Origin of the sequence: Cohnella massiliensis, from assembly GCF_900169535.1 — a bacterium.
GTDB lineage: Bacteria > Bacillota > Bacilli > Paenibacillales > Paenibacillaceae > Cohnella > Cohnella algarum.
This window is the reverse complement of sequence record NZ_LT821257.1, coordinates 455232-512902: the sequence shown is the minus strand read 5'-3', so window position 1 is coordinate 512902 and position 57671 is coordinate 455232. Positions and strand designations below refer to the sequence as shown.

The window sequence follows — 57671 nt, the reverse complement described above, 5'->3', positions numbered from 1 at the left end:
TATCTTTGCAGCACATTCCGCTGGGGGTCGCCTATGCGATCTGGTCCGGAGTAGGGACGGCGGTTACAGCGATTATCGGCGTCGTCATATGGAAGGAAACCGCAAGCGTCACGACGGTCGCCGGCATCCTTCTCATTATCGCGGGCGTGGTCGTGCTGAACCTGAAAGGGAACGCGCACGGGTAAGGAACCGCCAAGCAGGATGAAAATCCGATGCGGCCGAAATGGCCAATTCAGGCAAGTCCGGCGAAAATCGTTCAACCTGCGGCCGGACGACCCGTATATTTTTCAATCAAACCTTGGTTTTGTTCATTTTTTTTCCGCCTGTATTTCCTACGATAGAAGTACGCAGCCTAGAGCCGTCCGTCATGGGGGAAACGCTCGTTTCTCCGTGCGCGGACGGCGCTTGCCTTTCGTTTTGCGTTTTACCAATACGATGAGGGAGTGAGCAGGCAATGTCGGGGAAAAGATCGCGGGTCGGGAAATGGGGCTTGTTGTTATTCATGGCGTTAATCGTTCTGCCGCCGGGGCTCGTCCGGCCGGCCGAAGCGTCGGCGGCTTCCGCCTTCACGGTGGAAATCGATCCGAACGTTACGGTATCCGAGGATTTTCTGGGAATCGGCATCAACGTGATACCGGGCAGTTTGATGCCGAAATCGGCAGGCTATGGCTTTGACGAGGCTTACTGGGAAATTGATCGAAAGCGCATTCAAACGTTCAAACCGAAAGTGGCGAGGGTGTGGTTCCAGATCGATTGGATGGAGCCGACGAAGGGCGTTTATACTTGGGACAGCGACAAAATGAAAGCGTTTTATCCGTATCTCGACGCCTTTAAAGAGGCCGGAACCGAAGTGGAGCTGAACTTTGGCTGGAAAAACGGCTCCGCCGTTCACGACTGGTTCGGCTTGCCCGGCGTCGATCCGTATACGAGCGCGCCCGCGGACCTGGACGCTTTCGCGGAATCCGCTTCGGCCGCACTCTCCGAGCTGATCGACGGGCGCGGATACGACAACATCAAGTATTTGACGTTCTATAACGAGCCGAACGGCAGCTGGGATTTCGAGACGGGAGGCGATCAGGCCCACCAAATGCAGTATTACGCCGATCTCGTCACGAAGGTCAGCCAGCGGCTGGCCGCCGACGGCCTGCGCGACCGCGTCGAGATTTGGGCGCCGGAGGAGACGGGCGCGCCGGGCTGGACGGAGTATATGAAGCAGCACGCCGACGCGCACATCGACGGTTATAGCTTCCACGTGTACGGGGAGCCGTACGCCAACCTGGGCAACGCGATCGCCGTGCGCCAGGCGGCCGTCGGCTCCAAGCCGGTCCATATGACGGAGTTCGGCTGGTCGGGCGACGACATGAGCGGCTGGGATTCCGGCTTCGCCAATTACGTGATCGAAGCGGCCAACAAGGGCCTGAAGTCCGCGCTCGTCTGGCAACTGAACGGCGTCTGGAGCACCGATCCCGACGGCGACACGAACGGCAACTATACGATGTGGGATGCGAGCGTGCAAGGGCTTGCTCCGAAAAAAACCTACTACGCCGCCGGCATGCTGGCCCGGTACGTGCCCGAGCACAGCGACGTGCTGAAGGTGGAAACGAGCTCGCCGGACATCCGCGCGGCCGCTTTCCGCACCGATGCGGGCGACTATGCGATCGTGCTGGAAAGCAAGGCGGGAGAGGCGAAGGAGATCGAGTTCGATTTTAACGGAGTCCATATCGGCAAAACGTTCAAAAAGCACGTGTACAAGGACGACATCGCTCGCGAGGGCAATGCGATTTTGCCGCCGGTATCCGGCACCTTCGCCGCGGGCGATTCGTTCGTCGACGGGACGATCGACGAAGATTACAGCGTCGTCGTCTACACGACGGAGCCCGCGCAGACGCAGGTGGCCGTATCGCCTCTCGAAGCGAGCGTGGCCGGAGGAGAGACGCTGCAGCTGACGGCGGACGTGATCGACAATGACGACGGGGTCGTCTGGAGCGTCATCGGCAGCGGCAACGGGACGATCGACGCGAACGGCCTGTACACGCCGCCCGACGTGAACGACGAGCGGCGAGTCGCGATCAAGGCGGCGAGCGCGAGCGACCCGGACGGCTACAATATCGCGCTGGTGACGGTCAAGCCCCGATCGGTGCCGACGCGGGTCGAAGCTCCGGCATTCAGCCTGCCTTACGGCGTCTACGATTCCGCGGAAGCCGTGACGATCACGTCGGCGACCCCGGGCGCGGAAATTCGCTATACGATCGACGGCAGCGCGCCAAATGCGTCTTCGCCGCTGTATACGAAGCCCGTCATTTTGCAAAACGGGACCGTGCAGGTGCTCAAAGCGATCGCGCTGAAGGAGGGGCTTGACGCTTCCGGCATCACGCAGTCGTTTTACCGCATCCACGATATCAGCAACGCGCCGGACGGTTACTCGTTCTGCGCGTACGAGGACGGCTACTGCTTTTTCGACGGGGAGGCGGTCGTCGCCTACGGGGCGGACGGCTTGTTCAACTACAAGGTGCTGACGGGGGGAACCGTCTGCGGCGACGACGTGTTCGGCGATCCGAATCCGGGCGCGGCGAAGCGCTGCTACTATAGTGCCGACATTCCCGAAGAGCTGCCGGAAATCACGTTCTACAACGCCGGGTTCGAAAAGCCGGCCGTCGAGAAGTATCGCAACGGGCCGTTCGCGAACGGTTGGACGTTTAACGGCTGGTCCGGCGTCCAGACGAATATCAGCGCGTTCGAACCGCCGGCCGCTCCGGAGGGGAACCAGACGGCCTATCTGAAAACGGACAGCGGCATGAACGGGGAATTCAGCCAGGAAATCAACTTCAAGCCCGGAACGTACGCGGTCGGCTTCATGGCGGCCAACCGAACCAGCTTCGGAGGCCAGCAGACGTTCGACGTCCTGTTCGACGACACGGTCATCGGCAGCTTCGCGCCGTCGGGGGCGTTTACGGAATTCGCGACCGACAGCTTCGAAACGGACGGCGGCAAGCATACGATTACGTTCCGGGCGACCTCGACGACCGGCGACAACACCGCCTTTATCGATGCCGTGACGATCGGCGAACCGAAACCGCCCGCACCGCCCGCCTTTCTGAACGCGGGCTTCGAATCCCCGGTCGTCACGTCCGCCAGCGGCGTCAAAACCGGGCCGATGACGAACGGGTGGGCGTTCAGCGCGACGGCGGGCGTCCAGCGCAACGGCTCGGCGTTCGATGCGGCGACAGCCCCGGAAGGCGTGCAAACGGCGTATTTGCAAACCGTAAACGGCGCCGTTCCCGAAATCAGCCAAGCGGTCAATTTCCCGGCGGGCAAATACAAGATCGCTTTCGAGGCCGCGGCAAGGGATTTCGGCGGGCAGCAAAGCTTCGACGTTTATTTCGGGACGACGAAAATCGGGTCTTATGCGCCCGAATCGACCGAATTTGCGTCCTATTCGACCCAAGGCTTCGAAGTGCCCGCAACCGCGAACCATACGATCCGGTTCGTCGGCACGACGACAACCGGGGACAATACGGCGTTCGTCGACAATGTGCAGATCAAGCCGATCGAAGCCGACGTGGACAAAACGGCGCTCGCGGCCAAGGTGCAGGAAATCGAGGCGGAGCCGCTTTCCGAATTCGATTTTTCCGTTTCGAGCTGGCAGGCGCTGACCGAGGCCGTCGCGCGGGCGGTCGCCGTGCGGGACGACCCGGACGCGACGCAGGCGGAGACGGACGATGCGCTGGCCGCTTTGATCGCGGCGAGGGCCGGGCTGGTTCCGTTCGCGCCGGAAGTGGCGAACGGCGGCTTCGAGTCGCCGGCAACGACCGGCGTCAAGACGGGGCCGATGGTGAACGGCTGGACGTTCAGCCTGACGGCCGGCGTGCAACGCAACGGTTCGGCGTTCGGCGCGGCGGACGCGCCGGAAGGCGTGCAGACGGCCCATCTGCAAACGAAAAACGGCACCCAGGGCGAAATCCATCAATCGGTGCGCCTGAAGGCCGGCACGTATAAAATCGCGTTCCAGGCGGCGAAGCGCAGCTTCGGCGGACAGCAGACGTTCGAAGTGCGCGTGGGCGACGCGGTTGTCGGCACGTATTCGCCGCCGTCCGCCTCCGAGTTTACGGCGTTCGAGACGGAGGCCTTCACGGTGGCGTCGGGTTATCACGACGTGCGCTTTATCGCGACGACGACGGGCGGCGACCGCACCGCGTTCGTCGACGCGGTGACGATCGCGGAAGTCGCGCCGGAGGAGCCGCCGCTTGCGACCGGCAAGCCGGGAACGCCCGTGCTGTCGGACAATAACGGGCACGACACGGGGCTGCGGGACGGCGATTACGAAGTCGCGATGAACATGTGGTGGGGGAACAACGGGACGACCTACAAGCTGTACGAGAACGGGCAGCTTATCCGCGAGGAGCGGCTGGCCGACCGCTCGAACGAAGCGCAGCGGGCAGCGACCCCGATTTCCGGCAAGGCGAACGGAACTTACGTTTATACTTGCGAGCTGATCAACAGCTTCGGATCGACCGTTTGCGCGCCCCACACCGTCACGGTCGCGGACGCTTCGCCGGGAACGCCGGTATTGTCTCACGACAATTGGGACGGCAACGGCGACTACACGGTTGCGATGAACATGTGGTGGGGCACGAACGGCACGACGTACAAATTGTACGAAAACGGGGAACTGATCGACACGCAAAGCCTGACGGCAGCGACTCCCGCTGCGCAATCGGCCGCGACTTCGATCGGCGGAAAAGCTCCGGGCGAGTATACGTACCGGGCCGAGCTTATCAACGGCAGCGGCGTCACGGCCAGCGCCGAAATAAAGGTAACGGTGACGGCGGGGTAAGCCGGCGGGCCGGGGCCGAGCCGAGGACGGAAGAAATTCCGCCCTGGCTCGGCCCTTTTTAGAGCGAAGTATTACATATTTCGCTGCCCTCGCGCGCCAGTTAACGCTTCAGTTGGGTCGTGACGACTCAACTCGCCTCGCCGAACGCATGCAGCCGCACGCACTTGAGTAAATAGTACTCATCTCGCCGCCTCGCCCGCCCGCTAGCGCTCCAGTTGAGTCATGGTGGGGCTCGAACTATACGGATGCGGAATGGTATTCCGTCGATCTGGGCTCGACCCGGAAAATCGATGCCGTCAAAATTTATTGGGAAGCCGCATACGGACGCAGCTACCAGATTCAAACGTCAACGGACGGCGCGAATTGGCAGACCGTCTTCGGCACGACGGCCGGTGACGGGGGGACGGACGATATCGCGTTCGCGCCGGTCAACGCCAGGTACGTCAAAATGAACGGCACGCAAAGAGGTACCGGCTGGGGCTATTCGATGTGGGAGTTCGAGGTGTACGGAGACGCCGATAACCTGGCGGCCGGCGCGACGGTTTCCGCGACCAGCTCGGTGGAAAACGCCAACTGGTCGTATTCGAAGGCGGTGGACGGCCAGCGGAACTCGGTGTCCGGCTCGATGGGCTGGACGAGCAACAACAGCCTGACGACGAATCATACGGAAGCCGTGACGCTCGATCTCGGGGCCGCCCGAACCGTCGGCCGGGTCGATCTGTACCCTCGCAACGACGCCGGCAACGTCGGTCAAAACTTTCCGATCGACTTCACGATCCGGACGTCGACGGACAACGTCAACTGGACGACGAGGGTGACGCGGACCGGCTATGCGCAGCCGGGCAACGCCGTGCAAAGCTTCGCCTTTCCGGCCGCAACCGCGCGCTATGTGAAAATCGAAGGCACGAACCTGCGTCCGAATCCGACGGACGCGAACCGTTACCGGATGGCGTTCGCCGAGATCGAAGTGTACGGAGCATAGAAGAAAATAGAGCCGGGCGGCTTCTGGCAAGCGGCCCCGGAACCCGGGAATAACGGTCGGAAACGGCCGTTATTCCCTTTTAGGCATGCATGGGGGAGGTGGAGGTGCGCTTTCGGTTTTATTCCTCGATCTCGTCGAACAGGACGCGGGCGAGCAAATTTTGGCTGTAGTTGCCGAAGTTTTTGCCGTAGATCGTCATTCCCCGCTTGTTGACGGATTTGTCCGTAACGGCCAGCCGGAACGTCAACTCGCTCTTGTAATCGAGCTTGATCTGGTCGATCGTGACGTTCGAAATCCGGCAGCCGTCGATAAAGCTGCCTTCGCGGTTGATGCGGATCAGCTTGAGCATGCCGTACTGATTCAAATGCGGCGGCCACCAGTCCGGGTTGAACGTGCCGCGGGCGTCCCCGAAGTCGCCGGGACTCGTCCAGTAGCCGATTTCGATGCCGTTGACGTAGAAATAGATGTCCGACGGGTAATTGTCGCAATACCCCGGAGCTTCCGATCCGAGCTCCATCGAAAACTGGATTTCCCGAAACGTCTGGTTGGGCTTCAAATAATTCGGAATCCGGTATTCCAGGAACCCTTCCGCGAGCCAAATAATCTCCGAGTCGATCCGCCGCGGGTCGGCAAAGTAGCGCGGGTCGTCAAAGTCGCCGATAATGCTGTCCTTCGTGGCGAGCCCGCAGGTGGGAGACGCCTGGTAGTTGCTGTAATGCCCGACCTGAAGCTCGACCTCGTACAGGTTGTTGACGTCTTTTTTGCGCAGATCGATCATCAATTTGTCTTTATTCAAATAGCAAAGCTTCTGGATGCCATGCTTGCCGACGGATGTGTTGATTTCGATCAAGCCGCTTTCTTCCAGCTTTTTGACGTGCATCGTGATCGCGCCGTTGCTCAAGTTCAGCTTGCCCGCCAGATCGTTCAAATTCAAGGACGGGTTCTTCGCCAGAAGCTCGAGGATTTGAATCCGGATTTCCGAACTCAGCGCTTTAAAAATATCGATTCCGCTCATCAAGTCCTTGATATAAATCATGCGACAGAACCTGCCTCATCTGTAATGTCGAAAATCGTTCGTCTTCATTTTACTATACATTTATTTAAAACAAAATCAATAACTTACCGGTCCATTCCGTGGTTTAAGTGAATAAATGCAGAGTTTTTCATAAAAACATAAAAAGGTTTAGGTTTCTATGTTTACAAAGTACCGGTCGTATGATATTTTAAACCTGCAAGCGCATTCATTCAACAAAATCAAAATCAATTTAAATTTATTTGAAACAGGGGGGTGCCGACGAACCGGGGAGAGTCGGAAGCGGCAGAGGCAGCGAACGTTCAACGACGAGAAAGCGCTTCCTTCCAAGTATAAGCCTGAAGCCTGCAGCATAGAAGCGAAACGCCCTTTGAGTTGAAAATGCATGTTCCGGCATGGACATTTACGGGGAGGGTCCAAAATGAAAAGATGGTTGATCGGGTTGACGGTGCTTTCGATGGCGGTGTTTCTTTGGGGATGCGGAGGCTCCTCGTCGTCCGGCGGCGGAGAGCAGACGGTGCTGGATGGGGGAGCGGGCGAGAGCGCGACGGAGCTTTCGTATTGGACGTTCGTCGAGCTGCATGGCCAACATTTCGAAAAAATGCTGCAAAAGTGGAACGAGCAAAACCCGGACCGGCAAATCAAGCTTAACGTGACGGTCATGCCGTACGACGACATGCACAACAAGCTGTCCATCGCCGTGCAGACGGGCAAGGGAGCGCCGGACATCGCGGATATCGAGGTCGGAAAATTCCCGGATTTTCTGGCCGGCACGCCGCAATTGGAGCCGCTGAACGACGTCATCGATCCTTATCGGTATACCACCGTCGAGTCGCGAATCGACCTTTACAGCAAGGATGGCCAAAACTACGGCGTTCCGACTCACGTCGGCGCCAGCGTCGCCTTTTACAATACGGAAATTCTCGAAGCGGCGGGCATCGACTACGCGACGATCAAAACGTGGGACGATTACAAGCAGGCCGGCATCCAGCTGTACGAGAAAACTGGCAAATACATGGGAACCGCCGACACGAGCGCGATGTGGCAGGAGTCGATGCTGCTCTCGCAGCAGGGGGCGGATTTCACCGACGACAGCGGCAACCCGGCCGTTGACTCGGAAGCGATGGTCAAAGCGCTGACCCTGCTTCGGGATTTGCAGGACAACAACGTGATCGCCACGATCGCCGGCGGGCAGCCCGATACGGAAGAGGCGTACGGCGAATTCAACTCGGGCAATTACGCCAGCGCCATGATGCCGCTTTGGTTCATGTCCCGGTTTACGAATTACATGGCTGACCTGTCCGGCAAAATCGCGATCGCGCCGATGCCGGTCATGGAAGAAGGCATGCCGAGATCGTACGGCGGCGGGGGCACCGGGACGGTCGTAACGAAGACGGCCAAGGACGTTCAACTGGCGAAGGATTTCCTCGCGTTCGCGAAGCTGTCGCTGGACGCCAACATCGAAATCTGGAACACGCTCGGCTTCGACCCGGTCAACATGGACGTGTGGGACATGAAGGACGTCACCCACAATCCGGAGAATCAGTTCGTGCAATATTTCGTCAACAACCCGTTCGACGTATTGAACGAAATCAAGGACGAAATCCGGCTCATCAAGTCGACCGCGGCTTCCCCGACGATCAACAACGTGCTGGGGACGGTGACGCTGAACGAGATTTTCGAGGACGGCAGGGACGTGACGGAAGCGCTGAACGACGCGCAGCAGCAAATCGAGCAGCAGCTGCAATAACGGGTATGGCGCGCGGGCTACCTTCGGCTTGTACCGGCCGGGGTAGCTTTATTTTGGCAAAGGAGGCGTGCAGATGGTCAAGCGTTTTCTGTACTCGCAGAAGGTTGCTCCCTACGTGTTCGTGCTGCCGTTCGTTCTCGTCTTCCTCGTCTTCTGGCTGTATCCGCTCGGCAGCTCGGTCCAGATGAGCTTTCAGAAAACGATGCTCGGGCAGGAGGCGCAGTGGGTCGGCTTCGCCAACTACGCGAAGCTGATGGGGGACACGGTGTTCCTGAAAGCCGTGACGAACAGCGTCGTCTACATGGTGCTGACGATCGCCATTCTCGTGCCGATCCCGATGCTGTTTGCCGTGCTGATCAACAACCGGTTCATGCGGGGCCGGGAGTTTTTCAAATCGGCCCTTTTCCTGCCGGCGCTGACGAGCGTCGTCGTCGCGGGCACGATTTTCCGGCTGATGTTCGGCGAAATGGAGGGCTCGCTCATCAACAGCTTCCTCGGGCTGTTCGGCGTCGAGCCGGTCAAATTTCTGAAGGGCCAGACGACCGGTTTCGTAGCGCTTCTGGCACTGGCGACGTGGCGATGGCTCGGCGTCAACATGCTTTACTATTTGTCCGGACTCAAAAATATCCCGGACGAGTATTACGAAGCCGCCTCGATCGACGGAGCTTCGGCCTGGCAGAAGTTCGCCCGGATCACCGTTCCGCTGTTGAAGCCGACGACGATCTACGTCGTGACGATCAGCATTTACGCCGGACTCGCGATGTTCATCGAAAGCATGATGCTGTGGAACGGCAACAATTCCCCGAAAAACATCGGGCTGACGATCGTCGGCTACCTGTACCGGCAAGGGATCGAGAAAAACGATCTCGGCTACGCCGCGGCGGTCGGCATCGTGCTGCTGGTCGTCGCCATGGCGATTAACCTGACGCAATTGGCCTTCACCGGCATGTTCAAAAAGGAGGATTAAGATGAAAAAAGCGTTCTCGATCCAAATCGTCCTCTTGATCCTTTTTGCCGCCGTTGGCGTCCTGGTGCTTATCCCGTTTTACGCGATCGCCCTCGGCTCCTTCAAGCCGGGAGCGGAATTGATCCGCAACGGGCTGAACCTGAGCTTCGACCTGTCGGTCATGAGCTTCGACAACTTCGCCTTTCTGTTCGGCGGGGACCATGCGTACTTCACGTGGTTTTTCAATTCCCTGCTGCTCACGGTCGTTCAGGTGGCGTTGACGCTGCTCGTCAGCGCGGTCGTTTCGTACGGCTTCGCGGCCTACGAGTTCAAGGGGAAGAACTTCTTGTTCATCTGCGTTTTGCTGATCATGATGGTGCCGTTCGAGATTCTGCTTTTGCCCTTGTATAAAATGACGTTCGATCTCGGCCTCATGAACACGTATTCCGCCATCGTACTGCCGGGCATCGCGAACGCGTCGACGATCTTTTTCTTTCGCCAGTACTTGCGCGGCATCCCGGGCGAGATCATCACGGCGGGCCGCGTCGACGGCGCGAACGAGTACGGCATTTTCGTCCGCCTCGTCCTGCCGATCATGAAGCCGGCGTTCGCGGCGATGGGCATATTGAACGGCATGAACAGCTGGAACAATTTGCTCTGGCCGTTCATGGTGCTGAGCGACGCCAACAAGTATACACTGCCGATCGGCCTTAAGACGCTGCTGACGCCGTACGGCAACAATTACGACTTGCTGATCGTCGGTTCGTTTTTTTCGATATTGCCGATTTTCCTTTTGTTTTTGGCGTTCCAGAAATATTTTATCGACGGGATGACGGCCGGAGCCGTCAAAGGTTGACGAGATCGAGGGAGGATTCGAAACATGACGACGATGCGACTGAATGCGAAAGACCGAAAAGGAACGATCAGCCGGCACATTTACGGGCAGTTCGCCGAACACCTCGGCCGGTGCGTCTACGAAGGGCTTTGGGTCGGCGAGGAGTCGCCGATTCCGAATACGGACGGCATCCGCAACGACGTGCTGGAGGCGCTGAAGAAGCTGCGGATCCCCGTGCTCCGCTGGCCCGGGGGCTGCTTTGCCGACGAGTACCACTGGATGGACGGCATCGGCGCCAAAGCCGAACGGGCGCGGATGGTCAACACGCACTGGGGCGGCGTCGAGGAGAACAACCATTTCGGCACGCACGAATTCATGCGGCTGTGCGAGCTGCTCGGCACGGATGCTTATATCAGCGGCAACGTCGGCAGCGGCACCGTCCGGGAAATGCAGCAATGGGTCGAATACATGACGTTCGACGGGGAGTCGCCGATGGCAAGCATGCGGAAGCGGAACGGGCGGGAGAAGCCGTGGAAGCTGCCGTTTTTCGGCGTCGGCAACGAGAACTGGGGCTGCGGCGGCAACATGCGGCCGGAATATTACGCGGATCTGTACCGCCATTACCAGACGTATGTCCGCAATTACGGAGACAACAACGTGTATAAAATCGCCTGCGGCGCCAATTCCGACGATTACGCCTGGACGGAGACGCTCATGCGGGAGGCCGGACGGCACATGGACGGGCTGAGCCTGCATTATTATACGGTGCCGACGGGCGAATGGGGCGCCAAAGGCTCCGCGACGGAATTCGGGGCGTCGGAGTGGTTCCGGACGCTGAAGCAAACGCTTCGCATGGAAGAGCTGATCGTCAAGCACTCCGAAATCATGGACCGGTACGATCCGGAGGGCCGGGTCGGCCTCATCGTCGACGAGTGGGGGACGTGGTACGATGTCGAGCCCGGCACGAATCCGGGGTTTCTGTACCAGCAGAACACGCTGCGCGACGCGCTGGTCGCGGGCGTCAACCTGAACCTGTTCCACCGTTACGCCAGACGCGTGAAAATGGCGAACATCGCCCAGATGGTGAACGTTCTGCAGGCGATGGTGCTGACCGAAGGGGACAAAATGCTGCTGACGCCGACGTACCATGTCTTCGACATGTACAAGGTATTCCAGGACGCGGAGCTGCTGGACGTCGAGTTCGAAAGCCCGCCGTACGTCCATGATGGCGATTCGATTCCGCAGCTCAGCGTATCGGCGGCGGCGGACTCGCGAGGCGTCGTTCATCTCGCCGTTTGCAACCTGCACCACGCGGAGAGCGCGTCCTTCGAATGCCGCGTGGACGGAATCGAGGCGTCCGGGGCGAGCGGCCGCTTGCTGACGCATTCGGCTTTGAACGCCTGCAATACGTTCGAGCGGCCGGATGCGGTGGCCCCGGTTCCGTTCGATGGAGCGGCGCTCGAGGGCGGCACGCTCCGGTTCGCGCTGCCGCCGGCGTCGGTCGCCGTGCTGTCGCTGGAATAGGGCGCGATGGAGGCGATGCGCTTGGCGCATCGGCGCGACGGGTGCAAGGGCTGCGCGGACAGCGTCCGGGTGTCGCCCGACAAGCTCGAGCGGCTGATCGCGGTCGCCCTGCAAGGGAGGGAAGCGGCGGCGGAGGCGGAAGCCGCCCGGCGGCTTGCGGCTTGCCGGGCTTGCTCCGGCCTGCAATACGGCACGACCTGCCGGTACTGCGGCTGTCTGGTCGACGTTCGGGCGAGGCTGCGGGGTTCGGCTTGCCCGCATCCGGGCGCTTCCCGCTGGCGAAGCGAAGAAGGCGGCCGGACGGATGCAGGTCGCCGGGCAGAGGCGGGCGATGGGGACGGATGAAGGCCGTCGGGCAGAGAAGGGCGATGGGATGGAGGAAGGCCGCCGGGCAGAGAAGGGCGATGGGACGGATGAAGGCCATCGGGCAGAGAAGGGCGATGGGATGGATGAAGGCCGCCGGGCAGAGAAGGGCGATGGGACGGATGAAGGCCATCGGGCAGAGAAGGGCGATGGGATGGATGAAGGCCGCCGGGCAGAGAAGGGCGATGGGACGGATGAAGGCCGTCGGGCAGAGAAAGGCGATGGGATGGATAGAGGCGGCCGGGCATAAAGCAGGCGTTTGGTCATGAAAGATTTGCGGCATGAATGGTTTTCGGCATTCATCATTTACGGCACGAAGGATGGGAACGGCCGGAACCGAAAGGAGATCAACGGATGAACGAGAGCACCCGGTATGCGAACCCTGTCGTGGAGAGACGGGCCGATCCCTGGATTTACAGGCATGCGGACGGATATTACTACTTTACCGCTTCGGTGCCCGAATACGACCGGATCGAGGTGCGCCGCTCGCGGACGATTCAGGGGCTCGGCCGCTCCGAACCGGCGACGGTGTGGAGGAAATACGAGTCGGGGCCGCTTAGCGCGAATATATGGGCGCCCGAAATTCACTATCTGGACGGCAAGTGGTACATTTATTTTGCCGCCGCGCGCACGTCCGAAACGCGGGACGGCCTGTTCGACCATCGGATGTACGCGCTGGAAAACGAGTCCGCCGACCCGCTCGAGGGGACATGGACGGAAAAAGGGCAAATCCGCACAAAATGGGAATCGTTCAGCCTGGACGCGACCGTTTTCGAGCACCGAGGCGAACGATACTACGTATGGGCGCAGAAGGACCCGGACATTCCGGGCAACTCGAACTTGTACATTTCGAAAATGAGCAATCCGTGGACGCTGTCGGGCAAGCAGACGATGCTGACGAAGCCCGAATACCCGTGGGAAAAAGTCGGCTTCCGGGTCAACGAAGGCCCCGCCGTCCTGAAGCGGAACGGCCGAATCTTCATCTCGTATTCGGCGAGCGCGACCGATCGCAACTATTGCATGGGGCTGCTGGCCGCGGACGCGTCCGCCGATCTGCTCGATCCGCGCTCCTGGACGAAGTCGCCGGAGCCGGTTTTCGCGTCGAGCGAGGAAAACGGTCAGTACGGCCCCGGTCACAACAGCTTCACCGTCTCCGAGGACGGCCGGGACCTGCTCGTCTATCACGCCCGCGGCTACAAGGAGATCGAAGGCGACCCGCTGTACGACCCGAACCGCCACACCCGCGTGCAGCCGTTCGGCTGGAACGCGGACGGCACGCCGAACTTCGGCGTGCCGGTCAAGGACGGCGGCGCCGTTGGGTAATGCGGGCGTTGGCATGCAGGCTTTGCCGACCGGCATTCTATTGCATCGCCACCGCCGAGCGCCCGGACCTGCGCGCGGCAGGGCCTGCCTAAGCGATAGGGAGAAGGATCGAGAAGCCTTTCTCGGAAATCGTCTTGGCCCTCCGGAGTTCCGGTGGAGCCTTGGCGACTCGGCTTCCGCCCGCCATGCGCATCGGCCGAATTGAGTAAATTACCCAACTCGGCCGACCGCGAGCCTGGAACCGCGCCCGGTTGAGTAACCATGCAGCTAGAATAAAAGATGGACACTCGTTAAGATAAACCCAATAATAAGATTAACGGGAGGTGTTCACATGGGTGGACAACGGGTGCATTACAACGAGGAGTTCAAACAAAGAACGGTAAGGTACATCCAGGAACAAACGAAGACGGTCGTACAGATTGCGCAGGAATTGGATATTCCGGAAAAGACGTTATACGGGTGGGTAGCAAAGTATCGTCAGTTTGAGGTCGAGCCCGTTAACAGCGCAGATCGGATTCGTGAGCTGGAATGGCTTCTCCGCGAGAAAGACAAGCAGGTTGCAGACCTCGAACAGGAGCTTGAAATCATAAAAAAAGCAGTGCACATCTTCAGCAGCCCAAGAAAGTAAGATTTCAATTCATTGAAGATCATCGCTCCGACTTTCCTGTGGAGAAGATGTGCGCGGTACTCGGTGTTTCTCGGAGCGGTTATTACAACTGGAAGGATGCGCAGCCAAGCAACCAAGCCCTTCTGAAGGAGAAGGTGATGGAGCGCATCACGTATCATTTCTACGACAACAAAGAACGGTACGGGAGCCCGAAGATCACGCACTTGTTGCATGAAGAGGGCTTTCAAATAACCGAGCGAACGGTAAGCAACTACATGCGGGAGTTAAACCTGCGTTCCTGCGTATCTCGTAAATNTGGGTACCACAAGGTGGCAGACGTGAAGCTCGTCGGTTGTTGGGCACATGCCCGGCGCAAGTACGACGAGGCGCTGAAGGCAGGGCCGCCGGAGATGAGGAAGCTGGGAACCGTTGCAGGACAGGGCCTGGCTTACTGTAACCAGCTGTATGCGATTGAACGGGACCTTGCCGAAGTCTCCGCTGAAGAGCGACAGGCGAAGAGGCAGGAGCAAAGCCTGCCGGTGCTTAACGCCTATCATGGATGGCTGAAGGAGCAACGGTCCAAAACCTTGCCGAAGAGCCTGTCCGGTCAAGCGATCGCCTACAGCTTGAATCAGTGGGATAAGCTTACTGCGTTCCTGTCAGATGGGCGGCTGGAGCTCGACAACAATCGGAGCGAGCGGTCGATCAAACCGTTCGTGATCGGGCGCAAAAACTGGCTGTTCGCCAACACGCCTCGCGGCGCGAAGGCTAGCGCGGTAATCTACAGCGTGATCGAATCGGCCAAGGAGAATGGTCTGCACCCGTTCAACTACTTAAAGTACCTCTTCGAGCAGTTGCCGCAAATCTCTGGACCGCTCGATGCCGACGCGCTCGAACCCTTCATGCCATGGTCGCACGAGCTACCGGCTGAGTGCCGATTAAGTAAAAAGTAACTACAGATTAGTCGAACTGAGCTCCCGCCGCTAGGTGGGGGCTATTTGACGCTTACCGTTCACCTAGAACCGCGCGCAGTTGAGTCACCATTACCCATCTCGACCGGCTATATGGGGATATGGATATGGATGTGGGTGCGGAGAAAAATCAGAGGCTCAAGGCGGCGGAGGGCACGGCGGAGGGCTATGTCGATGACCGGCTCCTCTACCTCAATCCAACGTGTCGAATATATCCTTCAGCAGAATGTCGGCCATCGCCATGGCTTCGTCCGCGGCTCCGTAATACATGCGAACCGTATCTCCGACGGTCAAGGCTCCGCACGAAAACACGACGCCGCCGAAAAAGCCGTCGACCTCGTAATCGGCTTCCGGCTCGAGGAAGGGACGGTTCGAACGGGCGAGCACGACGCCCGGGTCTTCCAGGTCGAGCAGGGCGGCGCCCATGCAATAGCGATAATCGGCGCTGGCTCCGTGATATAAAACGAGCCAGCCGCGTTGCGTGCGGATCGGAACCGCGCCGCCGCCCATACGGGCCGAATCCCAGCCGTTATCGCTAAGTCCCATCAAAAAGCGGTGATTTCCCCAATGCGCCAGATCCGGCGATTCGGCGATCCACATTTCGGGCGCTCCGAACGAACGGGGAACGGGACGGTGCAGCGCGACGTATTTTCCGTTTATTTTTTCCGGGAACAACGCGACGTCCTTGTTTTCGGGCGGCAGCATCAGCCCGCGCCGCTTGAACGCGCGGAAATCCCGCGTTTCCGCCAGACCGACCGCGACGCCGCGCGGCGATACCGAGCTGTAGGCGATGTAATAGACGTCGCCGATTTGCGTGATGCGCGGGTCCTCGATTCCCCAGGCTTCGGACGGGAAGCGGGGAAACAGCGCTGGTTCGCGGTCCACGGTAAAATGAACGCCGTCCTTGCTGCGCGCGACGCGAAAATGGGAGAGCGAGGTGAGCGCGGCGACGATGCCGTTTTCGAAGACGACACGGGAGTCGGAGAAGTCGTAGCGGGTGTCGCCGGCGTCAAAGCGCTCGATCGCGATATCGTCGCCCCGCTCGTTCAGCAGCGGAACGAGCACTTCGCCGTTTTGGCCGCCGGAGATCGGGGCTTCCGCTACGCGAAGCAGCAAAATCGTTTCGCCGCCATGCGAGGCGACGCCAGCATTAAACGCGCCCACGACCTGGAAGTCGGGCCTGGATGGCGGGACGTCGGATGGTTTGACGACGGGGTTGCGGTCGCAGCGTAGGATAGCCACGGAAATCCCTCATTTCAATATGGATTGATTATAAGTTTATTCCCCGAAAGCCGTCCGAAATGACCGGTCCGATCCGCAAGGCGCGCCATCGGTAACGACCCGAAACCATGTACATAACGCGTGTCCGGCCGACTCCAATTCAGCGCGCGATTCCGACTATGCCAAAAGGCGGCCGCCGAAACGGGCATTCGGGACCGCCTTGCCTTGTATGCCGTGCTTCTATGCCGTGCGCCGCCTTAGCGGATGTCGCACTTGTTTTGAATAAACCGGATCTGGTTTTCAAGCCGGTTCCGCTCCTCCGCCGTTTCGGGCGAGGCGTCGCCGGCGTTCGCCGCATCGACCCGTTCCAGCTCCTGCCGGAGGCGGTGCAAATCCTCGCCTGCGCGGGAGCAGTCGTAGTCGCTTTCCAATTGATCGAGCAAGGGGACAACTTCCTTTCGCTTGGAGTCGCGGTTTATTATTTGTGGAAAAATTTGCGGCTATACAGCGCGCAGCCAAGATCGGTTCGATCGCACAGGGTCGCACGGGCTCGCACGGATAGAAGCAGATTAACGCGCGAAGTTTGACGCGCCGCCCAAGTCCGCGAAACGCGCGGAGTTTGACTTCCCGCCCTGGTCCGCGCGAAGCGCCGGGAGCGTAAGCGCGAACACCGAGCCTTCCGGCGAACTGTCCGTCAGCGCCAATTCCCCGCCTTGAGCCCGCGCCAGCAGCTGGCTGTACGTCAGCCCGAGACCGAGGCCGCGCGTTTGCAGCTTTTTCCGGGTTCCCCGGTAAAACCGTTCGAATATATGCGGCCGATCCTCGGGGGCGATGCCGGTGCCGTTGTCCGCGACCTCGACGAGGGCGCGGTTTTCCGTTTCGGCCAACCGGATCCGGATTTGCAAAGGACGCTCCGGACTTGCGGCTTGCAGCGCATTATTCAGCAAATTGGTCAAAATTTGCTGGATGCGGAGCGCGTCGCCGGCGGCGTAAACGGGAGCGTCGGGCCAATCCGCCGCGATCGCCGCATTTTGCCGCTTATGCGTCAGTTCCCATTGGTAGATGATTTCCGACAGGAGCGCGCGCAGGTCGAGCCGCTCGCTGGCCACCTCGACGCTTCCGGCGGACAAGGCGTTATAGTCGAGCAGGTCGGCGACCATCCGCTCGAGTCGTCCCGATTCCCGCAGGGCGATATCGAGAAACTCCTTTCCCTCCTCCGGCGAGACGACCTCGTCCCGCACCGCCATCAGCAGCCCTTTGATCGAGGTAACGGGCGTTTTCAGCTCATGCGTCACGCCGGCGAGCGAAAGCGCCCGCCATTCTTCGAGCTGCTTCAAACGGCCGGCCATGTCCTTGAAGGAATCGACGAGCTCGTGAATTTCCCGTTCTTTCGTCTCCACTTCCAGGCGAACGTCATACTGGCCGCCGCGAATGAGCCGGGCGCCTTCCGCGACGCGCCGGATCGGCAAGGACAGCTTGCGCGACAGCAGGTAGATCGTAAGCCACCCCGAGAGGATCAGGGTCGCCAGCAGCACGGCGACGAGCGCCAGTTCGTTGGGGCTGGCGCCGAGGGATTTTTTGTTCATCAGCAGCGTCACCTGGCCGATTTCTTCCTCCCCGCCCCCGGGGATCGGCGTCGTGACCGCCTTCGTCCCGGGCTCCTTCGAGTCTTTCAAATCGGAGGTCATCCTTTTTTTCATGTCCTGCTCGCTGGTTTCCGGCTTGGAATAAAGCAGGTTGCCGTCTTTATCGGTAACGAACAGGCACAGCTCGCCCTTGAAATTGAAATAGCGGAGCCGGCTGTCCAGCAGTTTGTCCATGTGCGGCGGAATGGCGAGCTCCCCGTCCGCGGAGACGACCCGGTCGGCGACTTCCTGGCCAAGCAGTCCCGCCGTCTTGAGCCGGCTGTCCGTCGTCGTTTCCCGCATCCAGTACAAGGAGCAGAGCGCGATGACGGTAAAGCCGGCGAACAAAATGACGATGTACCGGATCGTCCAGTAGGAGAGCATCGACGTCAGCTTTTTCGGTTTCATTCTCCGATCCAAAATTGATACCCCGTTCCTCTCAGCGTGCGGATTTCGCCGGCATCGGCCGACCAGTGCGACAGCGATTGGCGCAGCCGTTTGATCGACAGGTCGACCGCCCGGTCGCTTCCGTCGTAATCCATTCCCCATACTTGTTCGATGAGCTGCTCTCTCGTTAAAATGCGGTTGGGGGATTCGGCCAAAAACAGCAGCAGCGACAAATCGCGGGGGGTCAGCGGAACCTCGGCGGCGTTCAAATATACGCTTCTGGACGCGTAGTCGATCAGCAAATTGCCGAAGTAGCGCTTGCTCTCCCCGTCGGTCCAATGCGGCCGCCTGCGCAGCACGGCGCGGACGCGGGCGACGACCTCCTCCGGCACGAACGGCTTGGTCATGTAGTCGTCGGCGCCTCCGTTCAGCCCGCCGAGCCGATCCTGGATGCGGTCGCGGGCGGTCAGCATAATGACCGGGCAGGCGCTTTTTTCCCGAATCAGTTTCAGCAGCTCCCATCCGTCCATTCCGGGGAGCATAATGTCCAGCAGCACGAGTGAAAAATCGCCCGCCTCGAACAGCCGGACGGCTTCGTTTCCGTCCGCGGTCCGGGTGACCCGGAACCCCGCCTTTTTCAAGTAGGCGGCCAGAACGAGCGAGATCGCTTCTTCGTCCTCCACGACCAAAATCGACTTCATGTCGGCCGTTCCACTCCTTGCGAATCTTGAATATCCTTCGTTCTCGTACTGTTACTGTTACATAGGAAAGGCGTTGCCGCAAGAGCCTTTTAAGAGATTCGGACTTTATTTTCGCTTGACATTCGCCCGACATATTCGGCTGGTACGCTAGAATCGAACTCTCGTTTTTACCCTAAAAAAAAGAATAGGACAGGAGGAAACTAAAGTGCAAAGAAAAGCGAAAATTTGGATCGTTGCGGGCGTAGCCGCCGTTGCCGTTCTCGGAACGGGCGCTTACGCGCTGACGAACGACTATTTGGGCAACAACATCGAAATCGAACAGGTCATTCCGGCGGGCGCCGCGCCCGCGCAGACCGCGGCGGCAAGCGCCGGAAGCCCGGCGGAAGCGTCAGGTTCGCCCTCGGCAGCTGCGGGAACGGTCGCGACCGGAGAGCAGCTGAACGGGGAATGGAGCTTGACCGACGCGTCCAAAGTTTACTTTTCCGTCACGACGTCCAGGGAAACGGTCAACTTTGTCAATGACGTCGTCGGGGGCAGTTGGACGCTGAACGTGGACGACCTGTCGCAAACGGCGGGAAGCGGGCAAATCGACATGGCTTCCGTCGATTCCGGCAACGGCCAGCGGGACGGTCACGTGAAGGGGGCCGACTATTTCAACGTCGAAGAGTTCCCGGAGGCAACGTTTGCCGCGACGTCGTTCGAAGGCTTGCCGGCCGAGTGGACGGAGGGGACGGCGTACGACTTCAACATGACGGGCACGCTGAGCGTCCGCGGCATCGAGAAGGAAGTCGCATTCGCGAGCAAAACCGTTTACCAGGGAGGGCAGCTGCTTCTGTCGGGCACGACGACGGTCACGTTCGCCGATTTCGGCATGGAGAACCCGCACAACGTCGTGTTGGACACCGAGAACGAGATCGCCGTGCAGCTTGAGCTGGTGCTGGATAAGGCGTAAAAGAACTTGCGCGTTCAGCCGGGCGGAATGGCTTGCGTTCCATAGACGAAAGAAGCCGCTCGCGGATCCGATCGGAATCCGTGAGCGGCTTCTTTGTTCGAGCTTCTCTTTATTCGTATGCCGTCGACGCCGGAAAGTTGTAATAATGGTCGCCGTCCAACGAATGCAGCCGGAAGCCGCGCGCGGCGAAATCCTCGTCGTTATATTTGGCCGTATACGTCGTTTCGGCCGAATAAAAATCCATATAGTTCAAAATGTAGGGCATCGGCCGCACTTCGTTATGCGTCTCGTCCCCCGTGCTGTATTCCGTCGGCGCGATGCCGTAGCCGTCCAGCGAGAATACGCCGGCCGCCGCCTCGTTCATGCGAAAAAATTTGCGGACGGCCGTCGAGGAAACCGAAGCGTAATCGATCGTGCTGACGCTCATCAGCTTGACGCCGAGCAATTTGCGGTATTTGAGGGCGGCGTCGATTTTTTTCCGAAATCCCGTTCCGAAGGCGCTCGGGCTATCGGCTTGCGTAATGTCGGTCGGCTCCAGAAAGCTTTCCAGCAAGTACAAATCGCCGCCGGCGATCTTCGTTTTTTCCCCTTTCGGGTTCCACTTCTCGTGCACGGCGCTGCTCATGATGTCGTCCGGCTTCCACGCGTTCAGGAACGCCTTCATCGATTGCTTGTGCACGTAGTCGACCGCCTGATTGAGACGGTCGCGCGACACGCCGTAATCGTAGCCCGCGTCGTCGAAAAAGATGCCGTCCGCGCCGATCGCTTTCCATTTGTCGGTTTTATTGCGGATCACGCTCATGCTGTGGTTGTCCGTCGTTACCCCGAGGTCGATATAGCCGTAAACCGCGGCATCCGGTCGGAGCGCGCGCAATTCGGCGATGATTTCGGCCGTCGACTCGTGATCGCCGTGGCTCTTCTCCTCCAGCCCCGCGCCCAGCACGATATAGTCGTATTCGGCGAACTGTTCGGCCGCTTTCCGGACGTCGTTCGCTTCGTTTATTTCGATCGGAATACCGTAATAAATGAGCAGCCGATAGCCGTTCTCGTTTTTCGCTTGAACCCCGGCGCTTGTCAGCGTCATCGTCAGGGCAAGCAGCAAGGCGACAAAAATGAGGGGACGTTTTCGTGTCATCGTAAGCTCCTTTACGCAAATACGGGCGAAAATTCCTCGCATTTTTACTCGTTTTTAGGTTGATGAAATGATCATAGGCCAGGACGCGAGGGATTGCAACTCAGCCTTAATTCCCAATTCGGTTTGTCGTACATTGCGGATCATGGTGCAAAAGTCGGCATGAAAATCTTGGATGTGCCAGACGGAATGTTGAATTTGAACGAAATTTGGAGTAAAATTGCTGGATAGAATTATTTGTAAATAATGTAATAATTATAGTATAAAAGGGCTATGTACATGCTGTTTGGGAACCGGTCGTTTCCCTGCAGATCAGGCTATTGGGGGAGATTCGGATGAACGTATTGATTACCGGAGGCTGCGGGTTTATCGGCTCGTTTGCCGCGGAAAGGTTTCATAAGGAGGGGCATCGCGTCACGATCATCGACAATTTGTCCACCGGACAAAGGAGCAACGTGAACGTTCCGCACAAGTGGTACGGGCTTCACGTCGAGGATCGCAAATGCGACGAAATATTCGAAAGCGTCCGTCCCGACGTCGTCCTGCATCTGGCCGCGCAGGTCGACGTTGCCCAGTCCATCCATCTCCCTCAGTCCGATACGCAGGCGAACATTATGGGCCTCGTCAACATGCTGGAATGCTCCCGCAGGCACGGCGTAAAGAAGTTTATTTTCGCCTCCTCCGCCGCCGTCTACGGGAACAACGAAGAGGTGCCGCTGCGGGAGGAGACGCCGGGCGATCCGCAGTCGCCTTACGGCATCAACAAACAATTGGGCGAGTATTACTGCGAGAAATGGCGCGAGCTTTACGGGCTTCAGACGCTGGTGTTCCGATTCGCCAACGTATATGGCCCGAGGCAAGGAATCGCCGGAGAGGGCGGCGTCGTTTCGATCTTTATGCAGCGGCTGCTTCGGGGAGAGGAGCTCGCCATTTACGGCGACGGCGGCCAAACGCGGGATTTCGTTTACGTCGAGGATGTCGTGGACGGGCTGTACCGGGGAGCGGAAAGCGAGCTGACCGGCGTTTACAATTTGTCCGGCTGCCGGGAAACGAGCCTGAACGAGCTGGTCGAAAGCTTGAAGGGCTTCTCCGACGTTTCCGGCGTTCGCTACGAAGCGTCCCGGGAAGGCGATATTTACCGCTCGTGCCTCGACAACGCGAAGGTGAAGAGGCAGCTTGATTGGGTGCCGCTGTATTCGCTGGACGAAGGGCTTCGCCGCACGTACGAATGGTTCAAGGCCGAGCGGGCCAGGCAGGCCGAAGCCCGACCCGCCCGGGCGAAACGCGAGTTCGCCCTGGGCGGCAGGTTCAAGCGCGTGCGCCCCTACGCGGAAAACGCGCTCGCCTTTTGCGCGGTGCTGGCGCTCTCGCTAAACGATCCGGGCTGGCTCGCGCAGACGCTCGTCGATTTTAAGCTCGTTTACATTATTTTGCTCGGCGTGCTTTACGGAAGCAAGCAGTCGATCATTTCGGCCGTTCTGGCTTCGGGCCTTTATTTCTTCGAACATTTGCAAAACGGCCGGGACTGGGTTTCGCTGCTGTACGACCCCGAAGTGCTGTTCATGCTGGCGATTTATTTGTTTTTCGGCCTGCTTGTCGGATTCGTTTCGGACAGGCACCGGAGAGAAGCGGCGGAAATGCGGAACGATCTTCAGGCGGAACGCGAAAGATACGATTTTCTGAACGCGGTTTACAAGGATACCCGGCTGGTCAAGGACGAGCTCCAGCGCCAATTGGTCGGCAGCAAGGACAGCATCGGCCGGATTTACAGCATCGTCAAGAAGCTGGAAACGCTCGAGCCGGAGCAAATCGTCACCTCGTCGGTCGACGTGCTCGAGCATTTGCTCGAGTCCAGGCGCATTTCGATTTACTCCGTGAACGGCACGAACTTTTTGCGTCTGATGGTCAAATCGGGCGGCAGCTCGTTTTTGCTGCCGAAAACGATTCGGCTTTCCGAGCATCCGTGGTACGCGGAAGTGATCGACGGCAAGTCGGTGCGCGTGAACCGTTCCCTGGAAAGCGGCGCTCCCGTCATCGCCGCGCCGATCGTTCACGACGGCACGGTCGTGGCGATCGTATCCGTTCACGTCACGGAGTTCGAGCGGCTGACGCTGGGCTTCGAGAACTTGTTCAAGGTGAGCGTGGAGATGATTTCCGACTCGCTCGCCCGCGCGTTCCAGTTTGTGGGGGCGACCCGAAGCGAGCGGTACGTGGACGATACGCCGGTGCTTCAGGAAACGTCGTTCAACCAGGTGCTGGAAAGCAAGACGGCCGCCAAGCGGCTGCATAACGCCGACTTCGTGCTGCTCGAGGTCAAGGCCGATCTCGGCAATTTGAAACGGGTCGCCGACCGCATCGCCGAGACGCTCAGGGATTCCGACTATCTCGGCTTGATCCGCGACCGCCTTGTTCTTTTGCTGAGCAACTCGAACTCGGAGGAAGCCGGCTTCGTCATGAACAGGCTGGCGAACAAAGGCATCGAAACGAAGCTGATGAGCGAGGAAGAAGCGTATGTTTGAGCGTTGGCTTGTCGTCTATTACGCGCTGGCGGTCATTTACGCCGTCTATCGTTTGGTTCGCCGCAAGGGCGACGAAACGGCCGCCGTTCTCCTGGCGCTGCTGCTGCCGTTCGGCGGGGTTCCGCTGGCCGCGCTCGCCCGGTACGTCCGGAAAAGGAACGTCCCGGTGCCGGACGCGAGCCGTTTCAAGGAACTGACCGACAAGGAGAACGACATTCGCGAGCGCATCTACCGGCAGGTGGATATCGGCAAAGAGACGAACATCGTTCCGATCGAGGAGGCGCTGGTCGTCAACGATTACCGGACGAGGCGCCGCCTGCTGCTCGATATGCTGAAGGACGACGCGGACGGTCATTCGGAACTGCTGGAGCGGGCGATTCAGAACGAAGACACGGAAACTTCGCACTACGCGGTATCGGCCGTCATGGAAAGAAAGCGGAAGCTGCAAACCAACCTCCAGAGGCTTACCGTCGAATACGAACGGCAACGCGGGAACCTGGACGTTGCCGCCGAATACGCGCAGGCGCTGCACCGGATGATCGAGGGCGGATTTGCGGATGCCAGAACGAAGAAAATCTATCTTTCGACCTATTCGCGCGTGCTCGGCGAGCTTATCGCCGGAGGGCTTCATGACGAGTCGGTGTTCAAAAACAAAATCGAATGCGCCATGCGCCTCGGCGAGGTGCAGGCGGCTCTCGCGGATTGCGAGGCGTTTCGCAAGGCGTACCCCGACAGCGAACAGGCGTATTTGTCCTCGCTTGGCGTCTGCTTCGAGCTGAGGCAGAAGGAATCGTTTTTCGAGCTGCTGGAGCAGTTGAAAGCGTCGCGTATCCGCATTTCGAACGCCACGCTCGGCATGATCCGCTACTGGTCGAATCAAAGGGATCAAGGAGCGGCAGGATGAAGAGATCGTTCAAGCTGGGCAAGCAAATTTATATGATTCTCGTTTTCGTGTTGCTGCTGGGCATAGGTTTGCAGGTGACCCGATCGGAAGCGCTGCTTCGCATAGGCGGAAAAAACGAAGCGTCCGCCATGCTCTCCGGCGCTTCCGGCGGGTCCGTCTTGTCGCGGGAAGAGATCGAGGGGCTCGGAGAGCCGCGTTACCTGATTATTTTCGACGCGGCCGACAACTACAGCGTACGGGTGAAAGACAACGTCGAGCGGACGCTTCGATATATGAAGAAATCGTTCGAAACGAAGCCCGTCGAAACGGTCAAGGAGACGGACGCTTCCGGCAGGCAGGCGATCGTCACGTTTCCGCAGCTGGATCTCATTCCCGACAACGCCTGGCTCGAAACCTATGTGGAAGAAGGCGGGAGCCTGCTGTTTGCCTCCGTGCTGGAGCCGGACAACACGTTTTATCGCATCTACCGGAAGCTCGGCGTGCTGGAAGCCGGGTATCAGGCGAACGTCAAGGGGATTACGGTGGGCAGGGGCGTTTTGCTCAACGAAGACGCCCAAACGTTCGGCGGATCGATCATTGAAAATACGGCGATGCAGGTGCGGCTGGACAAAGAGTCGATCGTAAGCGCCGAATCGTCGGAAAAAGTGCCCATTTTGTGGGAGCGGAGCTACGGTCTCGGGAAATTCGTCGTCTTCAACGGCACGATGCTGCAGGAAAAAACGAGCCGCGGCTTCATCGCCGCGGGCATCGGCCTCATGACGCCCGATTTCGTTTATCCGGTTTTGAACGCGAAGCTCCTGTATATCGACGATTTTCCCGCTCCGTTCAATCCGCCGTCCGACCCCGCGGTCGTCGCGTCGCTTCGCGACCAGTACGGGCGGACGTATTCCCGGTTCATCAAGGACATCTGGTGGCCGGATATGATCCGCGCGGCCGCCGAGTACGACTATAAATACACGGGCGCCGTCATTCAGACGTACGAGGCGACGATGCGGCCGCCGTTCGACGACAATGCCGAAGATTCGTTGTCCAATCTTATCATGTACGGGCGGGACATCCTCAAGCAGGGCGGGGAAATCGGCATTCACGGTTACAATCACCAATCGCTGACGATGAATGCGGGCGTAAGCCGCGCGTTCGGCTACAAAACATGGGCTTCGGAGGCCGACATGGCCGATTCGGTCCGCAGCGTTTATGCGTTTATCCGCGGCGCCTTTCCGGAATACGGCGTGCATGCGTACGTGCCTCCATCCAACGTGCTCGGACCGGAGGGGCGGAACGCGCTCGTCCAGGCGTGGCCCGAGCTGCGAGCGATCTCGTCGGTCTACGGAGAGGATCTGGAAGGGAACGCGTACGTCCAGGAATTCGAAATCGCGCCGGACGGCGTGGCGGAGCTGCCGCGCGTCACCTCCGGATTCATCAACGACGAATTCGAGCGCTGGGCGTTAATGAACGCCGCCGCCGCGCTCGGCGTCATTTCGCACTTCGTGCACCCGGACGACGTCATTTCCGCCGACCGCAATCCGGGAAAGACGTGGGAAGAGCTGTATGAGGATTTCACGGCGTTTCTCGGGTTTGCCGGCGGGCAGTACGATTGGCTTCGCCCGCTTACCGCGACGGAGGCGGCGAACGAGCTGAGCCGCCAAACGAACGCCGACCCGCATTTCCGGCATACGGAGAAAGGCATCGAAGGCTATATCAACGGCTTTTCCGGCGGGGAGCTATATTTTGTCGTTCGCACCGGCAAAAAGGTGACGGAACTGAAACATGCCGAGGTAACGCGTATTGGCGATTTCGCCTATCTCGTGAAAGCGACCGGCGCCCAATTTACCATTGGATTGGAATGATGCGCTTTGAGAATCTGTTTGGTTGCGGAAGGCTCATATCCGTACATAACCGGGGGAGTGTCCAGCTGGATCCATTCGCTCGTCCGCAGCATGCCGGAGCATGAGTTCGTCATCTACGCGATCGCGGCGGAGGCTTCCCAGAAAGGCAAATTCAAATACGCGCTGCCGTCCAATATCGCGGAAGTCAGGGAAGTGTTTCTCGACTCGTTCTTGAGGGAAGAGGGGCGCTGGGGAGCCCGGTTCAAGCTGACCCGGGAGGAAGCGGCGGCGATGAAATCGCTGATCGGCGGCGACGAGCATGCGGATTGGCGGCTTATTTTCCGGGCGCTGCTGAGCGACAAGCTGACCGATGCGGCGACGTTTTTGATGAGCCGGGATTTTTACGACATTTTAAGCGCGCTGTGCGAGGAAAAGTACAGCCAGGTACCGTTCACGGAAATGTTCTGGACGGTTCGCTCCATGATTTTGCCCTTGCTCATGACCGTCCGGAGCCCTTTGCCGGAGGCGGACCTTTACCACGCGGTATCGACCGGCTATGCGGGCGTGGTCGCCGCGCTCGGCAAGCAGCGCTTCGGCAAGCCGATGGTGCTCACCGAGCACGGGATCTACTCCCGCGAACGCGAGGAGGAAATTATCAAGGCGGATTGGGTCAAAGGCTATTTTAAAGATTTGTGGATCGAGTACTTCTACACGCTTTCCGGCTGCGCTTACCAATATGCCGACGAAGTGATAACGCTGTTCAAGCGCAACAAGGAAATCGAAGTCGAGCTCGGCTGCCCCGAAGAGAAAATCCGGATCATCCCGAACGGCGTGGCTGCGTCCGATTTCGACGGCTTGCCGCGCAAGGCGGAGGGGGAGCCGATCAACGTCGGCGCGCTCGTGCGCGTCGTGCCGATCAAGGATATCAAAACGATGCTGCAAAGCTTCCGGCTCGTCAAGCGGGAACTGCCGCACGTTCGGTTCCATATTATGGGCCCCTACGAGGAAGACCCCGAATATTACGAAGAATGCCTTGCCCTCATGGAGGCGATCGGGCTGACGGACGTCGAATTCACCGGGAGCGTCGACATCCGGGAGCATATCGGGAAAATGGACGTGCTCGTGCTGACGAGCATAAGCGAAGGCCAGCCGCTGGCCGTGCTCGAGGGCATGGCGGCGTCAAAGCCGTTCGTCGCGACCGACGTCGGCAGCTGCAAGGAACTGCTCTACGGCACGGACGACGATTACGGACAGGCGGGATTGATCGCGACGGTTATGAACGAGGAGCAAATCAGCCGGCATATCGTGACGCTTTGCCGGAACGAGCGCCTGCGCAGGGAAATGGGCGCGAGCGGCCGCCGGCGCGTGGAGCGGCTGTATACGAGAGATCGGTTTATCGAGAGCTACAAGCAGCTGTATGCCCGTTACGAGGGAAAGGAAGTGGCGCCAAATGGCGGGAATCGGCTTTGAACTGAAAAAAATGTACGCCAAGGCGGGTCTCGTCAACAAGGTTCAAGCGCTGGCCTATTCTTCGCTGGTAACGATCGGCCCGATGCTGTCGTGCATGCTCCTCGTCGTCGTCGTGCAGTGGCTGCAGCTCCGGTTCGGCGTGTCGTTCGGCGAGCGGGAGCTATTCCTGTCCGCGACGGTGTACGCGTTTATTTTTTCCTATATCATCAGCAACACGCTGACGCTGTATCTGACAAGGAGCGTGTCCGATTTTCTGTACCAGGGGAAATACGACGCGGTGCTTCCTTCCTTTTACGGCGGCCTGAAAATCGGGATGGCGACGGCAGCGGTTCCGGCGCTCGCCTTCCTCGCCTTCGCCCGCATCGATTGGCCGATGAAAGCCGCGCTGCTGCTGCTGTTTATGACGCTCATCGTCATCTGGTTCGAAGTGGTCTACCTGTCCGCCATGAAAAATTACCGCCTGATCTCTTTTTCGTTCATGGGAGGAGCGCTCGTGACGGTCGCCGCCGTCTGGACGATGTTCGAATTCACTTCGGTCCGCAGCGCTTCCGCCGCCTTGTTCGCGGTCGACGCCGGCTTTTTGCTCACCGCCTCCGCGCTGCTCGTGCAGATCGAGAAGTTTTTCCGCACGCCGCGCCTTCGTTCCGATTATGCCTTTCTGGCGTATTTGACCAAATATCCGTCGCTGATCGCCGTCGGCGGCTTGACGGCGCTCGGCCTGTATTCGCACCAGTTCGTCCAATGGTTCGGCAGCGAGGGGATCCTGGTCGCCGGGACGTTTCTAATGGCGCCGAAATACGACTTGGCCGTTTACTACGCGTTTTTGTCGGTCATTCCGTCGCTCGTGCTGTTCGTCGTTTCGCTGGAAACGAATCTGTATCCGAAAACCCGCCAGTATTACGATCTGATATTGCACGGAGGATCGATCGGGGACATTCGCCGCGCCCGCCAGCAAATGTTCCAGGTGCTCGCGCAGCAGCTCTCGCTGCTTATGGGCATCCAGCTCGTTTTCTCGATCGTTTCGGTCGCGTTCGGCATCCGCTTTTTGCCCCGGATCGGGTTTACCGCCGCGCAGGTCGATTTGTTCAATATTTTGGTCATGGGCTTTTATGCTTATATCATCTATACGATCGTCTGGCTCGTGCTTTTGTACTTCGACGATCGCAAGGGCGTAGTATGGCTGGCCGTGCTGTTTCTCGGAGCGAATACGGGTTTTTCGCTCGTTTCCCTTGCGTTCGACGAACAAGGCTTTTCTTTTTTTCTCGCGTCTTTCGCGACGCTGATCGCCGCGTTCTGGCGCCTGATCCATTTGTTGAATCACATCGATTACTACACGTTTAGCGCGCAGCCGGTTATCCATCGGGAAAAGAAGAACCGCTTCGCGAAGCTTCTGCACGGAGAGGAGTCAACATGAAAACAACCTTTCGATTTCGCGCCGCGCCCGCCTTGCTGCTGGCGCTCGCCGTCTGCCTGGGGCTTTCCGGCTGCTCGTTCTGGGAAGAGCCGGGGGAGCAAGCGGCGGAGACGGCCCAAGCGGCCGAACCGGTTCAGAAATCCGCGGCCGTGGCGAGCCTTCAGAACAAGCTGATGGAGGATCGCCGAATTTACGCCGATGACAAGGCCGATTCGGTCGTGACGTTCTACTTGACGATTACGGAAGACAACTTGACGGGCGACCCGGCCCTCACGTGGAACGAACTGAACGGGATCCGCAATGCGCAGGAAAATACGGACGAGAAAAAAGTGAACGTGCTGATCCAGGAAGGAAACGAGACGGGGCCGGCGAGCGGCATGCTCGGCTACGGAGAAACGCGACCGAACGGCGAACTGTCGCTCAGAGGCAAGTCCACGCTGCAAGGAGCGCAAAAATCCTACAAAATCAAGCTGTTCGACGAAGCGGGAGTGTGGCGGGATCAAACGACGATCAATTTGCTTAAGCACATTTACGATTTTTCCCGCGTCCGCAATACGCTCAGCATGGACTACTTCAAACTCATTCCGAATATGACCAGCTATCGGACGCAGTTCGTGCACCTTTATGTCAAGGACATGACGAGCGGCGAAACCAATCCGGTCTTTGTCGACTACGGGTTGTACGAGCAGATCGAGCAGCCGAACAAGCGCTATCTCCGCGCCCGCGGCCTGGATCCGAACGGCCAGCTGTACAAAGCCGAAAACTTCGAGTTTTTCCGGTACGCGGACAAGCTGATCAGCGCCGACGACGCCGACTACGACCAGGCCGCGTTCGAGTCCGTGCTGGAGATCAAAGGGAGCAAGGACCACGAAAAGCTGCTGCGCATGCTGGACGACGTGAACAATCTGTCGCTCAATTTCGACGAAGTGTTCGACCGGCATTTCGACCGGGACAACTATTTGACCTGGATGGCTTCGAACATTTTGATGGACAACATCGATACGATCTCGCAAAATTTTCTGCTGTACTCGCCGTTGAACTCGAATACGTGGTTCTTCCTTCCGTGGGACTATGACGGAGGCTGGGGCTACAACGAATTCGCGCACGCGGACGAACTCGATCAGGCGAGAGCGCCGTGGATGCGCGGCATTCAAAACTATTGGGGAACGGTGCTCGCCAACCGGTTTTTCAAAAATCCGGACAACGTGCAGCAACTGATCGATAAAGTCAAAGAACTGCAAACGATCATTCATCCGGAGCGGACGGCCGCTTTTCTCGATACGTACCGGGATGTCGTGTATCCTTATATTTCCCGGCAGCCGGATATGTTGTACTTGCCGGGCAACGTGAAGGACTACGACGCGGAACTGGAACGGATCGCCGGCCTGCCGGAGAAAAACGCGGAGCAGTTCATCGCGAACTTGCAAAAGCCGATGCCGTTTTTTATGGGCGACGTGGAGCAAGACGGATCGAACGCGGTCTTTCGCTGGGACGCGTCGTACGATCTGCAAGGCGACGATTTGATTTACCGGTTCCGGATCGCCAAGGATCCGACGTTCGCGAAGCCCCTCGTCGATCGGGACGGGCTGACCGTCACGTCGCTTACGATCGAAAACCTGGAGATGGGCCGGTATTTCTGGCAGGTCACGGCCACCGACGCCGAGGGCAATTCCATGCCCGCCTTCGATATTTACGAGGGTACGGACGATATCAAGCATTACGGCGTAAGGGAATTTTATATCGATTAGCCGGCAGGAGGGACGCCTTATGGAGTTCGCGGGCAAGCGGCTCAGGCACGAGCTGAAATTTTATATCCATCATCACGAGTACGTCGGACTTCGCAAGCGGGTCGGCGCGCTGCTGACGCTCGACCGCAATTCCGTCGACGAGAGCGGCTACCACATTCGCAGCCTGTATTTCGACAATTCGCATGAATCTTCGCTGTACGACAAGCTGAACGGCATTTTTGCCCGTAAAAAATACCGGATCCGGATTTACAACAAGAGCGACCGGACGATCAAGCTGGAGCGGAAAAGCAAATACAACGACTACGTGGCCAAAGAGTCCGCGGCGCTGACGAGAGAGCAGGTCGACCGCCTGATGACGGGGGACTACGCCTTTCTGCTGGACGGCGGGTCCGAGCTGATGCGCGATTTTTATTACGATTTGAAAAACGGCGCGATGCAGCCGGCGGTCGTCGTCGACTACGTTCGGGAAGCGTACTTGTATCCGACGGGCGATGTCCGGATTACGTTCGACAAGCAGCTGTCCGCGAGCGTGCAGTCGTTCGATATTTTCGACCGGGAGCTGGTCGGCGTCGAGACGGTGGAAGGGCCGCGAACGATTCTGGAAGTGAAATACGACGCCTTCCTTCCGAACGTCGTTCGCGATTTGCTGCAGCTGTCTTCCCATAACCGGTCGAGCATTTCGAAATACTGCATCTGCAAGGAGCGGCGGAAAGTGTTTGCACAATAACCCGGGCTTGCGCTCGGAAGGAGATTTTGCAAAGTGGGAGAAACGGTCAATTTTCAGGATATTATCAAAAAAAGCATGCTGGAGCTCGACGCGTTCGGCAACGTTTCGTACATCCAGATCTTCTGGGGGCTGCTCGTCGCGTTCGGCGTTGGCATGTTCATCTACTGGGTATATCAAAAATGCTATCGCGGCGTCGTCTACAGCCATAATTACAACGTATCGTTCGTACTGATCACGATCATTACGGCGCTCATCATCATGACGATCAGCACCAATATCGTCCTGTCGCTCGGCATGGTCGGCGCGCTCAGCATCGTGCGGTTCCGCACGGCGGTCAAAGACCCGCTCGATATCGTCTATATGTTCTGGTCGATTTCCGCGGGCATCGCCACGGGCGCCGGACTGTACCCGCTGGCGATTTGCGGCTCGCTCGTCATCGCGCTCGTCATCTGGCTGTTGTCGCGCCGGAAGCTGAAGGAGACGCCGTTTTTGCTTATCGTCCATTACGAGGATGCGGCGGCCGACGAGCAGATCAAGAGCGCCTTGCGGAAAATGAAGTACACGCTCAAATCGAAAACGGTCCGCAAAAACGTGACCGAACTGACGGTGGAGCTGCGAGTCAACGGCGACAACACGGCGTTCGTCCAGACGATGTCGGAAATTCCCGGCGTATCGGACGTCGCGCTCGTCAGCTACAACGGCGATTACGCGCCGTAATCCGGCGGCCGGCGCGAAGCGGATTTCCACGGAGGCCGGGTGATGTGTCATCCGGAATTCGCCGGAGACCGGGGAACGGGCAGTCAACCGATCCGGGAGGCTCGAACATGTTCGAGCCTCCCGGATTTTTGTACGCAGACAGCGAGCGGCATGCATTTGAGTAAAAATTACTCATCTTGCCATCCTCGCATGGCCGCCAACGATCCAATTGAGTCGTGTCGACTCAACTTGCCGCCTGGGCATGGCCGGCAAGGGTCCAATTGAGTCATGGCGACTCAACTTGCTGCCTGGGCATGGCCGGCAAGGGTCCAATTGAGTCATGGCGACTCAACTTGCCGCCTGGGCATAGCCGGCAAGGGTCCAATTGAGTCATGCCGACTCAACTTGTTGCCTGGGCATGGCCGGCAAGGGTCCAATTGAGTCGTGGCGACTCAACTTGCTGCCTGGGCATGGCCGGCAAGGGTCCAATTGAGTCGTGGCGACTCAACTTGCTGCCCGGGCATGGCGGGCAAGGGTCCAATTGAGTCGTGGCGACTCAACTTGCCGCCTGGGCATAGCCGGCAAGGGTCCAATTGAGTCGTGGCGACTCAACTTGCTGCCTGGGCATGGCCGGCAAGGGTCCAATTGAGTCGTGACGACTCAAATTGTTGCCTGGGCATGGCCGGCAAGGGTCCAATTGAGTCGTGGCGACTCAACTTGCAGCCTGGGCATAGCCGGCAAGGGTCCAATTGAGTCGTGACGACTCAACTTGCAGCCTGGGCATGGCGGGCAAAGGTCCAATTGAGTCGTGGCGACTCAACTTGCAGCCTGGGCATGGCGGGCAAAGGTCCAATTGAGTCGTGGCGACTCAACTTGCTGCCTGGGCATGGCGGGCAAGGGTCCAATTGAGTCGTGACGACTCAACTTGCCGCCTGGGCATGCTCGCTGGGCGCTTCAATGCGGCTCGGCTTAAATCCGGCCAATCGCGACAATCGCAGCTAACGCGAAGAAAACGACGTTCACGCCAATATCCCGATATTCCTTGCGCCGAATATGGAACAGGGCTCCGAGCAAAACGACGGCTGCGAGAGCGATCGCGGCAAGCGGCGTCCATACGGGCGCAATGTTCGTCAACTCCGGTATAACCAACCCGACTGCCCCAAGCAATTCCGCCAATCAGATAAACAAAACGAATCCCTTCGGGACGTCCTTTACCCAGACCCAGGACGCCCTTGCCTTTTCGACCTGAAACGCCTTCATCCAACCGGAATATAAAAAACCCAGCGCCAAAATCCCTTGAACGATCCACAATGCCGCGTTCATGATGCTTGCTCCACTCCTTGTCTCATGTGAATTTGCTTGCTGAAACATCCGATTTTTCAACCCGAACCGCGAACCGAACCGCGAACCGAACCGCGAACCGAACCGCGAACCGAACCGTAAACCGAACCGCAGCCGCCCCTTTATTGAATCCGCTGGCCGCTAGGTGCATAATAAGCTCTAGAAACTCTTTCTGGAAGTAGTTACTTTAACTAAACATAGTTTATAAAAAGAAACCATGAGGAAATGAAAGGATCAGTGGGGCGAACGATGTCAAAATATTGCAAGTTTGAGACAGCGCTCGAAATTTTCGTGGGGAAATGGAAGCCCGTCATTTTGCTTTGTCTTTTTTCAAATGGCACCATGCGATTCAGCGAACTTCAAAAAGCGATACCGGATATCACCAAAAAAATGCTGACCCAGCAACTAAGGGAGCTGGAATACCACGATATCGTCCATCGCGAGGTCTATCAGCAAGTTCCTCCAAAAGTGGAGTATTCGATTACGGAGTATGGCAAAGGGATGGATAGCGTTCTTCGGGCGTTGAACGATTGGGGTGTGGCGCATATCGAGCATTTGAATCATTTGTACGGCGAAAACCGTTCGGGGGTTGCGTTGCCGGGTCGCGCAGATCGGACAAGATAGGTTGAAAGGCAAAGTTCCAATATGAACGAGGAGCGTGAGCGGAATGGTCGAGGTGGCGGCCGCCGTCATCGAGGACGAAGCGGGACGGATTTTGATCGCCAGGCGGAAAAAGGGAAAGTCCCAGGAAGGGCTTTGGGAGTTCCCCGGAGGCAAAATCGAACCCGGCGAGTCGGTGCAGACGTGCTTGCGAAGGGAGCTGCTGGAGGAGATGAACATCGAAATCGCCCCCGGCGAACCGTTTGCCGTGAACGAGCACGATTACGGCCCGGTCCGGATCCGTCTCACGGCCTGCATGGCCCGGTACGTGCGCGGAGAAATTCGACTGGCGGACCATGACGAGTGCAGATGGGTCGGCCGCGGGGAGTTGAGGGAGTTCCGCTGGGCCCCGGCCGATGTGCCGTTCGTGGAACGGCTTGCGGCGGAACGGATTTAAACGGGAATGATTTGCCCAATAAGCGGCGGTGCGAGCCGAAGGAACGGATAGGAAAAGTAACGCCGGTAACAGCAAAAGGGGCAGCCCGTTGAGCGGATCGCCTCTGCCTAGCGACGCGGGTTCCATGTAGTGCACGTGGTGCGCTACATTCGCGCAAACCGAGTCGGGGACCGGCCAAGTAGTGCACGGAGTGCGCTACATTCGCGCAAACGGAGCCGGGAACCCGCCAAGTAGTGCACGGAGTGCGCTACATTCGCGCAAACGGAGCCGGGAACCCGCCAAGTAGTGCACGTGGTGCACTACATTTGCGCAAACCGAGCCGGGGACCGGCCATGTAGTGCACGTGGTGCGCTACATTCCGCAAACCGAGCCGGGGACCGGCCAAGTAGTGCACGAGGTGCGCTACATTCGAGCAAACGGAGCCGGGAACCCGCCAAGTAGTGCACGTGGTGCACTACATTTGCGCAAACCGAGCCGGGGACCGGCCATGTAGTGCACGTGGTGCGCTACATTCGCGCAAACCGAGCCGGGGACCGGCCATGTAGTGCACGTGGTGCGCTACATTCCGCAAACCGAGCCGGGGACCGGCCAAGTAGTGCACGTGGTGCGCTACATTTGCGCAAACCGAGTCGGGGACCGGCCATGTAGTGCACGTGGTGCGCTACATTCGCGCAAACGGAGCCGGGAACCCGCCAAGTAGTGCACGGAGTGCGCTACATTCGCGCAAACGGAGCCGGGAACCCGCCAAGTAGTGCACGGAGTGCGCTACATTCGCGCAAACGGACCGGGGACCGGCCATGTAGTGCACGTGGTGCGCTACATTCGCGCAAACGGAGCCGAGGACCGGCCATGTAGTGCACGTGGTGCGCTACATTCGCGCAAACGGAACCGGCAGCCCGCCAAGCCATGTGAATCGGGCACATCGGGCGGCTTCCCGGAACGAGTGGCCGCTCCGGGAAGCCGGGCTTGCAAAAGACGGCTTCGAGAAAGAAAATGCGAGGTCAACCGAAGTCCCGACGCAGCGTGAACAGGCTGCGCAGCTCGTCTGCGGACAGCTCGGTAATCCAGCCTTCGGACGCGGAAATGACATCGTCGCTCAACTTCATTTTGCTTTCGAGCATTTCGTCGATTCGTTCCTCCAGCGTGCCGAGCGCGATGAACTTGTGCACCTGCACGTCGCGGGTTTGGCCCATCCGGAAGGCGCGGTCGGTCGCCTGGTTCTCGACGGCCGGATTCCACCATCGGTCGAAATGGAACACGTGGTTCGCCGCCGTCAGATTGAGCCCGACGCCTCCCGCCTTCAGCGAAAGGATGAAGACGTTCGGCTGCTCGTCCGGCGGCAGCTCGCGGGATTGAAACCGGGCGATCATCCGGTCGCGCGCCGTTTTGGACGTGCTGCCGTTCAAGTACAGCACCGGCTCCTGCAGCTCGCGCTCCAGCACCTGCCGCAGCATTTGGCCCATTCCGATATACTGCGTAAAAATGAGGCAGCGGTCCCCCTCGTCCCGGAGCTCCTTCACCATTTCGAGCAGCCGCTCCAGCTTGGACGAGCCGGCGACGAGCGCCGCGATCTCCTCGGCGGACCGCTCGGCATCCGGCGGCGTCTCCGGGCTCGCCAGCAGCGGATGGTCGCATATTTGCTTGAGCCGCGTCAGCGCGGCCAAAATCGCGCCTTTTCGCTCGATGCCTTCCAGCTTCTTTATTTTTTCCATCAGTTCGTTTACGGTTTGATCGTACAGCGCCGCCTGTTCGGGCGTCAGATGGACATAGGCTTTCATCTCGTTTTTCTCCGGCAGGTCGAGCCGGATGGCCGGGTCCTTCTTCTTGCGGCGCAGCATGAACGGCTTGACCAGCTTCTGCAGGTCCGCCGTGCGCCGCGGGTCGCGGTCCTTCTCGATCGGCGTCGCGAACCGCTCCTGAAAGGCGCGGGCCGTGCCGAGGTAGCCGGGCGAGATGAAATCGTAAATCGACCAGAGCTCGGAGAGCCGATTTTCGATCGGCGTTCCGGTCAGCGCGATCCGGTGCCGGGCGGGAAAGCTGCGGACAGCGGCCGCCTGCTTCGTCTGGGCGTTTTTGATGTTTTGCGCTTCGTCCAGACAGATGGACGCCCATCCGAACGCTTGCAGCGTCTCTTGATCGAGCGCCGCCGTCGCATAGGAGGTGAGCACCACATCCGCCCGGCGGGCCGCCTCGGCAAAGGCGTCCCCGGCCAGCCGCCCGCTGCCGTAGTGAAGCATCACGTCAAGGGAAGGGGCGAAGCGGCCAAGCTCCTTCTGCCAGTTGCCGAGCACGGAGGTCGGGCAGACGATGAGGGAGGGGAGCCGTTCGGCCTCCCCCGTCGTCTCCTTCTGGTGAAGCAGATAGGCGATCAGCTGCACCGTTTTGCCGAGGCCCATGTCGTCGGCCAGCACCGCGCCAAGGCCGAACCGCCGCAAAAAGGCGAGCCACGAAAAGCCGTCGCGCTGATAGGCGCGCAGCTCGGCCGCCAGACCCGCGGGCGCGTCCAGCTTCGGCCATTCCGCCTGCTGGCCGATCTGGCCGACCAGCTTCAGAAGATGCTCGTTCAACTCCACCTCCAGCCGGACGCGATGAGCTTCTTCCTCCGGATTTTCCTCGGCCGCGCCTTCTTCCGGTTCGCCGCTTTCGGCGAGCAGGTGCAGCTGCAGGACGTCCTGGAACGTCAGCCCGTGCGACTTGTCCACGCCCTCCATCAGCTTGCCGATTTGCGCGATGAGCTCCGGGTCGAGCGCGATCCAGCGTCCCCGGAACCGGACGAGGCGCTCGTTGCGGGCGACCAGCTCGGCGAACTCCGCCTCGGAAAGCTCGGCGTCTCCGATGGCGACGCGCCAATCGAAGTCGAGGATGGCGTCCAGCCCGAACAGCGATTTGCCGTTGCGGCTCTCCTTCACGCTGGCGCGCAGTCTCGGCTTGCGCTTTCGCGCCGCTTCCCACCAGGCGGGAAGCAGCACTTCCCAGCCGGCCTCCAGCAAACGAACGCTGTCCGCCGTCAAAAAGCGCCACGCGGCCGCATCGCCGAGCGGCGCGCCGAGCACATCGCCGCTTCCGCCGGCCGTCAGCTCCGGCGGAAGGACGGCGCGCAGCCGCTCCAGCCAGCCGGCGGCGCGCTCTTGCGCATGGGCCGACCAGGCGGCCGGCCATGCGCCGGATACTTCGCCTTGCGCCGTCAGCTTCGCCGGCGCAAGCTTCGACGCATCCAGCTTGTCCTGCAGGACAAGCTGGAGCCGCCAGCCGGACGGCTTGTCTCCGTACGGCTCCGACAGCCGCAGCGCCGGGCGGAACGGCGCCGGGTCGGCGGTCCAGCCGAGCGCGATCAGCCATGCCTGCTCGTCCAGGCCGGCGACCGCCGGGCTGTTTTTGGCAAACAGCAGCGGAAATTCCCGCCGCAGGTCCGCCGCCGCCGCCTCGGTGCCGTAGTAGCGGTCGAATACGGCGGCCGAGAACGCCGCCCGCACGCCCGACGCGAAATCGTCGCCGGCTTTCGCGCGAGCCAGCGCCTCGCTTACCCGTTCGGCCGCTTCGTTCGCCGGCCAAGTCCACTCCACCTTGCCTTCGCGGTAAGCGGAGAAGCTGGGGCGATACGCTTTGTTCTCCAGCATTTCCGCCAGCGGCGGCGCGATTTCCAGCAGCGTCCGGGCGGACTCGCCCCATTTCCAATCGATGTACTCCGGCACCCGAACGTCCGCAAAAAAGGGAACGACCCACTCCGACGGGAGCACGACGGCCTCGACGTTATCCGTTTTTTTCAGTTCCAGTTCGGTGCCGTAAAAGGAAGCCTCATGCCAGGCGAACAAGCGCTGCTTGATCGCAAGGCCGGGAATGTCCGGGGATCCGGCCATCGATCCGAAAACAAGGGCGTCCCCGTGGCCGGTCAGGACGACGTCGACCGAGATGGTGTTCATCAGCATCTTCACGAAATCAGCTTTCCTTTCCGAAGCTCCTCCTGCAGCGCCCGCAGCCGCCCGTGACGCTCGGCAAACGCCGAAAAAAACCGCTCCCAGCGGTCTTCCCGCTTCAATTTTTTATACAGCTTGGCCAAACGTTTCAGCAGCTTGACCGCGGCCTTGTAACTGTCCCGGTTTTTCTGCGCCACATACCGTTCGACGGCCTGATGGTAAAAAGGCAGCAGCAGCTCCGGCTCGTTCTTTTCGATCGGCGCCAGATCGGAGACGCGGAATTCGAGCGGTTCCCGGCCGAGGCTGAGCTGCAAATCCATCCATTGCCGCCACCTGCCGCGCGACAGCAGCAAATTTTCGAAAACGGGGCTCGAGACCCGAAACGTTCGTCCGATCGTGTCCCACATTTGCGGTTCGGCTTCGGGCAAGCGCTCGACCGTTTGCTCCCAAAATTCCGCGTAGCTTCTCATGAACCGGTAATCGCCGCCGGCCAGACACGGCCCCATCTCGGTCAGCCAGGCGCAAAGCCGGGACCAATCCTCCGTTTTGGACAGAAACGAAAAAAAGTAATGGAAGTCGCCCGTGGGCAGCTCGGACTCGCTCGCGACGCGTTTGAACAAGCTCCAGGCTTCTTCGTCCTCGCCCATAAAAAAATGAATCCAGCCCCGGGCGAGCGTACAGGCCAGCTTGCCTTCCTCATTGAGTCCCATTTCGCGCTCGGCCGCCTCGAGCCGCCGCAATTCCTCCGCGTGCAGCGCCGAGCCGCCTTCGTTCGGATTCAGCCAGGAAATCCAGAAAAGACGGTAAAAATCCGAAAAGTATTCGCTGACCGGCGAGCTCTCCGCCATCGCCTTCCGCAGCAGCTCCAGCGTCTCTTCGGCGCGCGGCCAAAGCCGGGGATCGGCCGTAAGGTCCGGCGTGCGCGAAAGCAGCCGGGCCAGTTTTTTTTGCAGTTCCGACGCGGCCAGATGGGTATAGTAGCCGAAACGGGAAGAGCCGCCGTAAAAAAAGCCGTGATTGCGCGGCTCGTCCGCCATCCGTTCCATCACGTAAAGATGGGCGTTCAGCTCGTAAAGGCGGCCGAGCTCCTCCGGCTCGGGCGGCGGCACCGACCGAAAAATCGTCCCCAGCGCAAGCTCCACGTATTCGGGATTGCGGGTGCGGTCCGCATAAGGCTCAAGGCACAGCTCGAACAGCTCGCGCCACTGTGCCGCGTTCGCTTCGGAAATGCCGGCGCCGAGCTCCCGGATCCGGCGGCGAACGGCGTCATTCATGCGGGCGGCCGAAGCGGTCTGAAGCAGCGCGGCGGCCGATTTCGCGTTGACAAGCGCGTGGAACGGCCGGCCCTGCAACTCCGCGTAGGCGAGCAGGGAGGCGGCAATATGCTTGCAATAGCCGCCGACCGGGCAGGAACAAGCGCTCACCGGAAAAAAGTCCAGATCGACATGGACCTGATAACGGCGGGTTCCGATTACGACAGCCTCGAAGCTGCGGGGCTCCGCCCATTCCAACGACCGGACCCTTCCTTGCTTGAAGTATTGAAACCCGCGCTTGATCGTGACGTCGTCAAAATGCTCCGCCGTATCCTGCACGAGCAAATTCCATTGGGTTTCGTCCATTGCCTGGTGCAATGTTCATCGCTCCTTACGGTTAAACGCTTCGCATTAATCGGTTTCTATCATTATAGCATTTTGCGAAGTTGACGGACGCTGGCGAAAAATAGGTGATAAAAATTCGGACTCGTGATAATATTGAGTCGAACGAACCACGACCCGCAGGAGGGGTTTATGTGACATTAGGCCTAAAAATCGATCATTGCCCCGGATGCGGGAAAGTTTTTCAAAAGAACTTCCGCTACCTGTGCGCCGACTGTGCGGCCCGCGAGGACGAGCTGACGCAGTCTATCGAACGCCATTTGAAACGGAATCGTTTTTTAAATAACGAACAGCTGGCGGAGGCGACCGGACTTTCGCCGAACCAGATCCGTTCGCGCATCCGCGAAGGCAAGCTGAAGCTGTACGACTATCCGAACTTGTCGGACGCCTGCGACTGCTGCGGCCAGCCGATCCGCCGGGGCAAAATTTGCGGCAAATGCACGGTTCGGCTGCAGGAGGAAATCCGGCACGAGTACGAGCAGGACCGGCTGATGAAAGAGCGGAGAAGAGCCGCGAACAGCTATATTTATCGGAATTAGCGTTTTCGGCTGCTTATCGTACAACGCCCATCGTTCTCTCTGTCGCAACGAACGGAAACTCGGCGCGCGAACCGAGGCAGCAGACGTTATTTTGCTTACTTTCCGAGCTTTCCGTTTTTTGACGGAAGGCTCTTTTATACGGGGCATGATTTCCGCATGAAAGGACGGAAGCGCATATAAAAATGTCGCTGGCAGCAGCCGATAAAAACGAGATCCATATGATCCATTTCGCTGACATCTTGACGGAAGGCATCGTCAAACCGTTTCCGGAAAAATTTTGAGCCTAAAAAACGCTCGAAATAAAAGGAACAAGCGGCCGCGAAACCCCCACCGACAAGCGTCAACCTATTCGGTGGTTTTTTTCGTGCGCACCCTCCGGCTATTATAGGATTGAACGATAGGAGGTGGAACGATGTTCGCGAACAAGTACGGTCGCCGGTACTCCAGCGAATCTTGCGCCGACCGCAGAGACGATGCGGGTTACCGACGCGCCCCGAAGCAGATTGGGGGGCGCGCGCATGCCCTGAATGCCGCGGGCATCTTGCAGCTGCAGCAAGCGCTCGGCAATCGGGCCGTCGTCCGGATGATGCGGGCGGAGAACGGGGATGTCGGCCATGCATCCGTCATGCCGGACGATTTCGTCGTCCCCGGCGCCACGGTCATGCGTAACGGCCGCGATTTATCCTTCGAAGCGGAGAATGCATCCCATGCCTCGTCCCCGGTCGCCTGGAACCCGTTCGGCACATCCGGCGCGCCGATCCAGCGGATCATCAGCAAGAAGGACGGAGAGCCATACGCCAATCTGAAGCAAGCCGCCTGGTACCGGGAATTGGAGGCGGATCAGCAGGCTTGGGCGCACTTTTTGCATAACGACGCGGCGGTTACGTATACGATCGAGCAAGCGCAGGCGGAAATCGACAGGCGGATCCGAAGCGGAGAGCCGACCCCGCCGATGCCGGAATCGAAAAAAAAGGAGCGCCGAAAGGTGCCGATCGTCCCCAGGCAAACCGGGGCCGCCGTCGGCACCAAGGTCGACTACCTGACGCACCCGAAAGGACGGACGGAGCGGCGCTTTCTTCGGATGCTGAACGACGAGGACCGCGGCGTCGGCGATCGAAACGTATACGTGAAGCGGCTTCTGCTTCCGGACGGCAGGAAGGTCAAGCATATCGCCGCCTCCATTCCGCCCTCCAGCCTTCCTCCCGACCGGGCCGCAATGCCGGAAGAGGACTATTTGAACAGCCGGCTCGGCATGACGCACCATTCCGAAAGCGTCACGGACGAATTCGAGGCGAACCATCCCGATTTTAAAGGGAAGGAAACGGAAGAGCTGTACTCCTTCTCTTCCCGGGAGCAGTGCGAGTCGTGCCGGTACCACCATCCGCCCCGCAATCCGGAGGCGCATTATTTCGGCTCGTACTATTCGGGGATGACCGACCATATCGAGGACGAGGACTTGCGAAATCGAATCATCGCCAACAACGGCATTGCGGAGGGTTTGAAGCTTACGGACGAGGAGCGCAAAATTCTCGCCGAGGCCCGGAAGGACGCGGCGGCGGCAAGGCAAGGGCCCGAGCAGAACCAGAAGCTCGCAGCCGACCGGGAGACGCTGAGCGGAGCGCATTCGGACGGGGAGCATTCCTCGGACGATGACGATGTGTACGTGCCGGCCGAGCTGATGCCGAAAACCTGGACCTACGGCGGGAAGGGAAAGGCGATCCCGTATACGCGAACGCAGATCTTTTCACAAGAGGAAAAGAAGCGGCTGCTCGAGGATCGCGACCAAACCGAGGAACCGCCGAGCAAGCGGCGCAAAACCGAAACGCCGACGACCGCAGCTTCGGCCGCCGCGAAGGCTGACGACGCCGACGACGAGCGGGAGGAGACGGTCCTGCCGAAGGCGAAAGCGACGGGGAAAAGAAAACGCGGGAAAAAGCGGGAATAGCGGCATCGGCGCCATAAAAGTGAATTTGTATCCCTGGAGAGTGGGTTAGCCCCGCTCTCTTCTTTTTGGGTTCGGACTATAATCAAAGCGCCGCTAACGAAGGGAACCAATCGAATCCGAGCAAAATGCAAACGCTTACCGACGCAATCCATTTTTTCGAAACCGAAGGAGGAGATAACGGATGTACAGAACGATCGCGAAATGGACGAGCCTTTGCCTGGCGCTCGCGCTAGCCGTCCCCGGCCTGGCGGCTTCGCCCCGGACCGCGGAGGCGGCCCCGGCGCAGACGATTACGCCGAACCCGATTCCGAGCCAGGTGCACCGGACGACGGACCGCTACAGCGTCACGGCCACGGCGTCGAGCTGCCGGTCGTCGACGGCCTTTACGAGACCACGATTATCGAAAACGGCGCGACCCGCAAAATCAAGCCGGACTATCTAGGCTACGATTACGCAACGTTTACGGCTTCGCAAGGAGACGTGGAAATCGTCATCCGCGCGAAGAGTAAAATTAATTCGATCGGCGTAAGCCCGCTCAAGCTGGGCATCGTGCCGACGAAGGTGGACGATTACGCCTACAAGTTCACTCTGACCGGGCAGGCGTACCTGATCGTCAACATCAACGGCAGCAAGCTGGCGCTCACGCGGGACGAACCCGAGCCGTACGAGCCGGTGCCGGGGGAGGCGGGAACGTTCAACGTCGCCGACTATTTGGGCTCGACGGACGCGACGAACCAGGGCAACGCGGTCGCGGTCGCGGCGGCGTTCCAGCAGGCGGTCGACGACGCGAGCGCCTACGGCACGGCGGCGGGCGGCGGCACGAAGGGGCGCGTGTACGTGCCGCCGGGCTTGTACTACATGAGCAATCTGATGCTGAGGAGCAACGTCGCCTTCTACCTGTCGCCGGGCTCGGTTATCCGGATGACGGACGACTACTCGCATTACAGCGTCGATTTTTACAAAGCGTCCCTGAACCGCAACGGCACGTGGTGGATCTATACGGAGAACGGCTCCAGCAACATCAAGGTGTACGGACGCGGCACGCTCGACGGCAACGGGCACTATTTTCAAAAAGACAAACCGGCGTCCGACGGAGGCTTCGCGGCGACGCTCATTATGGCGATGGGCACGAGCGACTTCACGCTCGACGGCCCGGTCGTCAGGGCCGCTCCGTTCTGGGGAACGATCGTCGCCAGATCCGACAACGTCGACATCAGCAACGTGAAGTTTTTCAACTCTCTCGACGCAAACGAAAACGATTGCCTGGACATCAACGAATCGCAGCATGTGCGCGTGTGGGATTCGATCGGCATCTCGCTGGACGATACGTTCTCCACGAAGACGTGGGAGGGCCTCGGTATGTCCGCCAATTGGTACGGCTCGCCGGAGCCGCTGGACGACGTCATATTCAACAACTTGTTCGGCTGGACATATTGCGCCACCTTCAAGCTCGGGCACGGCGCCCATCAGGACCAAACGAACGTCACGTTCAAAAACAGCGTCACCTATTTCGCCGGCCGCGCCATCGGCATCGAACACGTCTACGGCGACGCGGCGTTCGCAAACGTCACGTTCGACAACATCGACATCGAGGACGCGGGCGAGGAGGGCTGGTTCAAGGCGGTCATCGAGGAAAGCGGCCAGGGGGTCGGACCGATTTCGAACGTCACGGTCAAAAACATCACCATCCGCCACGGCGGCTCCGCTTCTTCGCTCAAGGGCTACAGCGACGCGATCCAAATCAGCGGCGTCACGTTCGAGAACGTTCGCAAGCTCGGCAACCCGGAGCCCGTGTCGAGCCTGGCCGAGCTGAACATTACGAAGACGGGCTTTTACGACAATGTCGCGTTCGTGCCGGACCGGTCGCAGGAGACGGTCTACCGCATTCAGGCCGAAAACAACAACGGGTTGTTCGGCGTCGACTGGAACGGCAACAAGATCATCAAGCATGTGGCCTCCAACGATACGGCAGCGCCCGGCGTCGGCTATCAGGTCGGCAACATCGCGCACAACAACTACGCGCTGTACAGGAACGTCGATTTCGGCGCCGATACGTCGAACGTCCGCATCCGGTATGATGCGCCGCGCGCGGTCCGGGTCGAGCTTTACCTCGGCAACGACGCGGGCACGGGCATGGGGACGATGATCGGCGGCGTCGATTTGGCTGGCAACGGCAACCAGTGGCTGGACTGGAACAGCTACGACATTCCGACGACGGGCGCAAGCGGTGTGCGCGATCTGTACGTCGTGTTCAAGGCGACCGGCTCCACCCAGACGAACCAACTGCTCGGAAGCCTGAACTGGTTCGAGCTGACGCGAAGCTTTTAATCCTTAGCAATCCACGGGCTGCCGCGGGGCGAAGCCTGCCGAAAAAATGCGATTGAGCGACCGGCCGAGCCGTGACATAATCGGGGTATCGTTTGATTACCGGCAGTCGGGGCGTGATTCTGTTGAAAGGCATAAACATGAACAAGCTGTCGTTCCGCAGCAAGCTGAGAGCCGCCTTTCTGGCGGTCGCGATGCTTTCCATTTTGATTACCGGCGTTTTTTCCTACTCGATTACGGCATCCATCATGCAGACGAACGCGCTTAAGCTGACGCAGGACACGGTCGTAAAATCCGCTCAAAATCTCGACGAAAAGCTGAAAAAGCTCATGCTGGTCACCTCGACGTTCATGCTCAGCCATTCGTTTCAGGACATGCTGAGGGACGCTTCGGCCGGAAACCAAAGCCGGTATTTCGCCCACATGACGAATATGGACAATCTGTTCTCCCAGGCGAAAATGGCCGAGCCGCTCATTCACTCGATCTTCATCTCGACGCCGATCGGCGAGTATTATCCGTTGACGATGAACCGCAATCGCGGCGTTCCGTTTGCGGAAACGCCGCTTTACGAACGCATCCGGCAGGAGAAGCGGAACGTCTGGATCGAAGGGCACGACGACGCGCTTTTTCTGGGAAGCCCGCGCGTGCTTTCGCTGATCTTGCAGCCGGTATCCGAGTATCCTCTGAATGACATCTACGTCGTCGTCAACCTTCGCGAGGACGGGCTTCGGAAGCAGGTCGGCGCGGAAACCGAAGGCGGCTCGGTCCGGTTTTTGCTGAACGCCGGGGCGTCGTCCGTATATGACGAGTCGAACGAACTTGCTTTGCGGGCGATGGAAAGCGGGCCCGTCGCGCGGATCGCGCGGGAGGGGACGACCGGGTACGAAACGTACGAGATGGACGGAGAAACGTACTTGCTTAACTACGCCCGCCTCGGCATCAACGACTGGACGGTCATGGCGATCCAATCGAAAAATCACGTGCTGAAGGACTTGATTCACGTCAAATGGGCGATCGTGCTGATCGCCGTCGTCAGCTTTTTCGTGACGGTGCTCGTGTCCAGCGCTTTTACCGGGTATTTGCTGAAGCCGCTGCGCGGCCTGCTCCATGTCATGAAGCGGGTCGAGGGCAACGACCTCGCGGCGCGGTTCGAAAGCCGCAGCGAGGACGAGCTCGCTCAGGTGGGCTTTCGCTTCAACCGGATGCTGGAGCAGATCGTCCGGCTCATCGACGAGGTCAAGGAGGCGGAAGCCGGGAAGCGGACAACGGAAATTAAGGCGCTGTCCGCGCAAATGGACCCTCATTTTCTTTATAACGCGCTCAACGCGATCTACTGGAAGCTGAAAACGAAAAAGATAAACGAGTCGCAGCAAATGATCATGTCCCTGTCCCGGCTGTTCCAGCTCGGGCTGAACAAGGGGCGGGAGATGACGACGCTGGACAAGGAGCTTGAGCATGTCCGGCAATATTTGGAGCTTCAGGCGTTCTGTTACGAGAATTTGTTCGAATACGAAATCCGGGTGGACGGAGAGTGGCTTCGGAAGCTCGAGGTGCCGCGCATCATCGTGCAGCCGCTCGCGGAAAACAGCATTTTGCACGGCTTCGAAAGCATGGAGAGCGGCGGGCGGATCGCCATCGACGTCTGCGGAGACGAAGGGGCGGGACGCTGGTCGATCCGCGTCGCCGACAACGGCAGAGGAATGGACCCGGAGGCGGCCGCCTCCAAGCCGCAGCGCCGGGACCCGGATAACGGCTATGCGCTCGGCAATCTCGTCAGCCGACTTCAGCTTTGCTACGGAGACGAAGCGAAATTGACCGTGACAAGCGCGTCCGGTGAAGGAACCGTCGTCACGATCGACCTGCCCGCGAAAGGAGAGCGAGCCGATGCATCAACCTGAACCTGAACCCGAACACGAACACGAACCGATCAAGCTTTGCATCATCGACGATATCAAAAGCGTCGTCGAAGGCTTGACCGCCATCGACTGGTCCGCCTTCGGCATCGAGGTCGCCGGCGTCTCCTACAACGGCGAGGAGGGGCTTGCGCTGATCGAGCGGGAGAAGCCCGATATCGTCATTACCGATATCCGGATGCCGCGAATGGACGGGCTCGCGATGCTGGAGGCCGTTCTCGGGCTGAAAGCTTCGTGCCGGGTCATTCTCGTCAGCGGCTATACCGATTTCGAATACGCGAAGCAGGCCGTCCGGCTCGGCGCTTTCGATTTCGTCGTCAAGCCGTTTACGGAGGAGGATATTGCGGGGGCGGTGCTGAAAGCGAAGGAGCAGACGCTGGAGGAGCGGTCGAAGCTGCTCGGCGCGAAGGAGATGGAGCGCAAAGTCAGGGAGAGCCTGCCGCTTCTTCGCCAGGAGTATTTTTTGCTGCTCGTTCGCTTTTCGACGCCCTGGGAGCAGGCGAAACGGCGGTGGGAGTTTCTGCAGGTGGATCTGGAGCCCCGGGGCTTCGTCGTCATGCTGCTCCAAATCGACGGCTTCGAGGAGCGGGTCGCCCGCAGGCCCGTCCAGGAGGTCGAGCTGATCCGCTTCTCGCTGCAAAATATCGCGGAGGAAACGATCCGCGAATTCGCCCGCTGCATCGTGTTTCCGGCGAAGCACAACCGATTCGTCGCCGTCCTCAACGAGCCGTCGTCCTCTTCCCCGACCCGGATCGCGGAACGAATCTGCAAAAACGTGGAACGGTACGCCGATTTCACTGTCTCCATCGGCGTCGGCGGCAGGGTCGACGACGTCGGCGAGCTGCCCCGAAGCTTGCGGCAGGCGGACCGGGCGCTCGCCTATCATCTGTATACCGAAGGCAACGGAGCGATCGGTTACGACGAGCTGCCGCCTTCGGACTCGCAGGCGCCGCTCGGCCTGGAGCAAAAGGACGAGCTGCTGCTCGCGCTGCGTTCGGGCAACGGAGAGCGCGCCGCCGGCATTGTCTCGGAAATGACGGCCGCTTTTCAACGGCTGCCCGCGCAGCCTCACCCCGATTATTTGCTGAGCCTGTACGAGGAGCTTGCCGCTTCCGCGATCCGCAAGCTGTACGAGCTCGTGCCGCAGCCGGAGGTTCAGCCGCTCGTGGACCGCTTCAAGGCGGGGCGGAGCGAGTCGGGGGCGAGTTTGACGGGACTCGAGCAGCAGCTGCTGGCGCTGTGCCGGGACGGGGCCGATTTGATCCGCAAAAACTCCCTGTCCGAGGGCCAGGCGATCATTTACAAGGCGCTTGATTATGTGAAAGCCCATTTGGGCCGAAACGTGGCCGTGACCGAATGCGCGGCGCACGTGCATCTGAGCTCCAGCTATTTCGCCAGCTTGTTCAAGAGGGTAACCGGCATGACGTTTACGCAGTACGTCACCGCCGAGCGCATCCAGAAAGCGAAGGCGCTGATCCTCGGCGGGATGTCCGTGCAGGAGGTCGCCGGGGCCGTCGGCTACGAAGAACGCCGCTATTTCAGCGAAATGTTCAAAAAAGCGACCGGTCTGACCCCTTCCGAATTCCGGGAGAGCTACGTTCCCGGCGGGGATAACGAGCCAAAAGCGTAATTTTGTGGCCCTTGAGAGTGAATTCGCAGCACTCTCTTTTTTTGCGGTTTCCTTCATAATGAAAGCATGGCAAACGACATCGAATACAAAAAAGGGGCGCTAATCGACATGTGGAAAAAAGCGATGGGCATCGGCCTGGTCACGGTACTCGCGGGAAGCCTGGCGGCATGCGGCGGTTCGAATTCGAATTCGAATGCGGAGCCGACGCCGTCCGGCTCGGGTTCCCCGTCTTCTTCGGCCTCGGCGTCCCCCGCGGCTTCGAGCGGGGAGAAGAAAACGATCGCCTATTGGACGGACGACCGTCACGACCAGGAGTACATCAAGGAATTGATCGCGGAATTCAACGCGACGAACGAGGACAACATCGAAGTCGAAATGACGGTGCTTTCGGAAAACTACAACCAGAGCGTCGACATCGCGTTCTCGAGCAATCAGGCACCCGACCTTTTGCGCATAAAGAGCGGAAATGCCGAGACGTTCGTCAAGAAAGGCTACCTGGCCCCGATCGACGAGTACGTCACCGAGGACATGAAGACGAAATTTTCGTCCGTGCTGCTGGACGGAGTGAACATTTTCGACGGCAAGCTCTACAGCCTGCCGAACTCGGGCCAGACGCTGCGGCTCGTCTACAACAAGGACCTGTTTGAAAAGGCGGGCATCGCCAAGCCGCCGGAATCGCTGCAGGAAATGGCGGACGCCGCCAAAAAAATCACCGAAGCCGGCAAAAAAGAAGGCGCGTACGGCTTCGCCCTCAACTTCAAAAATCCGAAGAGCGCGTTCGACCGCTCCGTCCGGGAAATTTTGTCGCTGAGCGGCTACCAAGGCCTCGGCTTCGACTATAAGACAGGTCAATTCGATTTCGGGCCTTATTCGCAAGTGATCGAGTATTTCAAGCAAATGTACGACGACGGCAGCATCATGCCGGGGGCGGAAACGCTGGACATCGATCCGCTGCGGGCGCAGTTCGCGGCAGGCAAGATCGGCATGTATCTGTCGTTCTCGACGGAGCCGGGCGTTTACAAGGATCAGTTCCCGACGGAAGTCGACTGGGCGGCGGCTCTCGCGCCGACGCTGGACGGAACGCGCAAGGGCACGTCCGAAATCGTCTCCGCCGGCACGTGGCTCGGCATCAGCGAAAAATCCGCCAACAAGGACGCGGCCTGGAAGTTTATGCAGTACATGTACGGCGACGAGATATTGACGACGTATCATGAAAAAGGGTTTGGCATTTCAGTCGTGCCGAGCATCGCGGAAAAAGCCCAAAACCCGGACGTTCCGGGCATGGAAGGCTTCCTGGTCGGGGAGTTCGACTCCCTGTGGCCGGTGTCGCCCGTCGTGACGCCGGAAGGGGCCACTTACGGCGACGATTTCTTCAAGTACATGCTGAGCGGCGGAGATCTGGCGAAAATTACGGAAGACCTGAACAAGCGGTACAACGATGCGCTGACGAAAGCGGCGGAAAAAGGCGACGTCAAGGTAACTCCGAATCCGTCGTTCGATCCGGCGGCGTTGAAAGGCTGATACCAATCGAGGGCAAGGGCAGGGCTTTCGTGCACGATCGGCGAGAGCCCTGCTGACTTTACCCGGAGAAGAGGAGGAGAGAAAGGTGTCCAAGTGGAAAAGACTGCAGGAAAACTCGCTGCTCCTTTTTCCGAGCGTCGTCCTGACTCTGGCGTTGGGCATCTATCCGCTCGTATGGGTGCTGCGCTACATGTTTTACGATTACCCCGGATACGGCACCGCGCTGTTCGTCGGGCTCGACAACTTTCGAAGGCTTGCCGAGGATAAGCTGTTCTGGGATTCCGTTGTCAACACGCTCGTGTTCGCCGCCGGCAAGCTCGTGCTGACGATTCCGTTGTCGCTGCTGCTCGCCGTCATTCTGAACGGCAAAATTCGGGGGCGAAGCTTCCTGCGGGCCGTTTACTTCATGCCGACGGTTATCAGCACGGCGGTCATCTCCATCGTGTTTTACATCATTTTCAACTCGTATAACGGCATGGTGAACCAGCTGCTGATGCAGATCGGCCTCGTCGGGGAACCGATCGAATGGCTCGGTCCGAAGCATGCGATGCTGACCGTCATTCTGGTCGCGGTTTGGGGAGCGGTCGGCAATTACATGCTGCTGTTTTTGGCCGGCTTGCAAAGCATTCCGCACGACCTGTACGAGAGCGCCGCCATCGACGGGGCGAATGCAAGGCAGCGCTTCCGGCACATCACGGTGCCGATGCTCGGTCCGGTCATGCAGATCATTATCATGCTGGCCATCATCGCTTCGCTGAAAGGCTACGAAAGCATCATGGTCATCACCGAAGGCGGGCCGATCGGCAAGACGGAAGTCATGTATTTGTATTTGTACAAGCTGCTTTTCCCCGTCGCGTCGACCGGGACCGTCGTCGAGCAGCAGTTCGGCTACGGAAGCGCCGTCGGGTTCGCGACCGCCCTGATCGTCGGGGCGATCACCCTGCTTTACCAATACCTGTCGAGAAAAATGAACAAGGTGTTCTAGGAGGCGATCCGCGGCATGGAAAAACAACGAATCGTCGGGGAAGCGAAGCCCGGCCTGCGGCTCGCCGGCTTCGGCGGAAAGGCGCTCATGTGGGCGTTCCTGCTGGCGACCGCCGTCTTGACGCTGTTCCCCGTCCTGATGACGCTGATCGGGTCGCTCAAGACGAACGCCGAGCTGATGGGCGGAGGGCGTCTGCTGCCCGAAACGTGGCAGTTCGGCAATTACGCGGAAGCGTGGAAGCAGAGCAATTTCGCCCGATATACGTGGAACAGCTTCTTCATGAGCGCGATGGCGACGATCGGCACGCTGCTTGTCTCGGCGATGGCGGCCTATGTCGTCGATCGGCGCCGATTCCCCGGCAGAGCGCTGTATGTGGGGCTTCAGTCGGCCACGATGTTCATCTCGGTCGGCGCCGTCGTGCTGCGGCCGCAGTTCGACCTGATGGTCAAGCTGCATTTGAATACGAGCCTGTGGGGCGTCATTCTCATTTTGATCAGCGCGCACGCGACGACCTTTTTCATCCTGCTCGGCTTCTTCAAGGCGATTCCCCGGGAGCTGGACGAGGCGGCGATGATCGACGGCTCGAGCTTCATCAAAAGCTTTTTCCGGATCATCCTGCCGCTGCTGACGCCGGGTCTCGGGGTCGCCGGACTGTTCGCCTTCCGGCACGCATGGAACGAGTATATCCTGCCGCTCGTGTTCACGATGACGAATCCGAAGCTGCAGACGCTGACCGTAGGGCTTGCCAATTTGCGCTACGGGTCGTCCGCCGCCATGCAGACGAATCTGATGATGGCCGGGGCGTTTCTGTCGATTTTGCCGATGCTGCTCGTATATATCGTCGCGAACAAATCGTTCATGCAGGTGACGGCCGGCTCGGTCAAAGGGTAACGGCAGGCCGTTCGATATCGCTTCGCAACCCGCTTAATAAAAACAAGGAGGTTCACCTTATCATGAATCCGATCACGATCGGGCCGCTTGCGTCCAGCTCCGCCATCCGGCGTCACCCGGCCAATCCGCTGCTCGCTCCGAAGGACGTGCCGTACGGGCCGGCGATGGTATTTAACGCGGGAGTCGCCAAATACCAGGGCAAATATGTCATGGTGTTCCGCAACGACTACGGCGACGAGGAAAAGCAAACCGTCGCGCCGTTCAGCACGACGAATCTGGGGCTCGCGTTCAGCGACGACGGCATCCACTGGGACGTGCGGCCGACCCCGTGCTGGTCGTGGAACGACGACGAGGTCATCCGGGTGTACGATCCGCGGCTGACCGTCATCGACGGCAAATGCTGCATGTGCTTTGCGGTCGATACGAAGCACGGGCTGCGCGGCGGAATCGCGTCGACCGAAGATTTCGAGCGGTTCGAGGTGCTCAGCCTGTCGGTGCCGGACAACCGGAACATGGTGCTGTTTCCGGAGCGGATCGGGGGCCGCTACGTGCGGCTCGAGCGGCCGTTTCCCGTTTACAGCCGGGGCGGCGTCGACCGCTTCGACATGTGGCTCAGCGACTCTCCCGATCTGAAATATTGGGGCGGCTCGAAGCTCGTGCTGGCCGTCGAGCAGGTGCCGTTCGCCAACGACAAAGTCGGGCCCGGCGCGCCTCCCGTCAAGACGGACAAAGGCTGGCTGACGACGTTCCACGCCGTCGACATCGACCCGGGCCGGGGCAAAAACGGCTGGGAGCCCGCCTGGAAAAAACGCTATTCGGCGGGCATCATGCTGCTCGACCTGGACGATCCGGGCAAGATCGTCGGCATGGCCAGGTCGCCGCTGCTCGCGCCGGAAGCGCCGTACGAGACGGCGGGCGGCTTCCGCAACGACGTCATTTTCCCCGGCGGAATGATTCTCGAGGACTCCGGGGAAGTCAAAATTTACTACGGCGCCGCCGATACGGTGGAGTGCCTCGCGACCGCCCATGTCGACGATCTCGTCCGGCTCTGCCTGGAAGGCAACTGACGCGGACCGAATGAGGAGGATGAAGATGAGCGAAGAGCGGACGAAGGTCGTCGCTTTGCCGGCGGAAAACGTGCCGATATCGCATGAAGCGGACGTGGTGGTCGTCGGAGGCGGAGCCTCGGGGATCGCCGCCGCCATCGCCGCGGCCGCGAACGGGGCAAAGACGCTGCTGATCGAGCAGAGAGGGTTTCTTGGCGGGATGGGGACGGTATCGCTCGTCCCGGCGTTTTGCCCGTTTACCGATAAGGAGAAGCCGATCGTCCGGGGCATCGGCATGAAGCTGATGGAACGGATGAAGCTCGCCTGCAACGAGGACTATCGCAAGGAGTACGAAAACGCGCTGGACTGGGTGCCGATCGATCCGGAAACGCTGAAACGGGTATACGACGACGCGGCGGAGGAGCACGGGGTTCAGCTGTTGTTCCATACGTTCGTCTACGACGTTCTGCTGTCGGACGATAGACGGAATATCGAAGGTCTCGTCATCGTCAACAAGTCCGGCCGTTCGGTCGTCCGCTGCCGCTATTGCATCGACGCGACCGGCGACGCCGACATCGCGGCCTTGGCGGGAGTGCCGTTCCAGAAGGGCGGGGAACAGGGGGAACTGCAGCCGGGGAGCATGTGTTATTTGCTCGCCAACGTCGACCGGCAAGCGTTCAAGCGGTTTCTGGAGCGGACCGGGGATACCGGCCAACTGCACAAAACGGTGGAGCGCGCGATCGAAGAAGGCGCTTTGCCGGAAGGGCGCAAGTCGATCAGCGGACTGGCTTGGGTGAACGATTACCTGGTCGGCGTCAACTTCGGGCACGTGTTCGGCATCGACGGCACGAAGGCCGAGGATTTGACCCGCGGCGCCATCGAGGGCCGGCGGCTCGTCGAGCGGCAGATCCGGTTTTTCCGCGACTTCGTTCCCGGTTTCGAGCGGGCGCATTTGGTCGCGAGCGGCGAGCAGGTCGGCATCCGGGAAACCCGCCGGATTCAAGGGGATTACGTGCTGACGGTCGACGATTTCGTCGAGGCCCGCTCGTTCCCGGACGATATCGCCCGTAACGCCTATTACATCGACATTCACCTCGCGAACAGCAAGGCGAATATGACGTTCACGCATTTGAAGCCGGGCGAGTCGCACGGCGTGCCGTACCGCGTCCTGTTGCCCGTCGGCATCGACAACCTGTGGGTCCCGGGACGCGCCGCATCGGCGGACCGGGCGGTGCAGGGCTCGCTGCGCGTCATGCCGAATTGCTTTGCCATGGGGCAGGCTTCCGGCACGGCCGCGGCGATGGCGCTGCGCGAAGGCGCCGGCTCGCGGGGCGTGTCCGTTCCCGAGCTGCAGCGCAAGCTGCTTGCGCAAGGGGCGTGGCTTGGCGAGGCGTTCGCCGCCGGCGCGGACGGGGATGCGGTACGGGCATGAAAAGCGTGCCGCTGAGCGAGGCTTTTTTTCACGGAGCGGTGTCGCTTGAACATACGGGGAGAGGCATCAAGCCGTGGCGCATTCCGTACCGGGATTACGAGCTGTTCCCGCCGGACGGCATCGGCGGGAAAGCGGAAATATGCGCCGGCGTGCGGCTGCGGCTGCGCACCGGCTCCGACGCCGTCGCCGTCCGGTTCGAGCCGCTCGCGGAGGACGCCCGCCTGGATTGCATCGCAAACGAAAGCTTGCGGTTTACGGCCGATATCCGGCGAGGGGAGGCGAAAGCCGTTTTCTCCGGATTTCCCGAAGGCGCGAATATCCTTGAAATTTACTTGCCTCAAAACGCCGGCATGACCGTGACGGGGTTGTCGGTATCGTCCGGCTTCGACGCCGAGCCTTGGCCCGACAACCGGCCGCGCTGGATCGCTTACGGCAGCTCGATCACCCAGTGCGCGGACGCGTCGAGCCCGTCCCGCACGTGGCCGGCCATCGCCGCCCGCAAGCTCGGGTTCAACCTCACCTGCCTCGGCTTTTCGGGCAACTGCCACCTGGAGCCGATGGTCGCCCGGACGATCCGGGATTTGCCGGCCGATTTCATCTCGCTGTGCGTCGGCATCAACGTATATGGCGCCGCCACGCTCAGCCCGCGCGCCTTCAAGCCCGCGCTGATCGGCATGCTGGAGACGATCCGCGACCGGCATGCCGAAACGCCGCTGCTGGTCGTTTCCCCCATCTACGGAACGGTTCGGGAAACGGAGGAAAATGCGCTTGGCTTTACGCTGCCCGCGATGCGGCAGGACGTTCGCGAAACGGTCGAGCTGCTGCAAAGGCGCGGCGATCGCGGCATCCGTTACCTGGACGGCCTGGCGCTGTTCGGCCCGGAGGACGCGGCTTTTTTGCCGGACGGGCTGCATCCGAATGCCGAGGGCTACGAGAGGATCGGGGCAAGGTTTGCCGGGTTGGCCATGCAAGAATAGCATCGAATACTTGGCGGCAGGGTCTCGTCTCCGATCGGGAGAAGAGGCCCTGCTCTTTTTCCGAAGTTCCGAAACGCTTCGTTTCCCTTGCCGTATGGATAACTTAAGGTTTGTTTGCGAAAAGGAGGAAGATGCATGTTTCAGGAATGGAACGATCGTCTGTCCGAGTTAAAAAGCAAGCGGCGTCAGCGGGACAACTGGAACCGACGCGAGGAGGAGCTGCGGCAGGAGCTGAAGCTCGCAATCCGCGATCGCGACCGGTTGGCGGATGCGCTGCGGGAAGAGCAGAGGGATGTCGAGCGGTTAAATTCGCTGTCGCTCGGGGCTTTGTTTTATTCGTTCATCGGCAAAAAGCAGGAGAAGCTGTCCCGGGAAGAGGAAGAGGCGCTGCAGGCCCGGCTGCGTTACGAGGAGGCTGCCGACCATGTCGCCGATCTGGAAGCCGAGCTTGCGGAACTGAAGCGCAATTTGGCCGAGGTCCGAAGCGTCGATGCGGAAATCGCGTCCGTCATGCAAGAGAAGACCGGTCTTATCCGGGAGCGGCTGCCCGTCCTTGCTTCCGAATTGCAGGAGATTACGGATGCGGAATCGGAGGCGGGGGCCGACATCAAAGAGCTGAAGGAAGCGGCTTCAGCGGGCCAATCCGTTCTCGAAGCGCTGGACAGCGCCCAGGCCAAGCTGGAATCGGCCCAAAACTGGGGCACTTACGATATGCTGGGCGGAGGCCTTATCGCCACTTCCGTCAAGCACAGCCGAATCGACGAGGCCCGCTCCGCCATCCATGCGGCCCAAAACCGGCTGCGGCGGTTTCAGACCGAGCTGGCCGACGTGCAGAAGGACGTAAACGTCCCGATTGAAATCGGCGGCATGCTCACGTTCGCCGACTACTTCTTTGACGGCGTGATTTCCGATTGGATCGTTCAAGGGCGGATCAAAGAGTCGCAGGAACGGGTCCGGGAAAAGCGCGCGCAAATCGGCGGAATCGTATCGGAGCTTGAAGCGGAGCGGCGGAAAGCGGAAGCGAAGCTGGCCGAGCTCGCCCGCAAACGCACGCAGCTTGTGGAGAACGCGTAGTCTCGTACCTCCTTGGGGCCCGCCGCAAGGGCCCCGGCGCCAGGATCGGCGGCCGGGAGCCGCCGCCGGGCAAAGCCCAAGCGGCCCGCCGCGTTCAACCGGCGGAGACGACCGTCAGCGGGTAGCCCGCCTTGCGGTACACCTCCGCCTCGTATTCGTCGAGCCGGCCGTCGGTAATGATTTCGTCGAACGAATCGAGATCGGCGAATATGGCCAGCGAATTGTAGCTGAATTTCGTGGAGTCGGCCAGCAGGATGCTTTTGCTTGCGGCGCTCATCGTCGTCTGCCGCGCGCCAACGAGCACGGGAGACCAGGCCATCGCTCCTTTGGCATGGGATACCGCCTCGCAGGTGAGAAACGCGACGTCGACGGTGAGCGAGCCGAGCATTTTTTCCGTATAAATGCCGTCCAGGCTGTACGCCCACTTGCTCAGCCTTCCTCCGGCGCAGTACACGTCGAAGCTGCCGAACCGTTCCTCGTTGGAGAGCATCAGCGCCGTATGCAAATCGCGGGTGATGATTTTCAGCCCCTTGAACTTCTCCAGCTCGTCCACCATCGCCGCCACCGTCGTGCCGGCGTCGAGAATGAGGCTCATGCCGTCCTCGACATGCTTGGCGGCTTCCCTGGCGATGGCCGCTTTCTCCTCCCTATGCTCGTTGGCCCGCTGCTCGTATTTGGCGCCCATAAACCGCTTGACCTTCATCGCCCCGCCGTGGAAGCGCTGGATTTTGCCCTCGGATTGCAGCAGGTCCAAATCGCGGCGGATCGTCATTTGCGATACGTTAAATTGCTCGGCGAGTTCGGGAATCGTTACTTGCCGGTTCGTTTCCAGCAGCTTCATGATCTCGTGGCGCCGCGTTCCCATGAGCATCGGCTTTCCCTCCTTGCGGCAATTCCTTATTAACGCCGGCGCTGCGCCCGGCGACATTTCCCCAT

General features: G+C 59.7%; 46 protein-coding genes and 1 pseudogene (1 of these 47 only partly in view). 36 read left to right on the top strand and 11 right to left on the bottom strand.

All coding sequences use genetic code 11. The features are described from left to right. The 3 genes from B7E11_RS09040 to B7E11_RS09030 all read left to right on the top strand — a co-directional run. A protein-coding gene (locus B7E11_RS09040) for a DMT family transporter (RefSeq protein WP_080833513.1) crosses the window boundary here: on the top strand, positions 1-185 show its 3' portion. Its footprint begins 145 nt before the window's first position; 185 of the gene's 330 nt are visible here — the last part of the coding sequence; its start codon lies beyond the left edge, outside the window; the stop codon is at positions 183-185. Between the two features lie 317 nt (positions 186-502). Next, entirely contained in the window at positions 503-4834 is a 4332-nt protein-coding gene (locus tag B7E11_RS30775) for a chitobiase/beta-hexosaminidase C-terminal domain-containing protein (RefSeq protein ID WP_176220662.1), read from the top strand. A gap of 172 nt (positions 4835-5006) precedes the next feature. Beyond that, entirely contained in the window at positions 5007-5816 is an 810-nt protein-coding gene (locus tag B7E11_RS09030; RefSeq protein WP_342744461.1) for a discoidin domain-containing protein, read from the top strand. 118 nt (positions 5817-5934) lie between these two features. Here B7E11_RS09030 and B7E11_RS09025 read toward each other — a convergent pair whose 3' ends face one another. Then, a complete protein-coding gene (locus tag B7E11_RS09025) occupies positions 5935-6852 on the bottom strand; it encodes an ArsR/SmtB family transcription factor (protein ID WP_080833507.1) in 918 nt (305 codons plus the stop codon). Between the two features lie 418 nt (positions 6853-7270). On the opposite strand from B7E11_RS09025, the gene B7E11_RS09020 reads away from it, so the two are divergent. The 9 genes from B7E11_RS09020 (at position 7271) to tnpC (ending at position 15150) form a co-directional block, all read left to right on the top strand. Next, entirely contained in the window at positions 7271-8599 is a 1329-nt protein-coding gene (locus tag B7E11_RS09020; protein WP_080833505.1) for an extracellular solute-binding protein, read from the top strand. Positions 8600-8672: 73 nt separating this feature from the next. Beyond that, positions 8673-9566: a carbohydrate ABC transporter permease gene (locus tag B7E11_RS09015; protein WP_080833502.1), complete on the top strand. Its 894-nt coding sequence runs from the start codon at positions 8673-8675 to the stop codon at positions 9564-9566. Position 9567: 1 nt separating this feature from the next. Continuing rightward, positions 9568-10401, top strand: coding sequence for a carbohydrate ABC transporter permease (locus B7E11_RS09010; protein ID WP_080833500.1), 834 nt, complete (start codon positions 9568-9570; stop codon positions 10399-10401). A 24-nt stretch (positions 10402-10425) separates the two neighbouring features. Next, a complete protein-coding gene (locus B7E11_RS09005) occupies positions 10426-11904 on the top strand; it encodes an alpha-N-arabinofuranosidase (protein WP_080833498.1) in 1479 nt (492 codons plus the stop codon). A gap of 21 nt (positions 11905-11925) precedes the next feature. Next, positions 11926-12249, top strand: coding sequence for a DUF6171 family protein (locus B7E11_RS09000; RefSeq protein WP_245809661.1), 324 nt, complete (start codon positions 11926-11928; stop codon positions 12247-12249). After that, positions 12246-12536, top strand: coding sequence for a hypothetical protein (locus tag B7E11_RS08995; protein ID WP_080833496.1), 291 nt, complete (start codon positions 12246-12248; stop codon positions 12534-12536). Before B7E11_RS09000 ends, B7E11_RS08995 begins: the two co-directional genes overlap by 4 nt. A gap of 85 nt (positions 12537-12621) precedes the next feature. Continuing rightward, positions 12622-13590 (top strand): glycoside hydrolase family 43 protein, encoded by a 969-nt coding sequence (locus B7E11_RS08990; protein ID WP_080833494.1) that lies wholly within the window; start codon positions 12622-12624, stop codon positions 13588-13590. Positions 13591-13921: 331 nt separating this feature from the next. Further along, complete coding sequence (locus tag B7E11_RS08985) at positions 13922-14218, top strand: transposase (RefSeq protein WP_080833492.1); 297 nt, start codon at positions 13922-13924, stop codon at positions 14216-14218. A 47-nt stretch (positions 14219-14265) separates the two neighbouring features. Then, a complete protein-coding gene (gene tnpC / locus B7E11_RS08980) occupies positions 14266-15150 on the top strand; it encodes an IS66 family transposase (RefSeq protein ID WP_080833491.1) in 885 nt (294 codons plus the stop codon). 210 nt (positions 15151-15360) lie between these two features. Here tnpC and B7E11_RS08975 read toward each other — a convergent pair whose 3' ends face one another. The 4 genes from B7E11_RS08975 to B7E11_RS08960 all read right to left on the bottom strand — a co-directional run bounded on the left by B7E11_RS08975 (position 15361) and on the right by B7E11_RS08960 (position 19102). Beyond that, positions 15361-16410, bottom strand: coding sequence for a glycoside hydrolase family 130 protein (locus tag B7E11_RS08975; RefSeq protein ID WP_080833489.1), 1050 nt, complete (start codon positions 16408-16410; stop codon positions 15361-15363). A gap of 236 nt (positions 16411-16646) precedes the next feature. Continuing rightward, positions 16647-16832 (bottom strand): DUF2524 domain-containing protein, encoded by a 186-nt coding sequence (locus tag B7E11_RS08970; protein WP_080833487.1) that lies wholly within the window; start codon positions 16830-16832, stop codon positions 16647-16649. A gap of 126 nt (positions 16833-16958) precedes the next feature. Beyond that, a complete protein-coding gene (locus tag B7E11_RS08965) occupies positions 16959-18434 on the bottom strand; it encodes a HAMP domain-containing sensor histidine kinase (protein ID WP_080833485.1) in 1476 nt (491 codons plus the stop codon). After that, complete coding sequence (locus tag B7E11_RS08960; protein WP_080833483.1) at positions 18419-19102, bottom strand: response regulator transcription factor; 684 nt, start codon at positions 19100-19102, stop codon at positions 18419-18421. The genes B7E11_RS08965 and B7E11_RS08960 overlap by 16 nt, the downstream gene beginning before the upstream one ends. Before the next feature lie 205 nt (positions 19103-19307). Here B7E11_RS08960 and B7E11_RS08955 point away from each other — a divergent pair, with 205 nt between their 5' ends. Further along, positions 19308-20054, top strand: a complete 747-nt coding sequence (locus B7E11_RS08955; RefSeq protein ID WP_080833481.1) for a YceI family protein — start codon at positions 19308-19310, stop codon at positions 20052-20054. A gap of 109 nt (positions 20055-20163) precedes the next feature. Here the strand turns inward: B7E11_RS08955 and B7E11_RS08950 are convergent, their stop codons facing one another. Beyond that, positions 20164-21189 (bottom strand): hypothetical protein, encoded by a 1026-nt coding sequence (locus tag B7E11_RS08950; RefSeq protein WP_080833479.1) that lies wholly within the window; start codon positions 21187-21189, stop codon positions 20164-20166. A 332-nt stretch (positions 21190-21521) separates the two neighbouring features. Here B7E11_RS08950 and B7E11_RS08945 point away from each other — a divergent pair, with 332 nt between their 5' ends. Genes B7E11_RS08945 through B7E11_RS08915 form a run of 8 tightly spaced genes read left to right on the top strand, consistent with a single transcriptional unit; the run spans position 21522 to position 32511 of the window. After that, the gene (locus tag B7E11_RS08945) at positions 21522-23705 is read left to right on the top strand and encodes an NAD-dependent epimerase/dehydratase family protein (protein WP_080833477.1); all 2184 of its coding nucleotides are present in this window, start codon (positions 21522-21524) and stop codon (positions 23703-23705) included. Beyond that, on the top strand, positions 23698-24609 hold the full coding sequence (locus B7E11_RS29475; protein ID WP_176220660.1) for a hypothetical protein: 912 nt from the start codon (positions 23698-23700) through the stop codon (positions 24607-24609). The genes B7E11_RS08945 and B7E11_RS29475 overlap by 8 nt, the downstream gene beginning before the upstream one ends. Next, on the top strand, positions 24606-26456 hold the full coding sequence (locus B7E11_RS08940; RefSeq protein WP_176220659.1) for a DUF2194 domain-containing protein: 1851 nt from the start codon (positions 24606-24608) through the stop codon (positions 26454-26456). Before B7E11_RS29475 ends, B7E11_RS08940 begins: the two co-directional genes overlap by 4 nt. Before the next feature lie 6 nt (positions 26457-26462). Beyond that, positions 26463-27905: a GT4 family glycosyltransferase PelF gene (gene pelF / locus B7E11_RS08935; RefSeq protein ID WP_080833474.1), complete on the top strand. Its 1443-nt coding sequence runs from the start codon at positions 26463-26465 to the stop codon at positions 27903-27905. Beyond that, positions 27886-29319 (top strand): exopolysaccharide Pel transporter PelG, encoded by a 1434-nt coding sequence (gene pelG, locus B7E11_RS08930; RefSeq protein ID WP_080833472.1) that lies wholly within the window; start codon positions 27886-27888, stop codon positions 29317-29319. Before pelF ends, pelG begins: the two co-directional genes overlap by 20 nt. Then, a complete protein-coding gene (locus tag B7E11_RS08925) occupies positions 29316-31067 on the top strand; it encodes a CotH kinase family protein (RefSeq protein ID WP_080833470.1) in 1752 nt (583 codons plus the stop codon). The genes pelG and B7E11_RS08925 overlap by 4 nt, the downstream gene beginning before the upstream one ends. A 19-nt stretch (positions 31068-31086) precedes the next feature. Next, complete coding sequence (locus B7E11_RS08920) at positions 31087-31794, top strand: polyphosphate polymerase domain-containing protein (RefSeq protein ID WP_080833468.1); 708 nt, start codon at positions 31087-31089, stop codon at positions 31792-31794. 33 nt (positions 31795-31827) lie between these two features. Further along, a complete protein-coding gene (locus B7E11_RS08915; protein WP_245809659.1) occupies positions 31828-32511 on the top strand; it encodes a DUF4956 domain-containing protein in 684 nt (227 codons plus the stop codon). Positions 32512-33459: 948 nt separating this feature from the next. Here B7E11_RS08915 and B7E11_RS30940 read toward each other — a convergent pair. Both B7E11_RS30940 and B7E11_RS30935 read right to left on the bottom strand, forming a co-directional pair. Then, positions 33460-33657, bottom strand: coding sequence for a DoxX family protein (locus B7E11_RS30940; protein ID WP_425430059.1), 198 nt, complete (start codon positions 33655-33657; stop codon positions 33460-33462). A 9-nt stretch (positions 33658-33666) separates the two neighbouring features. Further along, on the bottom strand, positions 33667-33813 hold the full coding sequence (locus tag B7E11_RS30935; protein WP_425430058.1) for a DoxX family protein: 147 nt from the start codon (positions 33811-33813) through the stop codon (positions 33667-33669). A 267-nt stretch (positions 33814-34080) separates the two neighbouring features. Here B7E11_RS30935 and B7E11_RS08905 point away from each other — a divergent pair, with 267 nt between their 5' ends. Continuing rightward, on the top strand, positions 34081-34455 hold the full coding sequence (locus B7E11_RS08905) for a winged helix-turn-helix transcriptional regulator (RefSeq protein WP_080833819.1): 375 nt from the start codon (positions 34081-34083) through the stop codon (positions 34453-34455). Positions 34456-34498: 43 nt separating this feature from the next. Continuing rightward, on the top strand, positions 34499-34888 hold the full coding sequence (locus B7E11_RS08900) for a (deoxy)nucleoside triphosphate pyrophosphohydrolase (protein ID WP_080833467.1): 390 nt from the start codon (positions 34499-34501) through the stop codon (positions 34886-34888). Positions 34889-35889: 1001 nt separating this feature from the next. Here B7E11_RS08900 and B7E11_RS08895 read toward each other — a convergent pair. Next, positions 35890-38814 carry a DEAD/DEAH box helicase gene (locus B7E11_RS08895; RefSeq protein ID WP_080833464.1) on the bottom strand — a complete coding sequence of 975 codons (2925 nt, stop codon included), beginning with the start codon at positions 38812-38814 and terminating at the stop codon, positions 35890-35892. Between the two features lie 2 nt (positions 38815-38816). Next, positions 38817-40433, bottom strand: coding sequence for an SWIM zinc finger family protein (locus B7E11_RS08890; RefSeq protein ID WP_139787125.1), 1617 nt, complete (start codon positions 40431-40433; stop codon positions 38817-38819). Between the two features lie 158 nt (positions 40434-40591). Here B7E11_RS08890 and B7E11_RS08885 point away from each other — a divergent pair, with 158 nt between their 5' ends. The 13 genes and pseudogenes from B7E11_RS08885 (at position 40592) to B7E11_RS08830 (ending at position 56735) form a co-directional block, all read left to right on the top strand. After that, complete coding sequence (locus B7E11_RS08885; protein WP_080833459.1) at positions 40592-40996, top strand: hypothetical protein; 405 nt, start codon at positions 40592-40594, stop codon at positions 40994-40996. Between the two features lie 179 nt (positions 40997-41175). After that, positions 41176-41277, top strand: a pseudogene (locus B7E11_RS30170) (glycosyltransferase); the annotation flags it as partial. Between the two features lie 131 nt (positions 41278-41408). Next, on the top strand, positions 41409-42941 hold the full coding sequence (locus B7E11_RS08880; RefSeq protein ID WP_080833457.1) for a hypothetical protein: 1533 nt from the start codon (positions 41409-41411) through the stop codon (positions 42939-42941). Positions 42942-43142: 201 nt separating this feature from the next. Continuing rightward, the gene (locus B7E11_RS08875; RefSeq protein WP_080833455.1) at positions 43143-45269 is read left to right on the top strand and encodes a carbohydrate-binding protein; all 2127 of its coding nucleotides are present in this window, start codon (positions 43143-43145) and stop codon (positions 45267-45269) included. 137 nt (positions 45270-45406) lie between these two features. Continuing rightward, on the top strand, positions 45407-47164 hold the full coding sequence (locus B7E11_RS08870; protein WP_080833817.1) for a sensor histidine kinase: 1758 nt from the start codon (positions 45407-45409) through the stop codon (positions 47162-47164). Further along, complete coding sequence (locus tag B7E11_RS08865) at positions 47151-48809, top strand: helix-turn-helix domain-containing protein (RefSeq protein WP_080833453.1); 1659 nt, start codon at positions 47151-47153, stop codon at positions 48807-48809. Before B7E11_RS08870 ends, B7E11_RS08865 begins: the two co-directional genes overlap by 14 nt. Positions 48810-48917: 108 nt before the next feature. Further along, on the top strand, positions 48918-50330 hold the full coding sequence (locus B7E11_RS08860; protein ID WP_080833815.1) for an ABC transporter substrate-binding protein: 1413 nt from the start codon (positions 48918-48920) through the stop codon (positions 50328-50330). A gap of 85 nt (positions 50331-50415) precedes the next feature. Further along, positions 50416-51315, top strand: a complete 900-nt coding sequence (locus tag B7E11_RS08855) for a carbohydrate ABC transporter permease (RefSeq protein ID WP_080833451.1) — start codon at positions 50416-50418, stop codon at positions 51313-51315. Between the two features lie 87 nt (positions 51316-51402). Further along, positions 51403-52206, top strand: a complete 804-nt coding sequence (locus B7E11_RS08850; RefSeq protein WP_240353614.1) for a carbohydrate ABC transporter permease — start codon at positions 51403-51405, stop codon at positions 52204-52206. 62 nt (positions 52207-52268) lie between these two features. Beyond that, positions 52269-53273, top strand: a complete 1005-nt coding sequence (locus B7E11_RS08845; protein WP_080833447.1) for a glycoside hydrolase family 130 protein — start codon at positions 52269-52271, stop codon at positions 53271-53273. Positions 53274-53298: 25 nt separating this feature from the next. Beyond that, positions 53299-54684 (top strand): FAD-dependent oxidoreductase, encoded by a 1386-nt coding sequence (locus tag B7E11_RS08840; RefSeq protein WP_080833445.1) that lies wholly within the window; start codon positions 53299-53301, stop codon positions 54682-54684. Further along, positions 54681-55661, top strand: coding sequence for an SGNH/GDSL hydrolase family protein (locus B7E11_RS08835; protein ID WP_080833444.1), 981 nt, complete (start codon positions 54681-54683; stop codon positions 55659-55661). Before B7E11_RS08840 ends, B7E11_RS08835 begins: the two co-directional genes overlap by 4 nt. A 135-nt stretch (positions 55662-55796) precedes the next feature. Beyond that, the gene (locus B7E11_RS08830) at positions 55797-56735 is read left to right on the top strand and encodes a hypothetical protein (protein ID WP_080833442.1); all 939 of its coding nucleotides are present in this window, start codon (positions 55797-55799) and stop codon (positions 56733-56735) included. Between the two features lie 94 nt (positions 56736-56829). Here B7E11_RS08830 and B7E11_RS08825 read toward each other — a convergent pair whose 3' ends face one another. Continuing rightward, complete coding sequence (locus tag B7E11_RS08825; RefSeq protein WP_176220658.1) at positions 56830-57606, bottom strand: DeoR/GlpR family DNA-binding transcription regulator; 777 nt, start codon at positions 57604-57606, stop codon at positions 56830-56832. Positions 57607-57671 lie beyond the last annotated feature (65 nt).

Coding starts and splice junctions, on each gene's coding strand:
- B7E11_RS08920 (WP_080833468.1), top strand. CDS start 31,087: ATGGAGTTCGCGGGCAAGCGGCTCAGGCACGAGCTGAAATTTTATATC.
- B7E11_RS08870 (WP_080833817.1), top strand. CDS start 45,407: ATGAACAAGCTGTCGTTCCGCAGCAAGCTGAGAGCCGCCTTTCTGGCG.
- B7E11_RS09020 (WP_080833505.1), top strand. CDS start 7,271: ATGAAAAGATGGTTGATCGGGTTGACGGTGCTTTCGATGGCGGTGTTT.
- B7E11_RS08985 (WP_080833492.1), top strand. CDS start 13,922: ATGGGTGGACAACGGGTGCATTACAACGAGGAGTTCAAACAAAGAACG.
- B7E11_RS08945 (WP_080833477.1), top strand. CDS start 21,522: ATGAACGTATTGATTACCGGAGGCTGCGGGTTTATCGGCTCGTTTGCC.
- B7E11_RS09005 (WP_080833498.1), top strand. CDS start 10,426: ATGACGACGATGCGACTGAATGCGAAAGACCGAAAAGGAACGATCAGC.
- B7E11_RS08840 (WP_080833445.1), top strand. CDS start 53,299: ATGAGCGAAGAGCGGACGAAGGTCGTCGCTTTGCCGGCGGAAAACGTG.
- B7E11_RS08950 (WP_080833479.1), bottom strand. CDS start 21,189: ATGACACGAAAACGTCCCCTCATTTTTGTCGCCTTGCTGCTTGCCCTG.
- B7E11_RS08850 (WP_240353614.1), top strand. CDS start 51,403: ATGTGGGCGTTCCTGCTGGCGACCGCCGTCTTGACGCTGTTCCCCGTC.
- B7E11_RS08830 (WP_080833442.1), top strand. CDS start 55,797: ATGTTTCAGGAATGGAACGATCGTCTGTCCGAGTTAAAAAGCAAGCGG.
- B7E11_RS08845 (WP_080833447.1), top strand. CDS start 52,269: ATGAATCCGATCACGATCGGGCCGCTTGCGTCCAGCTCCGCCATCCGG.
- B7E11_RS08900 (WP_080833467.1), top strand. CDS start 34,499: ATGGTCGAGGTGGCGGCCGCCGTCATCGAGGACGAAGCGGGACGGATT.
- B7E11_RS29475 (WP_176220660.1), top strand. CDS start 23,698: ATGTTTGAGCGTTGGCTTGTCGTCTATTACGCGCTGGCGGTCATTTAC.
- B7E11_RS09015 (WP_080833502.1), top strand. CDS start 8,673: ATGGTCAAGCGTTTTCTGTACTCGCAGAAGGTTGCTCCCTACGTGTTC.
- B7E11_RS08880 (WP_080833457.1), top strand. CDS start 41,409: ATGTTCGCGAACAAGTACGGTCGCCGGTACTCCAGCGAATCTTGCGCC.
- B7E11_RS09010 (WP_080833500.1), top strand. CDS start 9,568: ATGAAAAAAGCGTTCTCGATCCAAATCGTCCTCTTGATCCTTTTTGCC.
- B7E11_RS08875 (WP_080833455.1), top strand. CDS start 43,143: ATGGACGAGCCTTTGCCTGGCGCTCGCGCTAGCCGTCCCCGGCCTGGC.
- B7E11_RS08825 (WP_176220658.1), bottom strand. CDS start 57,606: ATGCTCATGGGAACGCGGCGCCACGAGATCATGAAGCTGCTGGAAACG.
- B7E11_RS08990 (WP_080833494.1), top strand. CDS start 12,622: ATGAACGAGAGCACCCGGTATGCGAACCCTGTCGTGGAGAGACGGGCC.
- B7E11_RS08995 (WP_080833496.1), top strand. CDS start 12,246: ATGAAGGCCGTCGGGCAGAGAAGGGCGATGGGATGGAGGAAGGCCGCC.
- B7E11_RS30775 (WP_176220662.1), top strand. CDS start 503: ATGGCGTTAATCGTTCTGCCGCCGGGGCTCGTCCGGCCGGCCGAAGCG.
- B7E11_RS08835 (WP_080833444.1), top strand. CDS start 54,681: ATGAAAAGCGTGCCGCTGAGCGAGGCTTTTTTTCACGGAGCGGTGTCG.
- B7E11_RS09025 (WP_080833507.1), bottom strand. CDS start 6,852: ATGATTTATATCAAGGACTTGATGAGCGGAATCGATATTTTTAAAGCG.
- B7E11_RS08865 (WP_080833453.1), top strand. CDS start 47,151: ATGCATCAACCTGAACCTGAACCCGAACACGAACACGAACCGATCAAG.
- B7E11_RS08905 (WP_080833819.1), top strand. CDS start 34,081: ATGTCAAAATATTGCAAGTTTGAGACAGCGCTCGAAATTTTCGTGGGG.
- pelG (WP_080833472.1), top strand. CDS start 27,886: ATGGCGGGAATCGGCTTTGAACTGAAAAAAATGTACGCCAAGGCGGGT.
- B7E11_RS08860 (WP_080833815.1), top strand. CDS start 48,918: ATGTGGAAAAAAGCGATGGGCATCGGCCTGGTCACGGTACTCGCGGGA.
- B7E11_RS30935 (WP_425430058.1), bottom strand. CDS start 33,813: ATGAACGCGGCATTGTGGATCGTTCAAGGGATTTTGGCGCTGGGTTTT.
- B7E11_RS08960 (WP_080833483.1), bottom strand. CDS start 19,102: ATGAAGTCGATTTTGGTCGTGGAGGACGAAGAAGCGATCTCGCTCGTT.
- B7E11_RS08895 (WP_080833464.1), bottom strand. CDS start 38,814: ATGCTGATGAACACCATCTCGGTCGACGTCGTCCTGACCGGCCACGGG.
- B7E11_RS08925 (WP_080833470.1), top strand. CDS start 29,316: ATGAAAACAACCTTTCGATTTCGCGCCGCGCCCGCCTTGCTGCTGGCG.
- B7E11_RS08940 (WP_176220659.1), top strand. CDS start 24,606: ATGAAGAGATCGTTCAAGCTGGGCAAGCAAATTTATATGATTCTCGTT.